Annotated in this window: 65 protein-coding genes and 1 tRNA gene (1 of these 66 cut by a window edge); 33 read left to right on the top strand and 33 right to left on the bottom strand. The window is 51.6% G+C overall.

From position 1 onward, the window contains the following. The 3 genes from B1C80_RS07465 to B1C80_RS07475 form a co-directional block, all read left to right on the top strand. A protein-coding gene (locus B1C80_RS07465; protein ID WP_077920432.1) for a hypothetical protein crosses the window boundary here: on the top strand, positions 1-512 show its final stretch. The gene continues 2,254 nt to the left of window position 1, outside the view; 512 of the gene's 2,766 nt are visible here — the last part of the coding sequence; its start codon lies beyond the left edge, outside the window; the stop codon is at positions 510-512. A 31-nt stretch (positions 513-543) separates the two neighbouring features. Continuing rightward, positions 544-855 (top strand): hypothetical protein, encoded by a 312-nt coding sequence (locus B1C80_RS07470; protein ID WP_077920433.1) that lies wholly within the window; start codon positions 544-546, stop codon positions 853-855. A gap of 192 nt (positions 856-1,047) precedes the next feature. Further along, a complete protein-coding gene (locus B1C80_RS07475) occupies positions 1,048-1,380 on the top strand; it encodes a hypothetical protein (RefSeq protein WP_077920434.1) in 333 nt (110 codons plus the stop codon). A gap of 64 nt (positions 1,381-1,444) precedes the next feature. Here the strand turns inward: B1C80_RS07475 and B1C80_RS07480 are convergent, their stop codons facing one another. Both B1C80_RS07480 and B1C80_RS07485 read right to left on the bottom strand, forming a co-directional pair. Next, positions 1,445-1,666 (bottom strand): hypothetical protein, encoded by a 222-nt coding sequence (locus B1C80_RS07480; protein ID WP_077920435.1) that lies wholly within the window; start codon positions 1,664-1,666, stop codon positions 1,445-1,447. A gap of 57 nt (positions 1,667-1,723) precedes the next feature. Beyond that, the gene (locus tag B1C80_RS07485; protein ID WP_139361607.1) at positions 1,724-2,248 is read right to left on the bottom strand and encodes a hypothetical protein; all 525 of its coding nucleotides are present in this window, start codon (positions 2,246-2,248) and stop codon (positions 1,724-1,726) included. Positions 2,249-2,417: 169 nt separating this feature from the next. On the opposite strand from B1C80_RS07485, the gene B1C80_RS07490 reads away from it, so the two are divergent. From B1C80_RS07490 to B1C80_RS07530, 7 genes are all read left to right on the top strand, one after another. Then, the gene (locus tag B1C80_RS07490) at positions 2,418-2,792 is read left to right on the top strand and encodes a hypothetical protein (protein ID WP_077920437.1); all 375 of its coding nucleotides are present in this window, start codon (positions 2,418-2,420) and stop codon (positions 2,790-2,792) included. 353 nt (positions 2,793-3,145) lie between these two features. Further along, positions 3,146-3,346 carry a hypothetical protein gene (locus B1C80_RS07500; RefSeq protein WP_077920439.1) on the top strand — a complete coding sequence of 67 codons (201 nt, stop codon included), beginning with the start codon at positions 3,146-3,148 and terminating at the stop codon, positions 3,344-3,346. 147 nt (positions 3,347-3,493) lie between these two features. Next, positions 3,494-4,786 (top strand): hypothetical protein, encoded by a 1,293-nt coding sequence (locus B1C80_RS07505; RefSeq protein ID WP_077920440.1) that lies wholly within the window; start codon positions 3,494-3,496, stop codon positions 4,784-4,786. A gap of 19 nt (positions 4,787-4,805) precedes the next feature. Further along, complete coding sequence (locus B1C80_RS07510; protein WP_077920441.1) at positions 4,806-5,228, top strand: hypothetical protein; 423 nt, start codon at positions 4,806-4,808, stop codon at positions 5,226-5,228. A gap of 289 nt (positions 5,229-5,517) precedes the next feature. Beyond that, the gene (locus B1C80_RS07520; RefSeq protein WP_077920443.1) at positions 5,518-5,775 is read left to right on the top strand and encodes a hypothetical protein; all 258 of its coding nucleotides are present in this window, start codon (positions 5,518-5,520) and stop codon (positions 5,773-5,775) included. Next, positions 5,772-6,125: a dATP/dGTP diphosphohydrolase domain-containing protein gene (locus tag B1C80_RS07525; protein WP_077920444.1), complete on the top strand. Its 354-nt coding sequence runs from the start codon at positions 5,772-5,774 to the stop codon at positions 6,123-6,125. Before B1C80_RS07520 ends, B1C80_RS07525 begins: the two co-directional genes overlap by 4 nt. Further along, on the top strand, positions 6,085-6,687 hold the full coding sequence (locus B1C80_RS07530) for a hypothetical protein (RefSeq protein WP_077920445.1): 603 nt from the start codon (positions 6,085-6,087) through the stop codon (positions 6,685-6,687). Before B1C80_RS07525 ends, B1C80_RS07530 begins: the two co-directional genes overlap by 41 nt. Before the next feature lie 31 nt (positions 6,688-6,718). Here B1C80_RS07530 and B1C80_RS07535 read toward each other — a convergent pair whose 3' ends face one another. The 27 genes from B1C80_RS07535 to B1C80_RS07650 all read right to left on the bottom strand — a co-directional run bounded on the left by B1C80_RS07535 (position 6,719) and on the right by B1C80_RS07650 (position 19,826). After that, positions 6,719-6,916, bottom strand: coding sequence for a hypothetical protein (locus tag B1C80_RS07535; RefSeq protein ID WP_077920446.1), 198 nt, complete (start codon positions 6,914-6,916; stop codon positions 6,719-6,721). A gap of 13 nt (positions 6,917-6,929) precedes the next feature. Further along, on the bottom strand, positions 6,930-7,325 hold the full coding sequence (locus B1C80_RS07540; protein ID WP_077920447.1) for a hypothetical protein: 396 nt from the start codon (positions 7,323-7,325) through the stop codon (positions 6,930-6,932). Position 7,326: 1 nt separating this feature from the next. Then, a complete protein-coding gene (locus tag B1C80_RS07545) occupies positions 7,327-7,560 on the bottom strand; it encodes a hypothetical protein (RefSeq protein ID WP_077920448.1) in 234 nt (77 codons plus the stop codon). Further along, complete coding sequence (locus B1C80_RS07550) at positions 7,557-7,862, bottom strand: DUF4326 domain-containing protein (protein WP_077920449.1); 306 nt, start codon at positions 7,860-7,862, stop codon at positions 7,557-7,559. Before B1C80_RS07550 ends, B1C80_RS07545 begins: the two co-directional genes overlap by 4 nt. Positions 7,863-8,341: 479 nt before the next feature. After that, positions 8,342-8,470: a hypothetical protein gene (locus tag B1C80_RS28870; protein WP_255376566.1), complete on the bottom strand. Its 129-nt coding sequence runs from the start codon at positions 8,468-8,470 to the stop codon at positions 8,342-8,344. A 69-nt stretch (positions 8,471-8,539) separates the two neighbouring features. Further along, the gene (locus tag B1C80_RS28375; protein WP_161492727.1) at positions 8,540-8,677 is read right to left on the bottom strand and encodes a hypothetical protein; all 138 of its coding nucleotides are present in this window, start codon (positions 8,675-8,677) and stop codon (positions 8,540-8,542) included. 14 nt (positions 8,678-8,691) lie between these two features. Continuing rightward, on the bottom strand, positions 8,692-9,117 hold the full coding sequence (locus tag B1C80_RS07565) for a MarR family transcriptional regulator (RefSeq protein WP_077920452.1): 426 nt from the start codon (positions 9,115-9,117) through the stop codon (positions 8,692-8,694). Continuing rightward, positions 9,114-9,500 carry a helix-turn-helix domain-containing protein gene (locus B1C80_RS07570; RefSeq protein ID WP_077920453.1) on the bottom strand — a complete coding sequence of 129 codons (387 nt, stop codon included), beginning with the start codon at positions 9,498-9,500 and terminating at the stop codon, positions 9,114-9,116. The genes B1C80_RS07565 and B1C80_RS07570 overlap by 4 nt, the downstream gene beginning before the upstream one ends. Before the next feature lie 44 nt (positions 9,501-9,544). Further along, a complete protein-coding gene (locus B1C80_RS28380) occupies positions 9,545-9,694 on the bottom strand; it encodes a hypothetical protein (RefSeq protein ID WP_161492728.1) in 150 nt (49 codons plus the stop codon). Beyond that, entirely contained in the window at positions 9,691-10,128 is a 438-nt protein-coding gene (locus B1C80_RS07575) for a hypothetical protein (protein WP_077920454.1), read from the bottom strand. The genes B1C80_RS28380 and B1C80_RS07575 overlap by 4 nt, the downstream gene beginning before the upstream one ends. Positions 10,129-10,310: 182 nt before the next feature. Next, entirely contained in the window at positions 10,311-10,607 is a 297-nt protein-coding gene (locus tag B1C80_RS07580; protein ID WP_077920455.1) for a hypothetical protein, read from the bottom strand. Positions 10,608-10,866: 259 nt separating this feature from the next. Further along, positions 10,867-11,229 carry a hypothetical protein gene (locus B1C80_RS07585; RefSeq protein WP_077920456.1) on the bottom strand — a complete coding sequence of 121 codons (363 nt, stop codon included), beginning with the start codon at positions 11,227-11,229 and terminating at the stop codon, positions 10,867-10,869. Positions 11,230-11,316: 87 nt separating this feature from the next. Next, positions 11,317-11,631: a hypothetical protein gene (locus tag B1C80_RS07590; RefSeq protein WP_077920457.1), complete on the bottom strand. Its 315-nt coding sequence runs from the start codon at positions 11,629-11,631 to the stop codon at positions 11,317-11,319. After that, on the bottom strand, positions 11,628-11,960 hold the full coding sequence (locus B1C80_RS07595; RefSeq protein ID WP_077920458.1) for a hypothetical protein: 333 nt from the start codon (positions 11,958-11,960) through the stop codon (positions 11,628-11,630). The genes B1C80_RS07590 and B1C80_RS07595 overlap by 4 nt, the downstream gene beginning before the upstream one ends. Positions 11,961-12,182: 222 nt before the next feature. After that, positions 12,183-12,353 (bottom strand): hypothetical protein, encoded by a 171-nt coding sequence (locus B1C80_RS28385; protein WP_161492729.1) that lies wholly within the window; start codon positions 12,351-12,353, stop codon positions 12,183-12,185. Between the two features lie 16 nt (positions 12,354-12,369). Next, entirely contained in the window at positions 12,370-13,218 is an 849-nt protein-coding gene (locus B1C80_RS07600; protein WP_139361609.1) for a class I SAM-dependent methyltransferase, read from the bottom strand. Position 13,219: 1 nt separating this feature from the next. Then, positions 13,220-13,474, bottom strand: coding sequence for a hypothetical protein (locus B1C80_RS07605; RefSeq protein WP_077920460.1), 255 nt, complete (start codon positions 13,472-13,474; stop codon positions 13,220-13,222). Beyond that, entirely contained in the window at positions 13,471-13,695 is a 225-nt protein-coding gene (locus B1C80_RS07610; RefSeq protein ID WP_077920461.1) for a hypothetical protein, read from the bottom strand. The genes B1C80_RS07605 and B1C80_RS07610 overlap by 4 nt, the downstream gene beginning before the upstream one ends. Beyond that, positions 13,692-13,934 carry a hypothetical protein gene (locus B1C80_RS07615; RefSeq protein WP_077920462.1) on the bottom strand — a complete coding sequence of 81 codons (243 nt, stop codon included), beginning with the start codon at positions 13,932-13,934 and terminating at the stop codon, positions 13,692-13,694. Before B1C80_RS07615 ends, B1C80_RS07610 begins: the two co-directional genes overlap by 4 nt. A 116-nt stretch (positions 13,935-14,050) precedes the next feature. Beyond that, positions 14,051-14,431, bottom strand: a complete 381-nt coding sequence (locus B1C80_RS07620) for a DUF3127 domain-containing protein (protein ID WP_077920463.1) — start codon at positions 14,429-14,431, stop codon at positions 14,051-14,053. Positions 14,432-14,456: 25 nt separating this feature from the next. Further along, a tRNA-OTHER gene (locus B1C80_RS28275) sits at positions 14,457-14,571 on the bottom strand. A gap of 343 nt (positions 14,572-14,914) precedes the next feature. Next, positions 14,915-15,670, bottom strand: a complete 756-nt coding sequence (locus B1C80_RS07625; protein WP_077920464.1) for a hypothetical protein — start codon at positions 15,668-15,670, stop codon at positions 14,915-14,917. A gap of 29 nt (positions 15,671-15,699) precedes the next feature. Then, complete coding sequence (locus B1C80_RS07630; protein ID WP_077920465.1) at positions 15,700-16,095, bottom strand: hypothetical protein; 396 nt, start codon at positions 16,093-16,095, stop codon at positions 15,700-15,702. 413 nt (positions 16,096-16,508) lie between these two features. After that, entirely contained in the window at positions 16,509-18,386 is a 1,878-nt protein-coding gene (locus B1C80_RS07635) for a BT4734/BF3469 family protein (protein ID WP_077920466.1), read from the bottom strand. Next, a complete protein-coding gene (locus B1C80_RS07640; protein ID WP_077920467.1) occupies positions 18,386-19,264 on the bottom strand; it encodes a helix-turn-helix transcriptional regulator in 879 nt (292 codons plus the stop codon). Before B1C80_RS07640 ends, B1C80_RS07635 begins: the two co-directional genes overlap by 1 nt. Next, the gene (locus B1C80_RS07645; RefSeq protein WP_077920468.1) at positions 19,264-19,539 is read right to left on the bottom strand and encodes a hypothetical protein; all 276 of its coding nucleotides are present in this window, start codon (positions 19,537-19,539) and stop codon (positions 19,264-19,266) included. The genes B1C80_RS07640 and B1C80_RS07645 overlap by 1 nt, the downstream gene beginning before the upstream one ends. Before the next feature lie 11 nt (positions 19,540-19,550). After that, positions 19,551-19,826, bottom strand: a complete 276-nt coding sequence (locus B1C80_RS07650) for a hypothetical protein (RefSeq protein WP_077920469.1) — start codon at positions 19,824-19,826, stop codon at positions 19,551-19,553. A gap of 112 nt (positions 19,827-19,938) precedes the next feature. Here B1C80_RS07650 and B1C80_RS07655 point away from each other — a divergent pair, with 112 nt between their 5' ends. From B1C80_RS07655 to B1C80_RS07685, 7 genes are all read left to right on the top strand, one after another. After that, a complete protein-coding gene (locus B1C80_RS07655) occupies positions 19,939-20,538 on the top strand; it encodes a hypothetical protein (RefSeq protein ID WP_077920470.1) in 600 nt (199 codons plus the stop codon). A gap of 760 nt (positions 20,539-21,298) precedes the next feature. Next, entirely contained in the window at positions 21,299-21,847 is a 549-nt protein-coding gene (locus B1C80_RS07660) for an AraC family transcriptional regulator (protein ID WP_236648674.1), read from the top strand. Positions 21,848-21,932: 85 nt separating this feature from the next. Then, a complete protein-coding gene (locus B1C80_RS07665) occupies positions 21,933-23,165 on the top strand; it encodes an ice-binding family protein (protein ID WP_077920472.1) in 1,233 nt (410 codons plus the stop codon). A 281-nt stretch (positions 23,166-23,446) separates the two neighbouring features. Beyond that, positions 23,447-23,734, top strand: coding sequence for a PqqD family peptide modification chaperone (locus tag B1C80_RS07670; RefSeq protein ID WP_077920473.1), 288 nt, complete (start codon positions 23,447-23,449; stop codon positions 23,732-23,734). Continuing rightward, positions 23,706-24,152, top strand: a complete 447-nt coding sequence (locus tag B1C80_RS07675) for a lasso peptide biosynthesis B2 protein (RefSeq protein WP_077920474.1) — start codon at positions 23,706-23,708, stop codon at positions 24,150-24,152. Before B1C80_RS07670 ends, B1C80_RS07675 begins: the two co-directional genes overlap by 29 nt. A gap of 131 nt (positions 24,153-24,283) precedes the next feature. Beyond that, on the top strand, positions 24,284-25,066 hold the full coding sequence (locus tag B1C80_RS07680) for a serine kinase (RefSeq protein WP_236648675.1): 783 nt from the start codon (positions 24,284-24,286) through the stop codon (positions 25,064-25,066). A 1-nt stretch (position 25,067) separates the two neighbouring features. Beyond that, positions 25,068-26,216 carry a nucleotidyltransferase family protein gene (locus tag B1C80_RS07685; RefSeq protein WP_077920476.1) on the top strand — a complete coding sequence of 383 codons (1,149 nt, stop codon included), beginning with the start codon at positions 25,068-25,070 and terminating at the stop codon, positions 26,214-26,216. 33 nt (positions 26,217-26,249) lie between these two features. On the opposite strand, the gene B1C80_RS07690 is transcribed toward B1C80_RS07685, so the two are convergent. Beyond that, positions 26,250-28,145, bottom strand: coding sequence for an asparagine synthetase B family protein (locus B1C80_RS07690; RefSeq protein WP_236648676.1), 1,896 nt, complete (start codon positions 28,143-28,145; stop codon positions 26,250-26,252). Positions 28,146-28,497: 352 nt separating this feature from the next. Between B1C80_RS07690 and B1C80_RS07695 the strand changes: the two genes are divergently transcribed. After that, positions 28,498-29,112 carry a hypothetical protein gene (locus B1C80_RS07695; protein ID WP_077920478.1) on the top strand — a complete coding sequence of 205 codons (615 nt, stop codon included), beginning with the start codon at positions 28,498-28,500 and terminating at the stop codon, positions 29,110-29,112. Here B1C80_RS07695 and B1C80_RS07700 read toward each other — a convergent pair. Continuing rightward, on the bottom strand, positions 29,109-32,375 hold the full coding sequence (locus B1C80_RS07700; RefSeq protein ID WP_077920479.1) for a C25 family cysteine peptidase: 3,267 nt from the start codon (positions 32,373-32,375) through the stop codon (positions 29,109-29,111). The genes B1C80_RS07695 and B1C80_RS07700 overlap by 4 nt on opposite strands. A gap of 337 nt (positions 32,376-32,712) precedes the next feature. Here B1C80_RS07700 and B1C80_RS07705 point away from each other — a divergent pair, with 337 nt between their 5' ends. The 4 genes from B1C80_RS07705 to B1C80_RS07720 are packed head-to-tail and all read left to right on the top strand — an operon-like array spanning position 32,713 to position 38,823. Further along, complete coding sequence (locus B1C80_RS07705; RefSeq protein WP_129600105.1) at positions 32,713-33,189, top strand: MarR family winged helix-turn-helix transcriptional regulator; 477 nt, start codon at positions 32,713-32,715, stop codon at positions 33,187-33,189. A gap of 55 nt (positions 33,190-33,244) precedes the next feature. Next, on the top strand, positions 33,245-34,600 hold the full coding sequence (locus tag B1C80_RS07710; protein WP_077920481.1) for a TolC family protein: 1,356 nt from the start codon (positions 33,245-33,247) through the stop codon (positions 34,598-34,600). Positions 34,601-34,623: 23 nt separating this feature from the next. Further along, a complete protein-coding gene (locus tag B1C80_RS07715; RefSeq protein WP_077920482.1) occupies positions 34,624-35,679 on the top strand; it encodes an efflux RND transporter periplasmic adaptor subunit in 1,056 nt (351 codons plus the stop codon). A gap of 12 nt (positions 35,680-35,691) precedes the next feature. After that, positions 35,692-38,823, top strand: a complete 3,132-nt coding sequence (locus B1C80_RS07720; RefSeq protein ID WP_077920483.1) for an efflux RND transporter permease subunit — start codon at positions 35,692-35,694, stop codon at positions 38,821-38,823. A gap of 38 nt (positions 38,824-38,861) precedes the next feature. On the opposite strand, the gene B1C80_RS07725 is transcribed toward B1C80_RS07720, so the two are convergent. Beyond that, positions 38,862-39,425: a TetR/AcrR family transcriptional regulator gene (locus B1C80_RS07725; protein WP_077920484.1), complete on the bottom strand. Its 564-nt coding sequence runs from the start codon at positions 39,423-39,425 to the stop codon at positions 38,862-38,864. A gap of 240 nt (positions 39,426-39,665) precedes the next feature. Then, positions 39,666-40,661, bottom strand: coding sequence for a YafY family protein (locus B1C80_RS07730; RefSeq protein WP_077920485.1), 996 nt, complete (start codon positions 40,659-40,661; stop codon positions 39,666-39,668). A 177-nt stretch (positions 40,662-40,838) separates the two neighbouring features. On the opposite strand from B1C80_RS07730, the gene B1C80_RS07735 reads away from it, so the two are divergent. The 11 genes from B1C80_RS07735 to B1C80_RS07785 all read left to right on the top strand — a co-directional run bounded on the left by B1C80_RS07735 (position 40,839) and on the right by B1C80_RS07785 (position 50,215). Continuing rightward, entirely contained in the window at positions 40,839-41,345 is a 507-nt protein-coding gene (locus B1C80_RS07735; RefSeq protein ID WP_077920486.1) for a hypothetical protein, read from the top strand. Between the two features lie 7 nt (positions 41,346-41,352). Next, positions 41,353-42,009 carry a CRISPR-associated endoribonuclease Cas6 gene (gene cas6, locus B1C80_RS07740; protein WP_077920487.1) on the top strand — a complete coding sequence of 219 codons (657 nt, stop codon included), beginning with the start codon at positions 41,353-41,355 and terminating at the stop codon, positions 42,007-42,009. A 5-nt stretch (positions 42,010-42,014) separates the two neighbouring features. Continuing rightward, positions 42,015-42,611, top strand: a complete 597-nt coding sequence (locus tag B1C80_RS07745; protein WP_077920488.1) for a hypothetical protein — start codon at positions 42,015-42,017, stop codon at positions 42,609-42,611. Further along, positions 42,601-44,778: a CRISPR-associated helicase/endonuclease Cas3 gene (locus tag B1C80_RS07750; RefSeq protein ID WP_077920489.1), complete on the top strand. Its 2,178-nt coding sequence runs from the start codon at positions 42,601-42,603 to the stop codon at positions 44,776-44,778. The genes B1C80_RS07745 and B1C80_RS07750 overlap by 11 nt, the downstream gene beginning before the upstream one ends. 6 nt (positions 44,779-44,784) lie before the next feature. Further along, positions 44,785-46,113 (top strand): hypothetical protein, encoded by a 1,329-nt coding sequence (locus B1C80_RS07755; protein ID WP_077920490.1) that lies wholly within the window; start codon positions 44,785-44,787, stop codon positions 46,111-46,113. Between the two features lie 13 nt (positions 46,114-46,126). Continuing rightward, positions 46,127-47,191: a CRISPR-associated protein Cas7 gene (locus tag B1C80_RS07760; RefSeq protein WP_077920491.1), complete on the top strand. Its 1,065-nt coding sequence runs from the start codon at positions 46,127-46,129 to the stop codon at positions 47,189-47,191. Positions 47,192-47,242: 51 nt separating this feature from the next. Next, positions 47,243-47,761, top strand: coding sequence for a hypothetical protein (locus tag B1C80_RS07765; protein WP_077920492.1), 519 nt, complete (start codon positions 47,243-47,245; stop codon positions 47,759-47,761). Positions 47,762-47,767: 6 nt separating this feature from the next. Next, positions 47,768-48,277: a CRISPR-associated protein Cas4 gene (cas4, locus tag B1C80_RS07770; protein WP_077920493.1), complete on the top strand. Its 510-nt coding sequence runs from the start codon at positions 47,768-47,770 to the stop codon at positions 48,275-48,277. Positions 48,278-48,281: 4 nt separating this feature from the next. Further along, positions 48,282-49,289 carry a type I-B CRISPR-associated endonuclease Cas1b gene (cas1b, locus tag B1C80_RS07775; protein WP_077920494.1) on the top strand — a complete coding sequence of 336 codons (1,008 nt, stop codon included), beginning with the start codon at positions 48,282-48,284 and terminating at the stop codon, positions 49,287-49,289. A 93-nt stretch (positions 49,290-49,382) separates the two neighbouring features. After that, positions 49,383-49,646, top strand: a complete 264-nt coding sequence (gene cas2 / locus B1C80_RS07780) for a CRISPR-associated endonuclease Cas2 (RefSeq protein WP_077920495.1) — start codon at positions 49,383-49,385, stop codon at positions 49,644-49,646. Between the two features lie 353 nt (positions 49,647-49,999). Then, positions 50,000-50,215: a CRISPR-associated endonuclease Cas2 gene (locus B1C80_RS07785; protein WP_077920496.1), complete on the top strand. Its 216-nt coding sequence runs from the start codon at positions 50,000-50,002 to the stop codon at positions 50,213-50,215. Positions 50,216-50,636: the final 421 nt, after the last annotated feature.

Below are 50,636 nucleotides of genomic sequence, written 5' to 3' on the forward strand. Positions count from 1 at the left end.
CAGTCTTTCACTACGAACAGACGGCGAACATCTACCAGACCGATAACGTGACGGATGTCATTCAGGCCACGCACCGGAAAATTACGACATTCAACAATGCAGGCTACACGACCGACAATACCTGTTTGTTTTCAGCCAGTCCGGGTCTGATCGATGTGTGGTACTCGGGTATTTCATGCATCACCCTCGACCAGTCGGGCGTGTTTTACACGGAAAATCTGAACTACACGGTAGCGGACGGGGTGAGCGGGCCAAAGATTAACGAGGTCGGCCCGCGTGACGTGCGCTTTTTCAACGCTGCGACGGGGCTTTCCGCCCGCGTGAGCAGCACCATTACCCGCGCCGTCGTGGGGGGCGTTGACCGGACGGCCGAGTTCGACGCAGCGGGCTTTATTGAAATCTACGAATCGGCGGGTCTGCGCACCAAATACTACCGCAAGGCCCGAAACTTTACGCCCGTAGCGGGAGACCGGCTGCAATCCATCACCACCGTAACGCACTACATCCGTTAACGCCCATTCCAACTATATCCAACTAGAAACCATGAAGTCCATCGGAAATTTCTTTGCCGCCCTCTGGCTGCGCCTGGAGACCGACGCGCCCCCGTTTTTCAAGAAGTTGCAACGGGTCGCCAATTACCTGATCGGGTTCGCCATAGCCGCGCAGCCCGAAGTGGTCGCGTACATTAATTCCCTGCATCTGGTCGGTTTCACCGTACCGTCGTTCGTACATGACGTAGCGCGGGGCCTACTGCTGATTTCGCTAACGGGCCGCTTCTTCTCGTCCCTGCCGGTCGATCCTAACAGCCTGCCGAACCGCACGTACAAGCAACTCCGAGATCCCGACGCGAAATGAGAATACCACCCGGCCCCCACATTTTCGCCTTGTACGCGCTGCTGGCTTTCGCGGCTTACTTAGGTATCAGGCAGTACACAAGGGCGAACCGGCTCGAAGCCGCGAATGCTGCCCTCGTCCAGAAAAACGAACAACTCACCCGCGAGCGTGACCGGGCGCATAGCCTGGCCGACTCGCTAACCCGTAGAACTCATGCCCAACGCGAAACAATCAAGGCAGTATCGGCTGCTGTGCCTGACGCTGTGCGTACTGACCTCAACCGCCGTCTACTCTCAGAACTCCAACCCTGACAGTGCTTGTTACTCGGCGGCTGAGAACGCGGCCATTACGCGCTCGCTGCTGGAGTTGAAAGCCCTTCGGGAACAGATGCCACTGCTTGAAAAGTCGGTCGCTTACTATCAGGCGCAACAGGAATCCCTGCGTCCGACATTGGATCGATACGTGGAGAAACGACGTTTTCTAGGTATCGGCTCCCGCAAGGCCCGGCGCAAACTACGGGCCGAACTGCTGAGAATTGCTGAATAAAAAAAGCCCGGATTTACCGGGCCTGTTCTTTGACGTGTTGCGAGAAAAACTCACAGTTGACCCTTCAAACGAAGGTTTTCAACTTATCGTCCTGCTCTTTGTAGTATCGGATAGCCATGTTGGCAACAAAGCTGCGCCGACGAGGGCCGAACGAATCCAGCCACTGCACTAGGTCAGCATCGAGCGAAATGGCTATTTCCATCTTGGGATCTTCCTTGGGCTTGCGGCCCTGCCCACGCCCGGCACCACCTCTGCCAGTCGGCTTCTTATTTTCGTTATCTTGCATGGTGTTTTGTGCAACGCCCGGCAACTATGGACTAGATAGAAACCGGGCGTTTTTGATTTATAATATCTCCCCTTTTTCTATCTTGCCTTTGTACTCATAGCCGGATGCCGTCAGGGCAATCTCGTAATCTTGCTTCGATAGGTTGTGCCAATTTCCCGGCTTGGTTGATTTAAGAGCACGGACAACATCATTATCGTGATATTGAAACGTTAGGTCGTAGGTTCCATCCGGTAGGGCCTCAACGTAAGCACGGCGTAACACGGGTTGATCCTCCGTGTTTTTTTCGCCTAAATCCAGGACGTACAAGTCAAGGTCGCTAGGGGCCGTCAAGGGAGTAGCAATCATGGACCGACAAGCCTCAATAGCGGACAGCATTTCTGCTTTGTCATAATCAACTCCGAAATCGTCATCTGCCTTAAAAATGGTTGAGCCAACCCGACGAAGAAAAGATTCTGGATTTAAATGCTCCTCGTCAAACGAAGCCAGAAAATCAACACCCCCGCGTCGGACTTGGTAAGCAAAGAAAAGGCCGTCTTCGTAAGTAATGTACCCCTTTACGTTTTCGAATACTTTGGTAACCATTGTCTTGTGTGTTTTGTGCCCCATCGTTAGGGTGTATCAAAGGTACGCATACTTTTGATATTTCCAATAGTTTAATCAAAAATAAGAATTGAATTGAGTAAACGGTAGCTTTCTCGCAACACAATCCATTGCCAACAACCTAACCAATATTTCAAACTCACTCACCGTAATGCTTACTCTGCTTTTTCTTCTCCTGCTCAACGCAGACCCGCCTTCCGCCAACACGGACGCCAACGGCGCCCTATTCACCGTCGCCATTACCGCAGCCGTTACGGGCCTTGTTGGTATCGCCCTATCCCGGCTGCGCTGGGGTCGCTCCAAAGAAGAGGACGAACAATACAAGTCAATGATGCTATTCCAGCGCGACACCGAACGCCGGTTGGCGCTGCTCGAAGCGGAACAGCGCAATCAGGTGTCGGTGCTTAATGACCTCAAGTCGGACATGGGCGACATCAAGGAGACAGTCAGCGACATTCGACAGGCGCTGGCTAAGTTAACCGGCTGGGTCGAGTCCATGCAGAAACGCTCAACACGGGGCGGGTGATACGTGAAAATATCTACCTTTTTTCTTGCATAACTCGTTGACCTACTGTATATTATGGTAGAAACGAAACAGGGAAAGAAGATGAAAATAGTCAAAAGAATATGGTTCGGATTCTTAATGGTGGCCTCATCATTGATCGTGATTCTCCCCATTGGGATTCTGTGCGTTGCCTTTCATTGCCTGTCGCTGTGCTTCTTTGTTTTGGTCGATATGCTAACCAGCAAATCACACCCATCTGACGAGTATACATTACCCTTTGAGGGGGTCAGCGAAGACTGGAAATCGCTAAAGCGATACGCACAATCAGTTATTGGCGCAATCATGCTTATCTATCACGACCCTACAGAACGACCATGATGCCCGCTAACGAACGGCTGTTCCTGGTTGACCTCGGCTACTGCTGTTTCGGCATGGTATCCGTTGCCGGAACGGTCGTGATGGCCGCGCCCATTGCGAAGTGGATGCGGGGCAAAACACTCGCTGAGGTGAAGCCCTGGCTACTAGCGAAGAAAGCCCACGTAACCGAATGCTTTCCCGTACCCACCGCACTATGATCAACCTCTCCCGACCCCGCGACTACCGCCTGTTGTGGGTAGCCGCTATCCTGCTTATCACCGCCAATGTGATTATTTGGCGTCATCTCATCGACCCCGCACAATAGCGGGGTTTCTTGCTCACTCACTCACTCACCGGAACAACCTATGAAGCGCGCTTATCCAAGCCCATTCTATACCGAAATCGAACGCTTGTACACCGAAGCCCATGCAGCGGGCGAAAAACCGTTATACCTGGATATAGGCAAACAGGCGTTAACCACGTTGGGCATCCCGCAGGTCGGCAGCGATAAAGACCTCAGCTCGGCAGTAAGTGGCTACTTTCGCCGGGGCCGGGGGAAAGAGGTGGTGGCGTCAACCCGCGCCGAACGGTTAGCCGAAGCTCACCCGTTTCTGAAAGAGCAGTGCGACGCCATCGGCCTACCAATTGAAAAGACCGACCGTTACTGGACAAAGACCGGCGATGTGAGCGTGCTGACGGTAGTAGAGAAAGATCCGGTTATCGTAGGTTATGAGGAAATCAAACGGCAGATACTGGAAATGACATCGACGCACGCCCCGGCCTATCCGCTCATTAACCGCCTGCCCCTTAAAACGGAACACCTGTTTGTGGCGGACCCCGCCGACCCGCACTTTGGCAAGCGGGGACACGTGGAAGAATCGGGCGAAGAGTATAACCTGCGCATTGCTGAGCGGCGATTTTTGGAAGGAACGGAAGGGCTGATACAGAAGGCGTTACCGTACAACCCCGAGAAGATTGTGTTTGTCGGGGGTAACGATATAATGCACGTAGACAACCCCCAGAACACGACCACGGGCGGCACCAGGCAGGATACGGCCGCACTTTGGCACGAAAGCTACCTGTCGGCCCTCCGCGGCAACGTGGGGGCTATCGACCGGCTGTTAGAGGTTGCCCCGGTTCATGTAGCGTTTTGCCCAAGCAATCACGATTTCCAGTCTGGCTTTATGCTTTTTCAGAACCTGAAAGCCTGGTATCGGCATTGCCGGGACGTAACGTTCGACGCTACGATAGCCCCGCGCAAGTACGTTCAGTACGGCGCTAGTCTGATCGGTTTTGCGCACGGCGACGGGGCGAATGAGAAGGACTTGACCGACCTGCTTAAGAAAGACGCAAAGGCCGCGTGGGCGCAAAGCAAATACGCCTACTGGATATTACACCACCGCCACCACAAGGACAGGAAGGGGCGCAAAGGGTCGCAGACGATTCAGATGGAGAAAGACCACATCGGCGTAACGGTCATGCACACTGGCTATAATCTGGAGCCTGAAGATTACTGCCACGTCGAATACGTCCGCTCTATGTCGGGGCCGGATGCGTGGCATAACAAGTCCGGTTTTACGCACGCCCTTCAGAGTATGGAGGGATTTATCTTTGATCCCTATCAAGGGCAGGTAGGCAAAATCCACCATACTTTTTAACCGCCATAACACACAGACCATGAAAGATTTCCTTTATGATATACTAATAAGGCCGTTTTTGAACGGCGATTCATTCGGCTACTTCTTGGGCGTATGCATGTGGATATGCGTACTGCTGATGTTGGGTCTACTACTTATCGGTGTTCTGTACGTGGCGGATAACGTTGGGATGCCCGTAAAAGAGGGTAAGGGCGTTGTTATAGGCAAGCGCATTGCTCCTGCTCATACGACAACGACGTGGGTAATGAGCGGCAAGGTATTGGTACCTGTAATCACGCGCCATCCGACTGTGTGGTATCTTGATATACAAGTAGACGCGCAGACCGACGAAATGCATGTGTCTGAGGCCCGCTACAACAAAACACCGATAGGCAAAACGGTTCAGTGCAAATACGTTCTCGGGCGACTTTCTGAAGACCTTTATATCCGAGAAATTCGGTAGCAAACGCCTACTAATTTCCCCGCTAAACACTTGCACAAGTCGCTGATTTTGTGTAAGTTGAGGTATGAAGACAAAGGAAATACTGGCCAACGAATACGCTAGGTCTATCACAAAAAACGAGACTTACCGCAAGTATTTATTTGACTGCTATTGCCAAGCATGGGATGTCGCTTTGGATTGGGCGGCTGAGAATGCTCAGGCTTACATAGGCGTATCTGACGAGCCGTTAGTCTCTAAAGGATCCATACAAAAAGGCAAGACTGAGTAACACCCCACCGCAACCGCACCCATGAAACCCACCGCCCTACTTCTCTGCCTCCTCCTCGCTGCCCCCGCGACGGCGCAGGATACATGCTACGTCGCCCCGCCTTCCTGGCATGGGCACGACTCGCTGAGCGTCTACGAACGCCGGGAGCATGAGCGGCTTGTGGTGCGTAACGCGGAGCTGCAAGAGCAGAACGAGCGGCTGCAATCGGGCACTGGCCGGTTCGTCTTTCTCGCCCTGCTGATCGCCGTCGCAGCGGTCGCAAAATCGATGGTTAAATGACTGAATTAGGAACCCGCCACAACCAGGGTAAGCTACGCTGGACACTGATCGACTTTGCCGCGCTGAAGCCCATGGTGCAGGTATTGATGCATGGGGAGGGCGTGTATGGTACACACAACTGGAAAAAGGGATTTAAGGCGACTGATATTATCGACAGCCTACTGCGCCATATCTACGCGGTGCTGGGTGGGGAATTGATCGACCCGGATAGTAAGCTGCCGCACGTCGGACATATACTTGCGAACGCGATGTTTCTAAGCTACATGCTCCTGTTTCGACCCGATATGAATAACCTACCCAAGAACGAAGATGGAAACGATAGCACCCCCACCGCTCAACCTGACCGTTGACCTGCTCCGCGACTGTGGTGTTGGCGACATTGCAGCTACGCGGTTTATGCCGGTTCTGAACGAATTATTGCCTTACTACAGCATTGATACCCATTTGCGGGTGTCGCACTTTCTGGCGCAATGCATTCATGAATCGGCGGGCTTTACGGCCCTGCGGGAGTTCGCGTCGGGCAAACAGTATGAAGGGCGTAAGGACTTGGGCAATACTGAACGGGGCGACGGCGAGCGATTCCGTGGTAGGGGTGTTTTGCAACTGACGGGCCGGGCTAACTATACGGCGTTTGCTAAAAAGTTCGGCATCGACTGCGTGAACAATCCGGCGCTACTTGAAATCCCCCGTTGGGCGCTGGCGTCGGCGCTCGACTATTGGAACGTAAGGCGAATCAACCAATGGGCTGATAAAGACAATGTACTGGCGGTGTCGCAGATTATTAACCTGGGATCGATACCACGCCCCGGCTCGAAGCGGCAACGCATCCCAAACGGCTACGATCACCGCGTACGGGCGACGGAATGGTGCAAGGAAGTACTCGCGCCGGTTTTCTCAGACACAAAAAAATAGCCCGGTTTGTGGCCGGGCTGGGGGTTATGGCTTACGCACCAAAAAAAGACTCGATAACCCTTTCGGGTATAATGTAGCCAACCTCTTTTTTGAGGTGGTCAGCAAACGCACTGATTAGGTTCATGTTGCGCTCAGTGCGGGCCATTAGCTCATCGTCGGTTTCTTCGATTTCGGTAATGAAGTGGTCAATCATCTGATTGAATCCTTCCGGTTTTTCGTAGTCATTCATCTCGTCTCCCCGCTTACCGCCCGGTCGGCGTTGGTTTGATTTCCTTTCTGGCCAGCTCCAGCAGCAGCAGCCCGGCCGCTTCGACGGGTGAGGTGTGGCTCGTGAAATGTGCTGTCCGCCCACTCCATATGTGGTAGTAGTACATATCCCATACAAGCTGACCCCCTCGCTCTTCCGGGCCAATAATCAAGTCTGCCCCATCGCACAGACTCACCGACAGCACCGCCAGTAGCTCGACCAGATCCGGCGCAGGGACGATCTCGTTACCCGCAGCGCGCAGCGGCTCAATCTCGCTAGTCAAGCACAGCGGGGTTACGTTCCCTGCCGGGCAGTAGCTGTACTCGCTCGCAACCCGCACCCCGGCACCGCCCAGGGCGCGGGCGGTTTCGTAACTCAGGTGCTTATGCATGTCAATAGCGGGCGTTAGTCAGGCGAGCGTCTAACTTTTCATGTGCCGTGTGGTGCTTATCGTAGTCTACCTTGAGACGAGCAACCAGATCATTTCTTTGCCTTTCCAGCTCTTCTATCTCTTCGAGTTCAAAGTGGGCAGGGGTCTCCTCGTCAACAAGCGCTATGGCAAATGTTAGCACCTCATCTAAGTACCACGCCTTAATTTCAGCTTTGCTCAATTTCTTCCTCATCATCTGTTTAGTTTACTTTCCAGAATTTCCTTTATCACATCGCCGTGACAGGCTTTGGGTTTGCAGTAGCAAACGAGGTTCAGATTGCCCTGTTTCGCTTTGGCGTAGAGGCGGTTCAGCTCCGCACAGATGTTTACATCGCGCCGGGCAATAGCCGCGTTTATGTACAGTCTGTACAGTTCAATCACCCGCTCGCGGTCCGCTTCACCGTCCATCTTCGCCGGGTTGCCCAGCAAGGATGGCCTGCCGATATACACGTCATCGGCGGAGGGCTTGTGTTTGTGGCGGTTAACGACGGTGATCATAGCTATTTAGCGAACCAAGCCACATGTGTAGCGTCTTGAGGCTCGGAAGAAAATACCTCGTCGGTCGGACAGTACAGATTGTCCTGTACCCAATACCCGCTCCCGTCGTTTGTAGAAAAGCATTTGTCCTTATATTCCACTAGCCAGTCCTCTACGGTTAATACTAAGAGGTCGTCGTCTAACAAATCGCCTTCTGCGTTGCAAATATCCTGAGTGTATGTTCGTGTCATGTGTGTATTACTGATTCATGTAATCATAATCTCGCCTTTCGCACTTTCCATTGTGCCACATATCCCAATCTCGACTACCCTCTTTATAGGGGTTCCGCTTTGTGTGAGGTAACAGTCCTTGCTTAAAAGCAATCATGTCGCGCCGAGTCATCTTTAACCCATCTGCCATAATGCAAGCGTAGGTAACGTCTCTGCGCTTAACCTTTTGCTTGCTCATTAATCGTCTAAGTGTGGGTCTCATCGTCTGTTTTAGTTTTTCTTCTTCGCCTTGCGCTGATGCGCTACCCAAAAGTTCTCGAACGAAACGTAGAGGATCGCCCCGCTTACGGCCCCCGTCACAAACGGGAGTACGTGGTTGATTATGTCGGCTAGTGCCATACCCTTAATATACTCATTTACAGTGACTTTATCAAATTAATCAGATGTCGATGCAGTTCCGCGTTGGACTCAATAAGCGGCTCCTATCCCATACGGCGGATCGACTATAGCTAAGCTATATTGCTTATCCTTCATCTGCGCCATTGCCGCCATGTTATCGCCGTGAAAAATGCGGATATTGCCGGTCTGATATACTAGGTTGCTCATCGTGTTACGTGTGGTTAGGTGTTCTTGATTCGGTACTGTATCGGCTCGATCCGTCCCGACCGGCGTCGGGCTTCGATCAAGCCCCGATTGCGGAGCCTGCGGATGATCCTGGTTGAGTGGGACTTGCTGAGATTTAACTCTCGGGCTAAATCAACCGAGCTGCTAACGCGCTGCTCCCGAAACAGGCGCAAGGCCCGCACGGTAGCAGCTTCGGGCTTGCTGGCGTTATGCGCCGGGCAGTATCGGAACTGGTTGCGGTTGTCGATGCGAGGCAACTTCTCGACCAGTCCCCGCTCGACCAGATCCCGTACCACGTGCGCGGTATGGAAGTACGTGGCGTCAATCACTGCTGCCAACTCGGTAAGCCCCATCGCGTCAGGGTAGCGGGCGGTCAGCACAGCCAGTGCGCGAAGCTGGGTATGGGCGTAGAAGGCAGTCATGGCGTGGCGGTCTTGAGTCGGTAGAGTCGTTTGGTCTTGTGTCCCTTGCGACGGATCGTATCGATACGCCCCCGGCTCTTTAGCTCCCGCACGAGGTGATAGGCGTACGAGGGCGACAGATTAGCCGACTCGGCTATATCGTCTATTGTGCGCGGCTTTCGCTGTTGCTTCAGTGCATCGAACAGGCGGGTCAGCGCGGGACTTTCAACGGTCGCGTTATGCTCAGGGCAGTACGTGATGTAGCGCATGTTTTGCCTGCCGAACGTGCGGGTAACGAGACCGGCCTCGGCAAAGGCGATACAGATACGGGAAACGCTATGGTAGAAGATTCCCGTTTCGGCGGATAATTCAGCCAGCGTTTTCGGCTGCGGATAAGCCGCCATAAGCGCGTCTAATACTTTACGTTGGGCGACAGCGTTACGGGGTATCATCGCGGTATACCCATCAGGGCGGTGTATTGAGCCAGCAACCACCAGACAGCGTAGAACACCACGCCCCAGCCCAGCAGGGTTAGCGCGACGTTCACCGCCCGGTCGCTCAGGGCAACGCGGGCGGCAAGGGTGAGGAGTTTGTTCATAGTGTATAGTCTTTTGGAGGTTCGGGTAATAGCTGCCAGTGGGTAACAGGCGTGTCAGGTACACGGCATTCGTCTAGTAGCACCCACTTATCGTCAACATCCCACATGCCGGACGTGATATGTCCGTCTTCTTTTGGCAGGAATACCAACACGCCCAGGTTCTTAGGCGGCTTTTGAATTGACGCATCAGTCCACTCATCTTTTACTTTGAGCGCAAATCGGTGCGTGTTGAACGTGACATCGAAGAATGATTCACGCATCCAGCCGATAACCCGCTCCTTATCGCTAAGGCCCGCATCGGTAGCCCAATACGTCTCTTTAAAGTCAGTGTACCAATCCTGCTGATCTTCCTTCCAATCATCAGGATCATAGGTAGCCGCAGGCTCGAAAGCCAGGTTATCGTTTAGTATGTAGCAAAACAGGGGGAAGTTCATGTCTCTAACGGTTTTGGTTATACGTTCTCAAAAACGGCGCAACAATTACCCCGGACAGCCCGGTTACGGCAACGGCTACGGTCGCTACCGGCCAGCGGCTGTAGCACTGCCAGACGAGTAGCCCGGCCAGCAGCACGAGGGCGAACACGGGCAGCAGCAACACAGGGTGCGGAGGTCTGCGTCTAGCGGACATCCCCCTCCCCTTTCTCCCAGGCGGGCCAATAGCCGGGAAGCGCAAAAACGCGATCTACGGCGTTATCTTTTACGCGGGTGAGGAATCGTACCACTCGGGCCGCGAACGCGCGCCGTGGTGCATTTATGTGCGTCGGGCGGGCTTTCCAGCACGCGTGGTCCTGTCCGTGCTCGGGTGCGTACTGAAAACTGTACTCGAGTTTTCGCATGAAATCGTAGAGGTCGTGAACGTGTCCGGGCTGTTCCCGGCGCAGGGTGATTCGCAGGTAAGCGGCTAGTAGGGTCATGGTGTGGGGGTGGTTATTCTAAGTGGCTTTCGCAGGCTGTATCTGATGGCGCTATCCAAAACATGTAGTATTCACAGATGTGTCCATCCGGAATCCCTAGTTCAATATTCCGGCACGTCTCGCAGGTTTTACCCTCGATCTTTTCTAGTTCTTCGTATTTGGTTTCCATCTTGCGTATCGGGGTTTACGGCGCGGGGCACAAAAAAGACCGGGGCGATTGCTCCGGTCTTTTGCTATCCACACCTGAAAAAGTTGCTTACTAGGGAATCACCCGAACGCTAGTCGGCGTCCAGTACGTCAAGTCCTCATATACCTTGTTAATCTCTTGCGCAAGGGCATTAAGGGCCGTTTCTGGTATTAATTTAACCCTATCAATAACATCGAAACTTTCGTCGCTTATATCTTCGCGTCCTTCTACATAATCTTCGATTAACCCCCTGATTGTACGAGCGTCAATCGTGAACTTTACCGGCTCGGTTTCGCAAATCCAGTAGGCGAAATCGCGTAGATCCTCTTCATCTACATCATCGAGGTCCTCTACATAAGAATAACCATCTCTAATACAGAGACTAAACCCTTTGGCTAAAGCCTCATCTACGGTCATTGTTTTTTCCTCATTCATCGTGTCTCTATCGGTTAACGAGCGGAGAAAGAAAGAGCCGAAGCAATGCCCCGGCCTTTGCGAACTCCTCTCAAATTGTTGTGCGTGTTAATCGGCAGAGGCCAGTCGTTGTAACCTATCAATCTCCGCAGCGATAAGCGCGCCCGCTACGGTAAGTTGCCCGATGCGGTCTTTCTTTAGAATGTTGTTGTAGTAGTCGTCTTGCCCCCATGGCCATACATCCAACGGATATAAAGGCCCGGCGACAGTATTATACCGCAAGTCCTCATCCATTACTATGCAGGCTATAGCGGCTGTAGGTAATTCGCCATACGTATACGCGTCGTCGTGTTCCGGCGTCCATTCGTGTTTTGATGTGTGTTCTTCTCGCTCAATGGCGATTAATTCGGCTCCTGTTTTCATACTGCTTCGGGTTTTGCTCTTGCGTTCTCTTTCTCCTTGTACGCCTGCCACGCGGCAAGCAATCGCTGCACTTCCTCCCCGCTGGCCGTCTCTTCGGTTGTGGGGTAGTAAAAGCCCATGTGCGCGGGCCATTTCGTGGCGGGCCTGACGAGCGCGGCAATGACGGCGCGAAACTGCCGAAACGGTTCCCGCCGATCGGCGACCAGCTGCTGGCCAAAATCGCCCGGCTCCGTCAGCACGACGCCCGCTACCGTCTCGCGTTCGTAGCAGAAGTTGAGCACCGTGCCGATGGGCACGGCGGGCGCGTTGAGGTTAGGCGGGAGTGCCATGATTGGGGTACCATTTTGAGGTGTGCAATACCTGGTATCGTAGGCGCTCAACTTCCTTTTTAGTAAGACAAGCGTGAACCAAATCATCTTCAAACACAGCTTCAAGTCGCACAATAATGACAAGGTCGCTAGTGACGGACTTAACCATGCAGACTTCGGGCGGCCCCCAAAAGTTTGTTACAAAAACTTCATTAATCTTTGGCGCGGGCATATCCTTGCGTGTTAAGCGTTGAAAATATCCAGGCAATACTTCTCGCTGGCCGGGAAATACCCGTTTGCCCCGCCTAGTGCGAGGTGCCGGTAGGTCTGTTCGATACAGGCCCGGCCGGGCTGATAGCGAAGCACCGCACTAGCGGGTATGCCGGTGCGGGTTAAGTAATGTGCTAGGCTCATAGGTGTAGAAGGGGTGTTATACAAGTGATAGTTGACCTGCCTGCTTAGCGCTCGGCGGGGTGGCGGGGGCTGCCTGCTTACATGACTTACGGGCGACCAGCATCACGCAGCCAATATTCGTACCCTCGAAAATCGGATCGTCCTTGTCCGATTCGAGCAGGCGCATTTCCCACAACAGGCACCGCCCGTCCAGTCGATCCTGGAACGCCCGATCGTCGTAGAGCTTGGGGGACGTGATGCACAGCAGCAGCCCGCCTGGCACAAGCACGTCCAGCATCCTATCGATGTGGCGCTTTTCGTGCCGAAAGGGCGGATTAGCCAGTAGCAGATCAAACCCCGTCTCCGTGCCTTTCTCAAAGTCGTCACCCAGGTAGGTAGCGTTCATGCCGAGCCGCTTGACCTCCCGTTCGAGTATCTGCCGATTCTCAGGCATTAGCTCATAGTAGTACAGGTTGGTGTACCCTTCCAGCCGCAGCCGCTTGAGCAGGTCGCCCCGTCCGGCTGATGGATCGCCTACCTTTGCCGTCCGTACGTCATGCAGTTCCCAGGGGCGAATACCGCACTCCTGGGCGAACTGAAACAGGTTGTGACTTAGCCAGGCGGGGGTAGAAAAGTAGTGGTACTTACTATCCAGCTTGGTAAATACCCCCGCCCGAAATTCAGCCAGGCGTTCGGTGGGGTTGAACGGAAACCGCCAGGCTTGCACTGGCTTGACCCACTCCCCGCCCAGGTTCAGCAAAGGGCGGTAGACCTGTTCGGTATAGAGCTTCTTGGGTAAGGGCGTATCGGGGAGAAACAATAGGTGTCCCTCAACCCGGCACCCTGCCCAGAACTCGCTAAGTGATGGCGCGGCTGTGGTGTTCATATTACAGGCGCGAGTTGGCTTCGTCCTGAAGCATTTGCGGCAGGGCTAGATATACTTCAAGAGGCAGGCTGAGTCCGGACTCAGCCGATACCATATTCTTGAGTGCATAGGCGCAACTGGCTTTGAACGCTTGGTTTCGAATATTACGATTACCGACGTGGCTCATAACATCAATTGTTGCCCTTAGCTCGTCTATGTTCATAAGAGCCAGTCGCTCCCGTATTTCGGCTAGTTGCTTGCTGTAGTCTGCGCTCATGATGGTTCGTGCTGGATTCTGTGATTGAATACGCTACGCTGTTGTCCGCGTAGCATGATGATCGAGCGCGTTTTACCGTCTTTCTTGACGAACGACGTTTGGTGTTCAATGCCGTAGTCGTCGTAGATAATCCGGTCGCCAGCGCGGAAGGGTCGCCCGCTGCGTAGCTTCATGCCCACGCTACCGATAGCGGGCAGGTGGTTGGTGTGATTGGTTGTCATGGCTTTTGTCGGCTTAGGTGGTTAATGGCTGCGGTAGATATAATCTTGTAGTTGGGGCGTATGTCGCTATCAGCTATCTGCTGGATAATCTCATCCATCGTGTGCCGCGTCGGTTCCGCTTCAAGCTGAGCTATTTGCTCTCGTAGTGACCGCTTGAACTCACTTATCTGTTCAGGCGAGGGGTGAGTGTTGAAGCAAAGCCACGCTTCAGCTTCTTTGAGAAATTCGAGCGTTGTCATCTTGTCTGGTGTGTTATCTACGGGCCTGGAAACAGAATCGCCCCCGACACAGCCAGGGGCGATTACTCGTGATTCCTAAACCCTATACTACATGAAAACAAACTGAACTCTCAATATCAAAACGGTAGCTGATCGTCCTCATCATTCCCAAATGACCCGTTATGTACGGGATCTGGCTCAACCGTGCGTTGTACGGGCGGCTTCGCTTTGGGTGCGCCTACTTCTGAATCGCCCGCTGGCGTGATCTTATAGCCAGACACGGATGTAAAGTACCGTCCGTTATGCTCGCGGCTGGACAGGTCGAACGCCACAGTTACCTCCTGCCCCTTCTTGAGCTTCATCAAGTCGTCACCTTTGTCGCCCCAAAACTCGATAGCTACCTGTTTGGGGTATTGCCCCAGCGTTTCGATGACCATGCCGCGTTTAACGAGCGGGCCTTTCTTGCCTTCAATCGTCTCCTTCGGTAAACTTTTAAGCACTGTACCTGTAATTTCCATCGTGATTAGTCGTGTTAAAGATTAGCTGTTCAGGCTGGATTTGAACCAGCGACCTGCTGTCGAATTATCTCACTCATTGCCTTGCGTCAGACAACCTCACCGCGAGTTTTGCAACTGCTCTACCGCTGAGCTACTGAACAGTATATAATTATTTATTTCCTAGGTGCTGTGTCTGGGCTCTATACCAGTTTGCCTCGCCTGTCGGCCCCCTGCCGGGGCCATGTACGCTATGTCGTATCGCTCAGGCTTCAGTCTCAGGAGGGTGCAGCATTCGTGTCGGGTGCGCTTTCCGCCAGGGGTCGCCTGGGTCTATCCTCGTCTGAGCGTGTGTTGCTCTGTTTGATGATTCAAAGGTAAACAAACGTTTATAGAAATCCTAACAAACGTTTAAATATTAGTAAACATTTGTTAATAATTGATTTTTCGGTAGGCAACAAAAAAACCCGACCACAACGCAGCCGGGTTTTAAGCATTCAGTCTATGTTACGAGATTGATGTACTGAACTCGTATTCTACGATTCGCCGGTGGTGGGTGTCCTCGTAGACGCGTATCAGGTTGAATATCATTTCGCCGTCAGGCTTGTACGAAGCCAGTACTACTTTAGGCGGGTCGTTGGTAAACTTTACCTCAGCCTCTAAACCAGCCAGTACCGTAAATGGCGAATCGTAATAATCCAGGTTATTGAAATACTGATCGAGAAACGATTGCAGGTTACTGATGCGTAGGTGGTTAAATTCCCGCATCTCTTTCCTGTTTTTAGGCTGAACAATTTCAAGCGGGCGTACGGGTGGTGTTGGTATTTCAGGTAGCGAAAGTGCCATATTATTTTCATCGAATAACTTCGATTCAGTTATCGGCTCGCCATCTTTATTAAAGACGCTTTCATATAATCTTGCGGAATAGCCATACCCTGTTTCACTGATCGATTCGGCGGTGTGGTCCTCTTCAAACATTCTCAGCGAAACAACGCTCATACCAAGCGCACCAATAACTTTTTCCAAATCGGATTTATTAGTTACATCAATACGAAACCCATCCTTGACCGCTTCAAATTTTAAACCCCTTAATTCTCGCTCGGCTGGCGGATCGTTGGTGGTAATGTTAATAGCGTAGCTACCATTATTTGATTTCGTAACTACAAGCTGTAAAATACTATCATCAATAAAGTGCATCACGCACTCACTTTTTACGGGTGTATCGATCCCGTCTGAATCAAAAACACAATTGTACTGTAACATAGAATTACTGGTTTAACGTGAAAAACAATTTACAAATCCGTTATCACAATGACCATCATTTTAGGCCCGTTGCGCTTAATCTTTACCTGTTCATAGTGGCGCTCAACCAATACCTCGTTGGTATCTTCTGCGAGTACGCCCCGCCGTACTAGGGCATCAACAAGTGGCTTTGCCCCGCCCCGGTAATTGTCATCATCGAGGCTTTGGCCGGAACAGTGGCGGTATAGTTCGAGCCGTACCGGGCCTTTGTGCTGATTACGGGTTGCGGCTGCGATTAACCATTCAAACCTCTTTCGCAGGGATACCTCGACAAAGCGCCCATTCTTGCGTAGCAATTCGTTAAGGCTGGGGGTTACCTCATTTGGAATCACTATCTCGGTGCGCAGCTTGCCGTATGTGGATGGGGTCTCGTCGGCTATATTCATTTCTTGGCGGGCTTACTGAGTTGGATTTCTTTGGCGTTGCGGAGGTTGGTCAGGAGTTTAATTCATTCCGGATTAGGCTCCTGTTTTTCTTCTTCTGATTTAAGGTAATTATTGATACCTAGCAGGGTCATGCTCTCGAAGTTGGGGCGTTTAGTGGTGTTCATGGCCAATTAGTTTTTGGTGAGATTCGGGACAGATTACTTTGGCCACAGCTATCTTATTCCAAACTTTTGGGGCAGGCGGGAATAGCTCCCATAGGTGGCATAAATACCGCGGCACATGCACAACGGGCAGCGTAGAGGGCAGGGCGACTATAGCAACCGGCTCCGGCCGGGGTGGGGCTGGTTTAGCCGCGGGCGCGGGTGGTAGAGGTTCGGGCTGCTGACGGTAGCGGGATCGTAGTTGCATGGCTATTAGTTATTGTTCGCGTTGACGTGGTGCATGATAGCTACCTGGCTGAGTGGGCTTTTGCCGTCTTCGTAGTAGCGGTTGGTTTTGCGGTCGAATGTCCAGAACACACTACCCGGCGTACCGACGAGCTTCTGACGCTTAATCTTCTTGACGTGAATCTCTACGCTGGTGTCCTTTGGCTCCCGGCTCTGGTTAGGCCGGTAGACGCTGATAAAGTTGTCGGTCTTGTTGATCCACATGGCCCCGTTGGCGATGTCGTAGGCGTCTACTACGTCGTATTCCCCATCCTTGTTCTTCTGCATCGGCTTAGGGTGAGCCACGGTGATATAGCACAGTTGATGCTCACGGGCCATGCGTTGCCGGGTCGATACGAATACTTCCAAGTACTGATCGTCCCGCATCGAAAAGTCCCGGCTCAATTGGTTGAACGGGTCAATCAGAACACCCGCCAACCCGTGTTTCTGGTGGAGGTGAAGCATATTAGCCTCTACCTCTTCGATGGTGTGGGAGGTATCGGGGTAGATGAAAAAGAAGTGTTGCTGAATAAAGTTAGCCCCCTGCTCGTACTCGTCTAAGGTCATTTGCCCCTTATAAGTCGGATCGGTCGATTTACCGACGAGGGTATGAATCAGCGTATCGTAGAACTCATCGGCGGGGTACGACTCGGGGCTAAAGATGGCCCATTTCCAACCGGCGTAAACCGATTTGATAAGCATCATCTGCAAGATCCACTCGGATTTACCCGATCCCGGACGCCCCGAAAGCAGCGTGTGCTCGCCTTTTTTCCAGGTAAAATGTTCGTCAAGACCTTCGAAGTGGGTGGTTTCTCCGCGGGCTTTTCCCTTATGAAACCCCTCATCCATTAGCTCCCATACATCAGCCAGGTAGATAACCCCGTTGCGGGTTTCGGTCTTGGGGATGGGCTGCTCTTCCGGCGTCTGTTCGTAGATCGGCACCCGCTTCCCGTACTCGATCCCATCGCGGATGGTGCGAAAGGCTGTTTGTTTGTCATCGACATTGGCCTTGTTTTCAATCTCAGCCTCCAGCATTCGGATCGCTACCAGCTCATCGATAAGCCCCGCAGCTACGTAACCGCCAGCCAGCCGGGACGCCTTTAGTAACGTTTCGTGCTTTCCCCCATCGGCTGAGTTGCGAATCATGGCCGCGCACAGATTCAGCTTCCCGTAGTCGGTGCGGGTCGCCGTCTTGCCGGTAGGCGGGGGCGTGGGCCGGGCCTTATCTTCGGGGGCGATGTAGTCGGTGAATTCGGCAAATTCATCGCCTACCCAAATGTTTGGATCGTAGCTATCAAAGCATATACGGCTTTCGTTGCAGCTTGTCGAGTCCAGTACTTCAAACTCCCGCAGGATGGCCGCGTAATGGCCGCGGTGCTGCGATTTTACCGCGGGTATCCGGGCAACCGCCTTTACGCCCGTACCGGACGGCGATATGAACGCGCAGGCTAGATAGGGGTATTGTTGCAAGCTATCGCGGAACAGGCCCGGATTATCGATGTTTAGCGCGTAGTAGCCGGGCTTGTCCGGGCTTTCGATCAGCCGCGTTCCCTCATGGCGGGCCTGCCAATCGACGGCATCCCGAACGGGGTAGAATTTCTCGGGCTTATGGTCGAAGTCCAGCACGATAAAGCCCGAGTGTGAGGTCATGCTATCATCGTCCCGGCGCATGAACTGCCCTGAAAAACAGATGCAGGGCAATAGCTTTTTGAGCCGGGACGCTTCTTTTGGGTCGAGGCAAGTCCGTAATTCTTCGATCTTGGTTTTGATGGCCCCCGTTTTGATCCGCTCGACTACTTTTTCGAGGGTAACAAAAAATGGCTTATCGGTGTGGGCGAAATCGGCGAAGATGGTAAACTTATTCATCAGAAAGGTAAGGTTTGTGTAGTAGATGATTTAGGGCTGTTTGATCGGGCGTTAGCCAGGGCGGCTACTCGTTCCGGGTCGCGTAGGTCGCTGTAGGTTTCGGCGTTGGGATTTGGGGCGGCCCGTTGGGCAGGGGGGGGTTGGTTGTTACGTTGCCCGCGGTTGAGTCGCTGCTGATCTTCAGCGACGGCGGTTAGTACCCACTGGTTGATGGCTCCGTAGTCAGATGCGTACTTTTTGCCGTTGGCCAGTTTGTAGGCATCGAGCTTGTCGAGGCAGAGGTCGGTTATTTGTTGTCCGTGTTTTTCGATCAGCGTCGTGTATTCCTGTTCGGTCAGTTTTACCCGTTCCCGGTAGGCGGTTTTGTCTGACTTAACTGCCAAAGGAGTCCGGCGCGGCTTTTGCTTTTTCCGTATGGAAAAAGTTATCTGTTTAGAATTGGTTAGTAATGTGTTAGTAACTGGTATTGCTCTTCCCGTGGGGGAAAATGGAATTTCCCACAGGGTAAAATCCATTTTACTGTAGAGGGAAATGCATTTTACCTCCGGGGAAAATGGTATAGAAAGCAGTAAACAGCCTTTTTCGGTTAGTGCGTACCATTTTGTCCGGTCCATTTTCTTTTCGTTATAGTTGCCGGTCATGATGTACCCATCCTTTTCGAGCCGATCCAGTACGCCCCAAATTTCTTTTGGGCTGAGGTAGGGGTACTGCTCATTGAATGACTTCACCGTATTGTAAGTCCAGTAGTGACCATCGAAATAATGGCGCTTATTGGCCCGGTTTTGGTGGTGCCAGAACGAGAAGTGATTAAGAAAAATAGCCTCCCGTAACCCCAGCTTTTCAGCTACCGCCACGGAAAAAGAATGGGTCTGACTCATTACGGTAGTTGATTCAGCCGTTCGTGCAACTGCCGACGAACGGTGCCTTTCATCATGACATTTTCAAGCACCCATAACAGCCATGATTTATCGGTAATGGCCGATATGGGGGTGCCTTTGTACTTGCCGATGTAGCAAATAGGTTCGCTGTGCTGAGGTAAAAACTTAATGAACGATCCGCAGCTATTGCAGTCAGCCCGAATGTGCGGACCCGAATTGGATGTGCGATAGTCATCTACTGCCCCGCATTTAGGGCATTGAACGGTGTGGCTCATGTGTTAGGGAGTTAAGCGCCGATCAGTTGCCGAACCTCCTGGGTGGTGGCGGCTTGCAGGTCGTGGTTCACTTTGCGGTTCTTAACAACTTGCTTCACCGCGTCCCAGATAACCTCGTTATAGTCGGCTTCGGGGCTGGTCACCACTAAACGAATGTAACCCGGATCATAAACAATACCCTGCTCTAAGAGTACCGTTCGTACTTCTTGTGTGTACCTAGACCCTTTAATTTGGCCGTACAATAACTGTTTGGCCTCTGTGGAGTACTTTTTTGTTGTGGTTTTCATGATTCTTGTTTACGTTTGACAAACGTTTGTAAGGCCGATAGGCTGAACTCATTGAGCAAATATAAACAAACGTTTACGAAAGCGCAAACAAACGTTTAAAACTTTTTCACGTATGGAAATGAAAAAAGAAAGAGCCAGGGAAGCACTTAGTGTTTTTCTGAACTCTCAAAAAGGGGGATACAAAGCGGTCGCCGGGAAGATTGGCCTGTCCGATATGACCCTGTATCACATGATGGTGGGGCGCAACGAGGTTACGTTCAAAACGCTTCAGGCGCTGGCCGAACATTACGGCGACGAGTTCACGCCAACGCTTACGCAGGTCATGGGACTAAGGCCCGAAGATTTCCCGGTGCCGGATACCTTTGTTCCGGTTGAGCAGCTTAAAGAGAAAGAGGATCGAATTCAGCAGCTTCAAGAAGAGATCGCCCAACTCAAAGAGGAGATGAAGGAGATGAAAGCTGACTACCGGGAAATTGCCAGGGATTACAAGGAACTGGCGAAACTAAATTTTCTAACGCCCGTTCCTAGTATCACCCCTTACGAGCACGATCAGTTTCAGCAGGCACCCGTCGTCGTTAAGCGTAACCCGGTAGGCTTCGAGGTTGGCAATGTTAAGCCAGTCGTCAGTCAGTTGATCGGAATTATGCAGACGCTGGGGATCACTGAAGAGAACGGAACCTACGTAGTTCCAGCTCGCCAGATCAAGCCGTAAGGTAGGAATGGGCCACGCGGCTACGGGCCGTGTCGGTGGCAAACACGTGGGGTCTCCCCGCCAAACCACCAACCACGACAGGGAAAGACGCTGTAAGTGGTTGATACTCAAACTTAAATGGAAGTCCCGTCCGGACCGCCAACTAAGTCCTGATTCGAAAGAGTCAGGACTTTTTTTTGTTCCCTTGGGGCAAAGCGTTTTACATGGACCTCTTCCCCACCTTCGGGCATTCAACCTCAAGCGCCAGCCTTCTCTACTTCAAACTGGATCAGTCTCCCCAGAAGAGAGCAAACCGCTTTGGTCTGGGCAGTGTCGGGCTAAAGTCAACGTAAAAACAGTAACTATTTATTTAAAATCATATATTCACTTGTATTAACGTCTAAAAAACGCGTGATTACCGGTCACTTACGACTACTTATTTCACGCGTTGAGAAAGAGGGGCGGTAGGTGCCGTTGCTCTGCATTGTACGGTACCAGTTTTTTTTCACTACACCGTTCGTCGAATTTTTCCTATTCCTTTACTGGCCTCGTCGCATCCGTATCAAATAGCCAGCCGATCATACGCATTGACGGGCTGCTGTTGCCCACTTTATTATCCCACTTTTCGTATCAAAAAAATCTCCTGAAGACGCTATCTGTCCCGCAACGAGTTTGAACGAGCCCCTTCTGGCCAAATAGACATATTCATATACCTATCTATTAATTCTAAAGAAACGATCATCATTAAACCAAAAATGCCTTGATACTACATATCAAATTCATGGTTAGCCTGTGTTGCAAAAAAATAGTTCAGGCCGTTTTCGACGAACACAACATAGCTTACAAATCGATTGAATTGGGGGAGGTAGATCTTAAAAATCCCATTACAACAGAACAACGGGAGCAGTTAAAAATCGCCTTGCTAAAATCTGGACACGAACTGATGGCTGATAAGAGAGCCATATTAATAGAGCGAATCAAGACAGCTCTTATCTTCCTGGTTCGTGATGCGGAGCAACACCCCAAGATGAAACATTCGGACTATCTGGTTCAGCAGCTCGACTATGATTATACGTACCTGGCAAACCTATTTTCAGAAGTTACTGGTGTTACTGTAGAACATTTCATCATCGCTCACAGGATCGAGCGTGTTAAAGAACTTCTGTTGTATGATGAACTTAATCTTACTCAAATTGCCGAAAGTCTTAATTACTCCAGCGTAGGACACCTTTCAAGCCAGTTTAAGAAAGTTACAGGCTTAACGCCAACCTATTATAAGAAACTTAAACACAAAAAACGTATTATTTTAGAAGATGTGGGAATAGTATAAATCATATATATAATTATATAACAATAAACGCCCAAAAGGCGGACAGATTTGTATAACTATTTATCGGTTATACAAACTTAATATTATGGAAAATAAAAATTTACGCATCCTGCTGTTATTTTTCTTGTCATTTGCCGCGAACAGGGGGCTTAGCCAAGCTTTAGTTCCTAGTTTAGGAACTACGACAAACTTCGCTTTATTCACGGCAAATGGAGCGTTTACAAATTCTGGGGTATCCCAGATAAACGGCGACATTGGAACCAATGTGGGTGCTTTAACCGGTTTTCCACCCGGACTCGTAACCGGGAACACGCGACTACCGGGTTCTTCTGAAGCCCAGCAGGCAGCCCTTGATATAGTCACTGCTTACAATTATTTAAGTACTACTACCTGTGGAACCACGATCAGCGCAGACTTAACCGGGCAAACGCTTAGCCCAGGGGTGTCCTGCCAGCCTACTGCATCGCCCACTACGTTAAACGGTACGTTAACGCTAAGCGGATCTGGTATATTTGTCATTAAGTTAAACAGCGCCCTGACAACCGGTACATCGTCAAACATTGTACTAACGAATGGAGCCCTGGCCAGTAATGTGTTCTTTCAGATCAATGGGGCTTTAGTGGCCGGAACCAGTTCAAGTCTGCAAGGCTCTTTCCTGACCAATGGCGCGATCACGCTAAACACCGGTGCTACCCTGATTGGAAGAGGCTTGTCGATAACAGGGGCTATCGTCCTAAATGCCAATACCGTTACGAATGTAGCAGCCCCGCTCCCCGTTACGCTGGTATCCTTTGCTGCTACTGCCGCGCCTGCTACCCGTACCGTTGACATTCGCTGGACAACGTCACTGGAAACCAACAACAAAGGGTTTGTAGTGGAGCGAAGTAAAGACCTGAAGGGATTCACCAAAGTAGGTGAGATCGCTGAACTGGGGGCCACGAGCAAAGCGCTGAAAAACTACACCCTGGTTGATCTGACTCCCTTCTCGGGTACTAGTTACTACCGTCTAAAGCAAATCGACCTGAACGGGAAAACAACAATTTTCCCGGCTGTTTCGGTGGTTCTGCGCGATGATAGCTACGGGGTTTTTCCGAATCCGGTTCGGCACGATGGCCAGTTTTCGCTCCGTCTGGATGAGCCCGAAACAGCCACTGTTCGCTTCTACGGCACCGATGCGCGCTTGTTACCTATTCAGAAAACGAGCATTCAGTCTGGCAACCTCGTGCTAAAAACGGTAGGCAAACTATCGGCTGGTGTCTATGTACTCACGGTTGAGGAAAGGGGGCAAATGCGCCAACACCGTTTAGTTATCGAGTAGTTCGACAATGACTCTATCAACCTTTTTCATTCAATAGTACCTGGCTTATGAAAACAAAATCTAATCATACATCGGCTCCATCATCAAAAAAATCGTACACGACACCCAAAGTCAAGGTGTTGGGTAACGTAAAAAAACTCACCCTGAAAATTGGGTCCAACACAGACGGATTCGGAGGCAGTTTCACGAGTTAATTGATGTAACGAAAGAAGCCTGCCTCCTCAAAATTACGGATGGTGAGTCAGGCTTCTTTCGCATCCTACCTATATTCGCATACAGATATGGTATTTGAACCGACCACCTGCATTCAGCTGACCCGAGATCAATCTTCTTCCGCTCTGGGTACAGAAACGATCGTCCTGAATTACAAAAAAGGGAATTATTATGAATTGAATGAAGTAGGCGGGTTTATCTGGTCACTATTACAAACCAGACAAGTGCTGTCTGTTCAAAAAATTAAAGACCAGGTACTGGACGAGTTTGACGTAGACGAATTTATCTGTCAGCAGGAACTATTGTTTTTCATAGGTAATCTATTCGATGAAAACCTTATCGAAACTACGGCTTAGATACGCAAAAATCAGCTCGCTGCGCTGGACCGAGAAAATACTGTTGATTTATGTACTTGCTGTACTGATTCTCGTTAAGGTACTGATCCTGCTGTTTCCAGTAAGCTGGTTTATCACGCCCCGATCTGCCCCAGCTTCCCATACCTCGAAACGAGGAATACCAACGGCCACCATGAACAAACGGGTGTGGGCGGTAAACGTCCTCAGCACGCACATTCCGCTTGGGTTCACCTGTCTGATTCAGGCGCTTGCTGCGAAATGGCTATTGAAAAATCAACCGCATGTTCGGGTTCACATTGGCGTACGCAGCCATACCGCCGACGGTTTTTCTGCCCACGCCTGGGTTACCTACCAGTCGGTAACCATACTCGGTGAGCAACCCAACCTCCTGTTCGAGCCAATTTTAGCCTGGACTTGATGCCCTATTTTTACAGAGCCTATGGGCTATCTATCTCGTCCGACTTCCGGCTCCCCCCCCTTCCGGAAAGAGCAGCCACGGCTTTAGTAGATCTAACGATCAGGTCCGGTCAACTACTGGCAAAGCCACCCATGGTACCCTCGAAAGCCTGGCGGGCGGGCCTGCAGGCCCAGTTCGCTCAAACAGACCAACATCACCTTTGGCTGGACTGGCCTCCACTCATTACGTTTGTAGCCCGCCACGGCAACGAGCTGATTGTAGATACGGCTCAGACCGATGATCAGGTTCTCTCTCTGTTTACGCTCAGCGAAGCACTAGGTCTTATCCTGTTCCAGAAGGGCTACTTCCTGCTACACGGCAGCGCTGTTCGCCTTAGCGACGGAGGGGTTGTTTTTCTGGGAGAACCGGGGGCGGGCAAATCCACTACCGTTGCTGCTTTTGCCGCCAAAGGGGCTGGCGTCATCAGTGATGACATGGTTTGTATTCGACCAGGCCCGGCGGGCGATCATACGTTGATTCCTGCTTTTTCGCAGGTAAAAATCTGGCAAAACAGCGTAGACGGATTAGCCTTACCCCTGGATTCCATGACACCCGTACGGGAAGGGGTAAACAAATTCTCGTGGCATGAATCGTTTCCATTCGACGAAGAACCCGTACCGTTAAAACAACTAGTGGTGCTGCTGCCTCCCAACACACCAGGCAGTATAACGACCCCCGTACTCAGCAGCCAGGTGCCCGTCGAATTGCTCCATCATTTTCCGTTACCCGATGCCCTCCTGAATGGCCTTGAACTAAAAAAATGCTTCGAGCAAAGTGTGGCTATTGCACGAACTACCCCCCTTTTCCGCATGAGCCGTCCTGCCACCTTTACAGATTTGTATTCGTTTGTAGATCGCCTGAACGCTACACATTGACATGAAATCGCGCCACTCGACCGAGATCACTCTTCTGCTCATGGCCTGCTCATGGAAGCCATCGACCAGGCGAAACGAATCCATAGTATTGCTGCTGGAGCAATACACGCCAGACTGGGACCGGCTTCTTACCCTGGCTAACTACCACCGGCTCACCCCCTTTTTGTATCATGCCCTCAACGAGGTTCCATCGGTGCCCGATGCTTTTAGGGCAAGCCTACGTCAGGAATGTCTGCATCGTACTACCGACAACCTGATAAAACTTCAGGAGTATCATCGACTAACGGCCCTGCTCGACAAACAGGCAATCGAGCATATCCCATTCAAAGGAATTTACCTGGCAGAACACAGCTATCCCGAACGTGGCCTGCGCCCTATTGGCGATATGGACATTCTGGTCGACAAAAAAGACGTTCAGCGGGTGATCGACATCCTGTCGCCAGACGGCTACCGGATTGGCGATAAACACAAACCTTATTTAGAACATCCGGCCGGTGTGATCTGGGACGAGCTGAGCGAGATCAGTTTATTCAAACCTTACTTCGACACCAGCCGCTTCGATATTGATCTACACTGGCGGGTCAACTCGCTGTTAAGAGAAATCGGCGAGTTTGAGGTAAGCGATTTCCGCTCGACTCCTGACCTCATCATCGAGAATCAGGTCATTCTGTTAGTTCTTCACCACGGAGTCAATAATTCCTGGGAACGCATTGGCTACATAAATGACCTGTATTTTTTGCTTCATCGACAGGATCTCAACTGGGAGTGGCTGCTGAAAACATTAGAGCAACGTCAACTGGAGCGTATTTTTTTCACGGGCCTGCACTGGTGCCAAACTATCTGGGAATTTCCGGTAACGGCCGAGGTTCAACAGCAGATGGATGTGTACAACCTGGCCAGGCTGACCGAAACCCGTGAAAAAAGGTGGGAAAACGAACGGCCGGCCCTGTTCAGAACACTGCTCGTCGATTTTGCCTCTACAAAGGTGGCGTTGATTGATAAATTAAAAGTTTATGGGCACTACACCCGTAATTTTATGTTTCGATCTACAGTCATCACCATCAACAGCCGTCCGTTTTTCATTCCTAAACGATGGGGCTTTCTTACGGCTATGGTGCGGGTCTTTCTTTCTTTGGTACGCTCCCGGTAGGCAAACAGCCAATCACTGATACTGCCAACGGGTTCAGCTCCTTTTTGGTAGTGCAGACAGCCAGAGAGAGAGGTAAATAATTCGACTCAATAACCAGTTGTAACGCGTTTTTTTCTGGATCGGTATTCGACCATTACATACGATGGTAACGATCTCATTAAATACCGATCGGTCTATAATGTCCCAGATTTCGTGACTGGGTGATGCGATTTGCTCCCGAGTAGCCTGATAAAGTTGCTGCGCAGTCAGATTACCATATTCAACGAAGTTAGCCTTCGTAAGCCGGTTGCTGACGGCTGGGGGTAGTACGGTTTGCAGACCCTGACGAATCAGTCCACGGCCACGCCCCTGATCGAAGTTCACCCAGGCCGGAGTGGCCAACCCCACTTCAACAACCCGTTTGTCAAAGAAAGGAAACGTATACTGGTGGCCGTAATAGGCGCCTATATGCTCTAATTGCTCATTGCATAGCACATTCGTCGTATTGATGATCTGAATGAGGGGAACGGGGTTCTCCGCTGACAGGCAGGCGCTCAGGCCCTCGGTCGCAGACGTTGGCAACGGGGTCGATAACCGCTGAAACGCCGGCGTAAACGCACTGTCTATCAAGGCCCTATGCACTATTTTGTCGCGGATACGCTGTATGCAATAGGTCATCATCGAAGCCGTGGATAGCTCGAATCGTTGCTGCTGCGCAACCAGCGTACGTAGAAACGTCAGGAACGGTCTGTGTTTGAATCGGCTGACAACTTCGGCACCAACCGTGTACAGCACATACGTTTCAAACTTTTCCCGTTCGCTCAAACTGAGCCACTTAGGGCTAACATGCGTCAGATTCTGGCCAGGCTGGCTGATCCTTTGCCGACAGGCCTGTTGCACCCCCTCCCAGTCCTCCTGATCGATCAACTGATCCAGGTAGTCAAATCCCGTGGTGATGACACTGTCGCCGTCGTGGCCCGTGAGGATGCTGTCACAACCGACCGAGCGGGCTTTTACCGAAACACTAAGATGAAAACTGGATGGCAGAATAAACTGCTCTGGCCGATCAAAAAGGCGATTGATTTCCAGGATAGAGGTAAGCACATCGGGGACGGGCTGTACGGTATGATGCACCGGTTTCCATTTTTCGACAACGGCCTGCACATACGTCGATTCGTCCGTCGAGGCCAGCCCCGTATCAATGGTAAACGTATGTAAAGAAGGACGATCCTGCGCCAGGAGCCGATGCTGGGCCACGCAGCTAACCGATGATGAATCCAGACCGCCACTTAAATGGGAGCCTACATGGCTCTTATTTCCCATTCGGATGTCGATAGCCTGCGTAAAATCTTCGCGGAACAAGGTGGCATAATCAGCGGCCTCTGTCAATCCACTCACCCGGCTCAGATCTGGTTTCCAGTAAGCCCCAACCTGGCTGTGGCTACTGGTCAGCTGAAGATAATGGCCGGGCAGAACGCTGTAAATGGTTTCGTAGAAGGTGTCTGCGCTATAAGGTACATAGGCCGTTGCCCAGGTCAGGTACTCTCTGTATTTGTGGCGATTCGGTTTGACGATTACCTCCCCGATGGCAAGCAGTGCTTTGATCTCCGTAGCAAATGCGCAAAACGAACCGGGTCGATGCACGTAATACAACGGTTTAACACCCAGCAGATCTCTGGCACAGACAAGCGTCTGCCGACGATCGTCCCATAAGGCTATCGCAAAATCGGCGTTCAGTTGATTGAATGACGAGAATCCACGCTGCAGGTAGTTGTCAACCAGGGAATTGTTGGCTCCGGGCTGCGAACCATCAGCGGCATCGGCGACGGCATAAATACCCGCACCCATGTCAACATCCAGGGTGCTGTTAAAGGCAAATAAGGTACCCTGTTTGTGGGAATAACGTTTTACCGTGCCTCTATGCACCAAGAGGGTCTCAATAGCAGCCATGTCGGACAACTCGACAGGCCGCCCATCAAACCGAATTATTCCAGCGATTCCGCCCATATTACTTTACCAGATTGGTGAACGAAAACTGACTGGTAAAATCAGCCTTTGCCATGACCTATTTATTGACTCAATGCTCCTTATTAATAAATACTGGCACGCAGGAAGAACTAGTAAACAGGTCGACAAAGTGCTACCTTTAGGATTCATAAAAAAGGAGAAATTTTCCTGAAAATGGGTTGATCTACAACCATAAGTCATCAAAAACGTGGGAATAAAAACCGGTTTACAGGTAACGCTTTGGCTGGCTTTGTTACCCGCACTCATAAGTTGTCAGGAACGGGCAACCAGTCCTTTGCCTGACGACTCCGCTTATTTTCCGCTGGAGGTGGGAAATTACTGGATCTATCAGGTATCGACCGAAACGTACCTCACCGCCAATGTACCTACCAAACAAAGCTACCAGCTCCAGCAAAAAGTCAGTAGCTCTTACCAGATAAACGGTCAGCTGGTTTTTGTGATCGACGAATTGACCCGACCCACGAATCAGTCGCCGTGGACACTGAAAAGCATCCGTTCCCTGTATAAAAACAGGGTCGAAGTGATTGATCAGGATAACAACTCACCGATTGTCAAACTGGCGTTTCCCATCGCGCCGTCAACCTCCTGGAATAAAAACCTGTACAATACCAACCCGCTCTCGCTCCTTCGGTACGAGGCTATAGTACGCCCGTTTACTAGTGGCACAAACCGGTTCGATAACACCGTTACCGTTCTGGGAACCAACGATTCAACCCTGGTCAGTCAGGAAAAATACCTTCGGGTCTATGCCCGGTCGATTGGCTGCGTGTACCAGGAAGATCGGTCGTTGGCCTTTTGTCAGGAGTCGCCCGCTTGCCTGGGCACCGGCGCGATCCAGTCGGGCACGACGGCAAAGTGGGTACTGATTGCCTCCGATCGATTCCCTTAATGCAGCCATACCACCCTACCCGTTCGTACGTCAGACCGGCCGTCCTGCCAGCCCAGCCGCAATCGGTACGAGTACACACCCGGCACCTGCGTTTGCCATAACAGCGTATTTTTTCCCGTTAGCACCGGAAACGGCTCATCGAAAACCTGTATCCCATGTATCGAATAGATGGCTAGCCGGGCTTCGGTGGGTAAAGCAAGAAGGGGCAGGTTTAATTCGAACCGCACATACGTACTCGTCGGATTTGGATAGCTGGTAAACGAAATGGGCTCATCGGCGCTTACCACCCCCATGATCAGCGCATAGGGCGGTTGAGTCCGGTTACCGGCTGCGTCTTTCCCGAAAACGGTAAGTTGGTACGTACCGCCTGCTGCCAGCTCCAGTGTTGTTTTGATCTGAAGTTGATTCGGCGACAATTCGGACAGCAGCAGCCGTTGACGGGGAATTTGCGCCGGGCTACAGGTGTCGCAGGTCGAAATATAGACATCAACGGCATCGGTATCGCCGACGGAAAGGGGGCGCTCATCGGTCAGGTAAATCGTTAGTTCAGGCCTCGTATCGACTATAGCACCGTTTTCCCGTACGGTCCCGTTGACCAATACCGTAAGAGCCGGACTGACCACGTCTGGCAGAACTATTGATGGATAGCGACTCCCGACGCTGGCTTGCGGCCAGTCTATTGCCAGGCTTGCCGCGTTATTATCCCGGCTCAGTTCGTCTACCTGGCTGTCCGGATCAAGCAACACATCGATTTTTTGCAGTGATCTGTCGTTCGGCAGGGTGTACACCAGCGTATCCAGATACCTGAATGCGGGCATTCGGACAACATGGCTGCCTACCGTTTTGCCGGTCGTTCGAATCGAAAGAGCAACGGACTGGTTCGGCTGAAACCTTCCCAGATTGGCCAGGGGAACAATTACCTGAATCGAATCGCTGTTCTGTAGCGTACTTCCCACCGCCGATGCCTGTATGTATACCCCTTTTTGCGCGACAGAAAAATCGGGGCGGGCCAGCGGATAAAGCTGTAGAGCCGGGTCGCCCTGAAGAATCATCTGCAGCAAAACCGACACATCATACAGATTAGCACCTTCTTTTTCGAGTTCGGCGTTTACCTGCTGCTGCACCTTCCCAAACGATTGGCCGAGAGTTGCCGGATTCGTAAATAACGCCCGGTACAAGCTCTTCAGGTACCGGGTTGTTGGTGCTTCGTAACTGTAGTAGGAATGAGCCAGAACGAGGGCAGCTCCCTTGTCCGGAGCCAGCACCCAATCGGTCGACAAGGTGTTGAACCGGGAGAAGATCTCGCCAACTCCGCACCCGTTAAAAATCATGAACGGATAGATCGTATTGCGAAATCCGTTTTGGGGGGCCGAGGCAAAGCCAAAGTTCATGTCGGTGATGGCGGGTCCGGCATGGCCGAAAAAGGTAATAAGGCTTACGCCATCATTGACCACCGGCGCTATATTAACAGGCTCGACTGTACTGTATGGGTTGCTTTTGCTGAACGATTTGACTTCTCCGCCCAGCTGGCCATTGACAAACACAGTCTCCAGATCCCGCATCGCCAGTTCCAGGCTCTTCGCTTCAGGTTCCGACTTACCACCGCTGATATGAACAAGTTGCTTGCGCCACAAGCCGTTTGGCGTACCCGCTTCGACATGTTTAACCTTCGTTAGGTAGTCGAGTACCTGCTCGTTGGTCGTTACCGTAAGGCGACCCGTCGGAATAGCCGGCGTGTTCGCGGAAGAACCGCCCAGACCGGCCGTCAGCAACACGTCTGACCCCGGATACCCAATGGTAGGTACCAGATCGTCGGCGGCCGTTTTAATAAAATAAGGATAGCTATTGGCTTTCCCGATCAGCAGCATGTTCTTCACTGCTGTTGTCAGTAGCATAAACCGGGCAAAACGCCGGATCGCCAACGGACTGCGTTCGCCGTAATTGAAGGCATCGAACAGGGAGTCGACATCAACCACCAGCGGTTTGTGCCCGCCCCCCGACACCGACGCCCGGTAATCGGCATAAGCCATCGCTGATTTTTTGAGTGACCCGTGGGTAATGATCAGATAATCAGTCGAGGCCGGGTAGGCGAATCGAAGCTGAACGGGTTCTACGCTCAGCGGGTTCAGCACCTGGTTGGTTACCAGAATATCCCGGTTCTGCCCCATGCCATCGACCACAACCTCTGCGTTACTGGCCATACTGTTTACCGGCAGATAGCGGCAATTGAGCTTATCCGTAACGTCATAGGCGAACGTTGACGAGGGAACATGCTGTATCGCCAGAAGCACGGTCTGCCGCTTACCAGCAGGCAAATGAAATACCTTGCTGCCCTCCCCGTTCATGTCGAACTGCTGAGGATAAGACACGTTCACATAGGTAATGGAGAACTGATTGGCGCCGACGTTCCGTTCCGGTTTGAAGCGAAGCCTTATTTTTTCATCCCGCAACAGGCCGGGGGGCAGCGTTGCCTGAAAAGGCTGGCTGGTAAACCCCAGAAAGCGCAGCGAAGCCAGTGATGTTGGCACACTGTCATTGACCTGAATCTGAACCTGATGGAGCTGGTTGTCGCGACCATTGATAAGGCCCTCTAAACGGATTGGCCAATCAACATTCACACGTCCGGGCAGACTGAAGTCAACCGCTCCAATGGAATCTGTCGATATCAGTTTACCCGACCACCCTTCGCCGGGCTCGAAATAGCTCTGTTGGAGGAACGGTTCAATGCCTTTTAAGTTGTTAAATGTATAGTCACTGGTGAAAGCCTGAACAGATTCCTGTACATGAAACGTCTCGGGTATCAGACCCTCACCAGAACCACTGACAACAGCCATACGCTTACCGACGGATGTCGGACTCGCCGTCAGAAAGTAAGCTGACTGGTCGGAGAATAGCGTCTGGTATGGATGTAGTCTACTCTGGGGCCGATACAGGAGCGAGTCCTGACTGCCGTCGTTCCCTTCTCCATAAAACTCGATGCTCGACTGCTCGGTGAATGTTCCCCCCTGCTGACCGGCTATTCGGATGGCTATTTCCTGCCCGCGAAAGAATAACTGCCACCCGGCCGGGTTCGTCTTTAAAAAAGAAGCATCTCCATTTTTTATGTCTGAATAACGTATCCGATAAATACCTGCCTGATTCACAGTTACCTTTAAGTACGGCTGTCCGGCCCTGATCCACTCATTGCCAATCTGGACCTGCGCCTTTCCGCTAAGCCCGGCACTAAGTAGTCCTATTACCAGCAACCTTTTTCTTAGTAGCATGAGGCAGGTGATTTTTTATATACAATCACTATCAAATATATCCTTAATATATTTAAGAATACCGTTTTTACAACTTCAGAATACATCAGGCAGTAGTTAGATGCGTATTCCGCGCCCGAATCAGAACCAGGATTCAGCCGAAGCGGAAGGACAGGCCGGTTTCCATCTTTTATTGGTTCGATGAGCGGCCCTACACCCTGTGGCACCTGGCCGACTTCCCTGCGCGGGTGCCGACCGTTGAACGTCAGCCGTCTGACAGTAGAATAGTATCTTAAAAATCAGGACACTTTTTGGCCGGAAATTTGGTTGATATAACAACCTACTTTACTTTTGCCGCATGACAGTGATTAAAGAACGAGAGCTACAGACCAGGTTTGCAGAGCGCATGGGTACCCAGGCCATTTTTGTGATCAGTCATGTAGGTCACCTGATGGCACGCCGGGCCAACCGCGAGCTGGCCCGGCTGGGGTTTACGATTCAGATCGAACAGTTTCCGGTCCTGTTTGTTGTCTACTTTGCCGGTGAAGAGCTACTGTCGCAACAGGAGATCGCCAACTTTCTCCAAAAGGATAAATCGGGCATACAACGCTCGGTACGCACCTTAGAACGAGATGGTTACCTCCGGGTTGTACCGGATAGCGACGACCGGCGCAAGAACATGATCCGCCTGACGCCCGCCGGCAAGATGGTGATCGAACAGGCCCTGAAAACAACCGAAACCATCGACCACGAAGTGATGAGCCAGCTGACTGCCGACGAACGCGATTCGTTTCTCAAGACGGTGATGAAGATCGCCACCCTACTGGAAAAATAATTTTTTTGTTTAATTAGTTGACATATCTACAGTAGACACGTCAACTTCTGGATTTATGAAACGATTAATTGCACTTTGCTTAGTTTTTGCGCTCGGCACCTCCCTGACCGGATGGGCACAGACGCAACCCCAGCCCCCCGCCCCGGGCGGTTTTCGGCTGAAAGACTGTATCGACTACGGACTGAAGAATTTTGGCAGCGTTCGGCTGGCGCAATATCAGGTAGAAACCGCCGATCAGCAGGCGCGGCAGGCCCTGGGCCAGTACCTGCCTCAGGTCAGCGCTACAGGAACATCTATCAACAACGTCAAACTGCAGCAGAGCGTCGTTCCGGCGGGGGTGTTCGGCCCCGAGCCGCGGGTGTTCATCATTGGACAGAAGTACCAGACCAACCTGACGGCTCAGGCCAGCCAGACCCTGTTCGATAGGTCGCTGCTGCTGGGTATCAAAGCCAACAAGCCAAACCAGCAGCTGGCCGCCCTGAATACTCGCCAGACGCAGGAAGACGTGATTTACAACATTACCAGCAACTACTACCAGGTATTCGTAGCCAAGCAGCAGATCGCGCTGCTTCGCGACAACCTCGAACGGACCCAGCAGGTGCTCAACATCCTGAAGCTTCAGCGCGACAACGGGGTGATTCAGCCCGTCGATTATACCCGTACGGAGGTCAGCTACAACAGCACCCAGTCGCAGCTGACGCTGGCCGAGAACGATCTGAACCTGGCGCTGAACCGGCTCAAATACCAGATGGGTATGCCGCAGGAGCAGAATCTGGTGCTGTCGGACTCGACCCTGCTGACGCAGTTGCCCACCATCGATCAGGGGCAGTTCGATGCCAGCCGGCTGGTTTCGTTTCAGCAGGCCGAAACCAACCTGGCCCTCCAGAGCCTGCAATACCAGCGGATCAAAGCCGGGTACCTGCCCACGCTGAGCCTGACGGCCAACTACGGTACGGTGAACCTCGGCGCGCAGACCCTCGATCGTATTTTCAGCAACTTCGTCGGCTTCGGCAGCTTCGGGCTGCGGCTGAACATCCCCATTTTCGACGGATTCCAGCGTGACGCGCAGCTGAAGCAGCAACGGCTTACCCTGCTGACCCAGGAAGAGCAGCAGAAACTGAACGTGTCGGCCTACCGGCTTCAGTTCAACAACGCCCAGTCGCAGATTCAGCGGGCCCAGGTGAGCCTGCAAAACGACGATCGCAACGTAAAGCTGGCGCAGGAGGTTTATAACATTACCACCCTGCAATACAAACAGGGCACCAAACTGCTGACCGACCTCATCAACGCCGACAATTCGTACCGCGAGGCCCGTACCAACTACATCAACTCGCTGATCAATCTGTACCAGGCCCGGCTCGATCTCGAACAGTCGCAGGGCAGTCTCCTAAGCTTTTACAACCAACTCTGAGCAATACAACCGATTTATAGATCATGAAAAAGACAACGCTCATCGTCGTCGCAGCCATACTCGCCATAACCGGTCTGATTGGCTTCCGCCTGGCTTCCAACAAAAAGAAGATCGACGAGCAGAAAAAGCCCGCGGTCCTGACCAACGTGGCCATTCCGGTTACCGTAGCGCCGGTTGCCGAAGGTACCGTTAGCCAGCAGCTCGTTAAAACGGGCAACCTGATTCCGTACAAGGAGGCCGACATCATTGCCACCACGGCCGGTAAGGTCACCAAAGTGAATTTCAACCTGGGTTCATCGGTGCGCGAAGGGGCTACGCTGGTTCAGTTCGACAACCGACTCAAGGAACTTTCGCTGGAGGGCACCCAGCTTTCCATTGACCGGCTGAAGAAAGACGTAACGCGGTATAACACCCTGCTGGCCGGTAACGCCACCACCGAAATCCAGGTGAACGAGACCAAATACAATTACGAAAACGCCGTTAACCAGGCCGAGCAGATCAAAAAACAGATCGCCGATGCCAACGTGAAATCGCCCATCGGGGGTCGTATTGTCCAGAAAGACATCGAACCCGGCGAGTACATCACGGTTGGTAAAGTGCTGGGACGCGTGCTGGACGTAGCCCGGCTGAAAGTGCAGGTACCCGTTAACGAAAGCGACGTATATCAGCTGCGCGAAGGGCAGGCCGTCAACGTCTCAGCCGATGTTTTTCCGGGCCGGACCTTCAACGGTCGTATTTCGTACATCGCTCCGCAGGGCACCGAAGAGCATAACTACCCGGTCGAAATTACCATCGACCAGGCCGGCAGCCTGAAAGCCGGTACGTTCGTTAATGTTGACTTCTCGCAGAAATCGGCCCAGAAAGCCCTGCAGATTCCGCGGTCGGCCCTGGTCGAAAGTATCAAGAACCCCTACGTCTACGTCATTGCTGGCAACAAAGCCGTTCGGCGCACCATCCAGGTAGGTCGCGACTTTGGCGACACGATCGAAGTACTCAGCGGCCTCAACGCCGGCGAGCAGGTAGTTACGACGGGCCAGCTGAACCTCAGTGACGGCAAGCCGGTCCAAATCACCCAATAACCAACAGCCCTCATGTCTGTATCTGAAATAGCGGTTAAACGGCCCCTGCTGGTAACGACCATCTTTACGGTCCTGATCCTGTTCGGCGCCCTCAGTTACCAGCAGCTTTCCTACAACCTGCTGCCCAAGTTCGAAGCCAACGTCATCAGCGTGGTAACGACCTACCGGGGAGCCTCGGCCGACGAAGTAGAAACCAACGTAACCAAGCGGATTGAAGAAGCCCTGTCGGCGCTGGAAGGCCTCGACCGGATGACCTCCACCTCGCAGGAAGGCGCGTCGAGCGTGGTTATCCAGCTCAAGAACGGGGTCAACACCACCCTGGCCCAGCAGGATGCCCAGCGCAAGATCGAGCAGATCATCAACCTCCTGCCCGACCAGGCCGACCGCCCCATCCTGAATAAATTCTCGACCGACGAGATTCCCGTACTGCGGATGGGCGTTACGGCCGACATGTCGCCGACGGCCCTTTACGACCTGATCGACAACGACATCAAACCCCAGCTCTCGAACGTGGCCGGGGTGGGTCAGGTCAACGTCATCGGCGGTAACGAACGCGAAATCCAGGTCAACGTCAACACCGAAAAGCTGCGCGGCTACGGCCTCTCGATCGGTCAGGTATCCCAGGCCATCAACGCAGCCAACGCCAGCTACCCGGCGGGTCAGCTCGAAACCCGGCAGTCGCAGTACTCGATCCGCTTCGACGCGTCGGTGCAGACCGTCAAACGCCTGCGCGACCTGATCATAGCCCAGCGTAACGACGGCAGCCAGGTGCTGCTGAAAGACGTAGCCGAAGTCGTTGACGCCACGACCAAACCGACGGCCATCAACCACATCAACGCCCGGCCTTCGATTGGTTTGCAGATCCAGAAGCAGTCAGACGCCAACGCCGTATCGGTGAGCCAGCAGGCGCAGGTCAAAATAGCGCAGCTGGAAAAGCAGTACAGCAAAGTAGGGCTCAAGTTCAATATCGCGTCGGACCAGTCGATCTACACCCTGGCGTCGGCCCACGCAGTTGTTGAGGATATGGGCCTGGCGGTGCTGATCGTATCGCTGGTGATGCTGCTGTTCCTGCACAGTTTCCGCTCGGCACTGTTCGTGCTGGTGGCGCTGCCGTCGTCCATGATCCCGACCTTTGCGCTGATGTATATCATGGGTTTCTCGCTGAACCTCATGACGCTGATGGCCCTCTCGCTGGTTGTCGGTATCCTGGTCGATGACTCGATCGTGGTGCTGGAGAATATCAACCGCCACCTCGAAATGGGGAAAGACAAACGGCAGGCGGCCCTCGACGGCCGGAGCGAGATCGGCTTCACGGCACTGGCCATTACCCTGGTCGACGTGGTGGTATTTGTACCGCTGGCCATGACCGGTGGCCTGATCGGCAACATCCTGCGTGAGTTTGCGCTGGTGGTCGTGTTCTCTACCCTGATGAGTTTACTGGTATCGTTCACCCTGACGCCCCTGCTGGCGTCGCGCTTTGGTAAAATCGAGGTGCTGAACCCCAAATCCCTGTGGGGTAGCCTCAACCTGGGCTTCGAGCGCTTCCTCGACCGGCTCACCAACGCCTACGGCCGTATTCTGGTATGGGTACTGGGTCATAAACGGTACGTCTTCCTGGGCGTCATCGCGCTGCTGGTCGGCTCGATTGCGCTGGTACCAGCCGGTTTCATTGGCGGTGCGTTCATGCCCCAGAGCGACCAGGCCGAAATGAGCGTACAGGTCGAACTGACGCCAACGGCCTCGATCTACCAGACCAACGCCGTTGCGCAGCGGGCCGAGCAGATCATCATGAAGCATCCCGAAGTGACCAACGTGTTCACCAACGTGGGCTACAGCAGCAACGGCCTGGCCACGGCCTCCAACAGCAACCTCGCCGACATCAACGTGAAGCTGGTCGACAAGAAACAGCGGACGCTCTCGACCGAAGCCTTCGGGCAGATGCTGAAGCAGGAAGTCGGGCAGATTCCGGGCGTTAAAGTGACGGTCAGCCCGGTCGGTATCGTAGGAGCCTCGCAGGCGCCGATCATGATTGCCGTCAAAGGCACCAACCTGGCCAACATCCGCAAGGCAGCCGAAATTGTTAAACAGGTCACCACCTCGGTACCCGGTACGCAGGACGTGAAATATTCGGTGAAAGATCCGAAACCTGAAGTGACGGTCAACCTGAACCGCGAGCGCATGGCCCAGTTGGGTATCAACGCATCGGACGTAGGTATCGCCCTGCAGAATGCCTTCCGGGGTAACGATCAGTCGAAGTTCAAGCAGAACGGCAACGAGTACGACATCCTGGTCAGCCTCGATCAGTTTGACCGGACCCAGGCGCAGGACGTAAGCCGGCTGACGTTTGTCAACAACCAAGGCAAAACCTTCGAGCTGTCGCAGTTTGCCACCGTTCAGGAGCAGGTTGGCGAAAGCGTGCTGGAGCGCATCGACCGGCTCTCGTCCATCACCATCAACGCCCAGGTAGTGGGCCGTCCGGTGGGTACGGTGGGTGCCGACATTCAGGCCAAAATGGCGCAGCAGACGCTACCCGAAGGGGTCAGTATCCAGTACCTGGGGCAGCTGCAGCAGCAGTCCGACGCCTTCGGCAGCCTGGGTCTGGCGCTGATGATCGCCATTCTGCTGGTGTACTTCATCATGGTAGCCCTGTACGAGAGCGTTGTGTACCCGTTTGTGGTTCTTTTCTCGATACCGGTGGCACTGGTCGGTGCCCTGCTGGCGCTGGCGCTGACCATGGAAAGCCTGACGGTATTCTCGATTGTGGGGATGATCATGCTGCTCGGTCTGGTGGCCAAGAACGCCATCCTGATCGTTGACTTTGCCAATCAGCTGAAAGCCGAAGGGCACGACGTCATCGACGCCCTGATCGAAGCGGGCAAAGAGCGGCTGCGCCCGATCCTGATGACAACCCTGGCCATGATCCTGGGTATGCTGCCCATTGCGCTGGCCAGCGGTGCCGGTGCCGAAACCAAGAATGGTATGGCCTGGGTCATCATCGGGGGGCTAACCTCGTCGCTGATCCTGACGCTGCTCGTGGTACCGTCGATGTACCTGGTCGTTGACCGGATCCTTGCCCGGTTCACGAAGAAGAAAGTCATCCCGAAAAAACCCCAGGAGCTGGAAGTCGCCAAAGCCATGGAGTAATCGACCAGAAGGCCTGCCGAGCGGCAGGCCTTCTGTATTTACAGCCGGTGCTGTTCGTACAGGGCCAACCCGGCCTGGGTCAGCAGCCCCCGCACGAAGTGGTGCTTGATGGCCAGTTCAGCGCCGGCATGGGGTACGTCCCACTGACTCTGTTCGAGCCACAGCCAGGCCATGGTCGTCTCGTCGAGGTCGGTGCGGTACAGCCCCTGCCCGACCCCCGCCCGCAGGTTGGCCAGCAGAATGGTGTTGATGTATTCGGTTCGGAATGTCTGAAAGTAGGTCCAGATGGTCGGGTAATGCCGCTCGATATCGCGCAGCAGGTTCGGGTTGACGGTCTGTTTGTAGTGAATAAGCCGATCCCAGATCAGCAGCGCACTCGTCATCGGGTCGGTTGCCTGGGTATGAATGGCACTGGCTTCGTGCAGGCTCTCATTCAGCTGGCTTTCCAGTATCTGCCGGACGAGGTCTTCCTTGCTGCTGAAATACTGATACACCGTTTTTTTCGAGATGCCCAACTGCTGGGCTATGTCCTCCAGCCGGATGGATTTCACCCCGAACTGGTTGAACAGCTGCCGGGTCTCGGTAATGATTCGCTCTTTCATGTTCCATAAACCCCCGCAACGGCCGAGAGTTATGTACCACCGGCCCCTGCGAGGTTGTTTGGGGAAGAGTTGATGTGAATTCCACTAGCCCGAATCGCTACCGTTTCACCCCCCAGCCCCCTAAAGGGGGAGTTAACCCCGCCGTTTTTCTCCCCCTTTAGGGGGCTGGGGGGTGTTCAGGCAGCCCTTTGAGCCGACTAAAGTCAGCAGATATCTTCCCCAAACAAGCTCTGAAGGGGATCAATCGGCGTATTGCTGCAACGATTCCTGGAGGTAGGTTTTCAGCTGCGCCACCAGATGAGGGGGCGAAAGAACCTTCACCGCCGGGCCCAGCCGCGCCAGTTCATACACCAGTTCTTTGTTGATAATCATCCGCAACCGGATGCGGCACTCAAGCTCGGTATCGCACAACACATCGTCTTCTGCAAACGGGAAAAAGGGCTGCGCCCGGAAGTAGCGCCCCTGCTGCGGACTGAACGACAGCACCACTGCTTCCGGCTCCTGGTCTTCGTATACCGCCACCCCCAGCGAATGCCGAAAATAACTGTCGGCATCAAAATCGGGGATAACAACGTGCGGAGCGGTTTGATCTACGGCCAGACTGCCCGGCACGATCCGATCCAGGCCGAATACCCGCAGCAACCCATAGTCGACCTGGTAGCCAATCAGGTACCAGCGGTTCCGGTGTTCTTTGATCAGGTACGGAAAAACCCGGTGGGTACTGGGTGTGGGCGCGTCGAACTTTTGATGGCTGAACGTCACGACCGTTTCGTCGCGAATTGCCTGTAAGAGAAAAGCTACATACTCACTCCCCCGACTGTACGGCACCGACTCGAAATGCAGGTAGTGCCGGTAATCGGCCGAGCCCGAAAACCGGAACCGCACCGCCTTCTCCAGCTTGTCGACCAGACCTTCCAGATCGCGAAACATAGCCAGTTCCTTAAACTGATTCAGCGTAGCCACCGCCGTTTCGAGCGCGGCCAGCTCCTCATGGCTGAACGGCAGCTGAATAGCCATATCGAACGGTGTCTGGTAGCAGTAGCCCCCCTCGCTGCGCCGATAAACGATGGGAGCGTCGTACTCGTCGCGCATGAATTGCAGGTCTTCTTTCAGGGTGCGCTCCGAGACCCCACACAGCCGCATCAGTTCTTCTTTGGGTACCGGCCGTCCACCCCAGCGGTTGAGCCGACCATTGATTTTCTGAAGTCGGTCAAGGCGATTTTTAACAATAGGCATAAAAAAAACAGTTTCGTGCAGATAGATTGCCCGATGCTACGAGACCTTTGAACCGCTTACTAACATGACCTTGTAACTGGTAAAGCAAAGGCATAACATTACAGACATGTAAATCTAATCATCGATGCCGGTTCGGGATAACCGTTTACTCACTCGATGCGATTTCTATCCACCATCATGCAGTTTCGACTTACCCTTCGCCCCACCCAGCGCCAGACGCTGGTTCCGTTCAACTACGCGTATCGGCTGAGTGCGTTCATCTATGCCGTGCTGGCCGAAGCCGATCAGCAGTACGCCCATTTTCTGCACGAGCAGGGGTACGTCTATTCGACTACCCGACGCTTCAAGCTGTTCACCTTTTCGGACCTGATTATGCCGAATGCCCGCCTGGACGTACGAGCGGGCGGCATGTGGGTCAACTCACCCCATATAGAGTGGATCGTTAGTTTTTACGTCGACAAAGCCGCTCAGGATTTTATCATGGGCCTGTTTCAGGACCAGCGCTGTGTGATTGCCACGCCGAAGCACCGAACAGAGTTTATCATTGAACGGGTAGAAGCCGTACCGGTTGAGATAACAAGCGATACGGTTCGGTTACGAACGCTGTCGCCGGTAGTGATTGCGGAGAAAGACGAGCGGGGATTTAAAGTTTTCTGTTACTCTTCAAAAATTGTTTTAAGCTAATTTCTATATGCGAATCCATTTAAAACTCACTCCAAATCAAGAACCCGTCCCCTACGACCACTTGCAGTATCTGGTCGGGGCTATTCATAAGTGGTTTGGCCCTAATAATCTGCACGACTCTGAATCACTGTATTCGTTTTCGTGGCTTGTAGGTGGCAAAGGCAATGGATCGGGGCTTCATTTCCAGAAGGGAGCTTCATTTTTCATCAGTTCCTTTAGCGACGATATTATCCGACAGCTTGTGCGTGGTATTCAGGACGACCCATCTATCAACTTTGGTTTAGAAGTGCGGGAAATCATACTCCAGGAAACACCTGAGTTTGGAGATGAGGCCTATTTCAAGGTAGCATGCCCTGTATTAGCTAAGCGAAAGATTGGAGAGGAAGAGAAGCATTTCGTGTTTACTGACCCACAAGTCGATGACCTCCTGACTCAGACTTTACAAACCAAATTGCGAAAAGCAGGCCTTATTGGGGATGGGGTTCAGGTTCGTTTCGACAAATCATATCCGTTGGCCAAAGTTAAAAAAGTCAATTACCGACATATCGGCAACAAGGCCTCGCTCTGCCCCGTCATTGTCAAGGGCACACCCGAACAGATAGCGTTTGCCTGGAACGTTGGCATTGGCAATTCAACCGGTATTGGCTTTGGCGCACTTCTCTGAAAGCTATGAAAACATTCTACGTCGTTAAGTACGAGGGTCATTTTGGCTTTATCAAGCCCTGGACGGCAGTACGGGATGGTGGAAGTCCTGATGCTATTCACACCTTCAGTCAACAATTTTTGACACCATCTATAATCGAGGGTATAGAGAAAAAACTATTCCCTGAATTATTGCAAGAGAAAGGTATATCTAAAATAGCTCGACACAAGCTCACTTATGCAGGCTTCAGTGGCCAAATGGAGCAAACTCAAACCTTAGGTTGGGAATACAAAAAAGCGAAGAAAATGCTGCAACGTCCTCGGTCAATACTTGTTCGTGGTGTGCTGTTATACCCTAATTTATATCTGGCTTTTGACTCATTAGATGATGCCCAACGTGCGTCAGTACAGCACATTTGTCTGTGCCGCAATGAAGATGTACTATTTCCAACAGAAGATATTCTACATCTGACAGAAGAGCAATTTGGCGAGTTAAATGGCTTTGAACTCCGTTTTGGGCAAGCACCCGGCTCTTTTTTGGTGGGTTATAGCCGCTTTACTAACGCACCCATGTATGGCTGGATTGAATCCACACAAAATCCGCTAAAGACAAATGGCTTCTAAAACCCTTTATGCAAAAAGTCCTGATAATGGAGGTACTACGTTACGTGATCATCTCATCCATGTAGCTATTGCTGCCGTTTGCATTGCCCGGGCCTGGAAGCTAGACGAACGATTGTTGCGTATAGCAGCCCTATTACATGATATTGGTAAAGCAAGCCCTATCTTTCAAGCGCGCCTTTTTCAAAAGCAAAAACCAGTAAACCAGAAACCGTTTCGGCATGAACTGACGTCACTATTTTTTCTGCCGTTGGTTGACCGTCAACATTGGCCTGCTCTCGTGGAACTGATTGTTGCTCACCACAAATCCATTAAAAATGATGGCCGAAAAAAGGGGCTACTCGATTTGCTGAATGAATTTGAGGAAGAAGAAGGTGAGGGCGTTGTTTTCGAAATGCACGCTCAACAATGGGCAGAGTGGAGTCCTGTAGCCATTAATTTGCTGGCAAGTTTCGGAGACTTCGAGAAGAAGCCTATCACGTTGGCCGAGGCACAGGAAGCGTTCGACTTTGCTATTGCATATTGTCAGAAAGCACATAAAAAACTTGGCTGGTCCGTATATAGGGGGGCGTTAATGGCGGCTGACGAATTTGCTTCTGCCGCAATTGAAGCAACCGAACGTCAGGTGTTGCGGTCATTCCAGATGCCTGATTTACGGTTTTATAACCGGGTCAGTTCGTTACATCCCCTATCATCTTTACCTGCCAGCGCCCCACGCTTGCACACGCTTGTGGTTGCTCCCACAGGGGCCGGAAAAACGGATTACCTGATTCGGCGATGCCGGGGGCGCTTTTTTTACACTTTGCCCTTTCAGGCATCCATAAACGCCATGTTCCGGCGAATTGCCGAGGATTTGAAAGGTGATAACCCCGACCTGGACATTCGTCTATTGCATGGCGCATCAAAAGTTGTGTTGAGCCAAAGCGGGATTGCGCTGGAAGAACGGCTTATTCAGGATAAAGTCGGGGCGGCAGTCAAGGTGCTTACCCCGCATCAAATGGCCGGTATGGTTTTTGGAATTCGCGGTTACGAAGCGCTTATGCTCGATTTACGCGGTTGCGATATCATACTGGATGAAATTCATACGTATACGGATGTCACTAAAGCCATTATCCTAAAAATTGTTGAAATGCTGGTGCATTTGGGATGCCGGGTTCATATCGGCACAGCAACCATGCCATCTGTGCTATACCAGCAACTTTTAGGCATCCTTGGTGGCCCCGAAAAGGTGTTAGAAGTGGCACTACCAGCGGACGAATTAAATCTGTTTGACCGCCATCTTGTGCATAAGCTCTCTAATTGGAATGCGGCTATCCCACTTATCAAGACAGCACTGGGAGAAAAACAAAAAGTATTGATTGTCTGCAATCAGGTAAAACGGGCACAGGAAATTTTTAGGCAGTTACAGGAGATTTTCCCTAAAGCTGACAAGATGCTTATCCATAGCCGTTTCATGCGTACTGACCGTAGCAACAAGGAGAAAGACCTGAAAGAAACGTTCAACAACAAAACCAATGGCTGCATTGTCGTTTCAACGCAAGTTGTAGAAGTTAGTCTGGATATTTCCTTTGACCTGATGGTAACTGAAGCGGCACCGCTTGACGCACTGATTCAACGCTTTGGCCGAATAAACCGCAAGCGAACCCAGGATACTATCGGCAAGTTCAAGTCTGTTTATGTGCTAGCACCACCAGAAATCGAAGCCGACGCGCGCCCGTATGATCTGGACGTACTGAAACGGAGTTACGACATTTTGCCGGATGGGGACATTCTGCACGAACGTGACCTGCAGGCAAAAATTGATGTCGTTTTCCCAACGGTCGATACAACTGCGATAGACGAGCATACGATTTTCCAGAATGGTCAATTCATTATTCGTGAGCTAACTCATCATAAGAAATCCATTTTTCTTGATCTGCTCGACATTGACTCTGTAACGTGCATTCGGGAGCAGGATGTCGAGCGCTACCGCATATCACGGGCGGAGGAACGCGCAATGCTCGAAATCCCGATTCATTTTAATTCGATAGCCTACCGCAAGCTCGACCGCCTTAAACAAGTGGGGTCAAGTCCCTTTGTGATTCCAGACAAAGCCTACTCGGTAGAGTTGGGGCTGGAACTGCATAAATGCATCCCTGAAAATTATGACAGTCAATACAACCTTCTCTAACCTGCCATGATTGCATCTGCTATTGGTAAAACATTCCTCGACGCTTATAATGCGCGGGAGAAGAGCCACTTATCAGCCGAAGAATTCTTTGAACAGATATTCTTTCCGCTTTTTTATGATGATGAAAAAATAATGCAATGGGTACATGGATCACCTTTTTTTCAACTTGCGTCAGTAGAGAAGAAGCAACATATTCCCGAGAGGAGAAAAGAAGTCTTTGGTTATTTTAAATCTGAAATAGCAAAAGGTAAACCCCATGGTGGATTGGCCATCGGGTATCCAGCGGGGAATAAATATGATAGTAAAGGTACTTACGTAGTTGAATATGCTACTACTTCATCTCAAATTTCAAGCCTTGAAATTCCATTAGATCCTGAAACATTATATCTGTCGTGGATTGGAGGAGGGCTTGGAATTGGTGTTCAGGGTGGTTTATGCATTTTCCTGAACCATGCCGACATTTTAATGAAACTGTTTGAGGGCTGGACTATTTATCGTACGAGTTTTCTGAACAAGATTTCGAAGCTGAAAGGTAGTCAGATAGAAACTTGGAATGGACAATGGTTGGCGCATTGTCTAGGTGAAGATTTTATCCCTGAGCATCCCTTACTTGAATTCTCTCCTATAGATAAGGCAGGAGAACGACTGGAGACCCAGACCTGGTTACGTGTTTTAGCTGGCATTGCACTCAACTACTCCGCCGAAAACTTAACGGGCTACGTTTATAGCTACGGCCAAACAAACCGCTCTATTGGCTTTATTCCGTTTGTGTTGCCACAAATTAAACGGCCGATAACACTCTTCCGTAAACTGTTTGGAGCTACAGTAAAATTAGAGGCTGAAAAAATAGAAGACCTTTTTGGAACAGAATACGGGTTTCTGAAAGCCTGTGAGATGGGTATCATTGGCTTGAAAGCGATGGCGCCGAAAGGAGTACAGGCCTATATAGGCAGCAAAGATTCTGAGGCTAAAATTCCTAAATACCCTAAAAACACCGAATCACAACCACTTACCTTCAGTATTTACATAACCTGGGTTATCGCCATGCTAAACAATGAAGAGCTTTGGAATGAAGCCGAAGCATACGCACAGGCCTTAGTTGCCTACGAGTCTGGAGCCGGTAAAGGCCGAATGGATCGAACTAACGATATTAAAACGTTTCTGAGCGCCAGTTTCCAAAAGCCCATTTTGTCGGCTTTATCGACAATTGCGGAAAAAGCTGAAAGCAAAGAGCCTTTTCTTGAATTGGGTAAAACCATTCACTTTCTACCCAATGACAATGTACCATACTTCATGACACTTATTCGTTTCCGCTACGCATTTATCAAAAAATAAACACTGACTAACTATGAATTCCTTTGTCTATCTGAAAGTTTTACGCCGTGCCGATCACACCGTTTTTGTTGTACAGGATGGTCAAAAAACATACCGTGACCCTTATTTCGGTCGTAGCCTACCCTACTCCAGTGGGCAGCAGGTAAAACGTTCTATGCTGGAAGAATTGAATGCGAAGCTTGGAGAAGAGCAATCACCTACCACCTTTGTTTTTAATGTTAATGACCGACAACAACTTGGCGAAGGTGAAGTATTGTCAATTTGTGACCCAACTTATGCCGACCAACTTCTTGGTGGTTGGATGAGTGCTCAACAAGGTGGAGAAAGCCGAACCATTAAGCGCCGTAGTCCACTTTCTATTTCAGCCATGCGGCCACTGCACCCTTTATTGGCTACGGCACAGGATAGAGAGAACCTTACTTTTGACCGTAGCGACAAACCACATCTTCACAAGGTTGTCGTTCGAAATGCGTCTGGGCAGGTTTTAACTGATAAAGAGGTTGAGAATTTTCTGGTAGGGACTGATCGGAGTCTCCGAAGGAAATGGATACCGGATAACCGCCGGGCAACAGGCTTTTTTGTTTACGATGTTGCCATCGACCTGCGTACACTTTTCTCTGTATCAATGAACCCTTTTGAACCTGAGGTTTCAAAAGCTACGATTGAACGCTTAAAAGAAGCCGGTTGGATAGAAGGTAAAAATGCCTTCGGCCCCTGCCTTATTTGCCCGAAAGAACGGCGCGAGAAAATTATTCCGGCTCTGGCTCACGCGTTGGTAAACTGGCGTATAACAACAAATCAGGCTCGTACCTATAGCCCTCAAGAAACACTAGCGGTTGCCATTAGCGATAACGCCAACCGAATTGCCGGGGCCATTCGAGCAAAACTGATGGAAGAAGACGAAAACAAAGCCAAACCTATCGTAGACGAAACGATTCCGGGTGCAGACGTTTTCGTTACACTCGCCTGTGCAGCTTACATACCGGTGCATAGCGAAACTTTTGACGCTTTGGAAAAAGCGGAGGAAAAGTTGGTTGAGATGATGACGGCATTTGATTACGAGAATCAGGTTAAGTAATATTGGTTGGCAGGGTAAAGTTTTATACCCTGCCAATTCTTGTAGATACTCATGAAATACCCCCGCCAACTTTCCGCCGGTGCTAATAATGCTGTCATTGCCCTCTCGGATACGGAGGTGGCGAAGCTGTTTGTCGATGATACGCGGTCAGATATAGGTTCGGAAGCCGACAAAATGAAATTTGCTAATCAGATTAACGATCTGGTGGTTCAGTTTGTCCGGCTCGATTATAACGAGGAACTACAGGCCGAAATGCTGGTCATGGAACGTATACGGCCGATTGATTACCGGGCCTATGAAGTGGAACGGCGCGAACTCTGGTTCGATGTTTTTGCCGATGAGCTTCAGCAATTGCATAAGGCTGGGTTTGTCCATCGGGATTTAAAACGCCCGTCAGACCTTGATGGGTTGGCATTCGATAACATCTTATTAACCGAAAACGGCCTACGGCTCATCGACGTTGGTATTTCGGCGCTCAGACATCAGGTGGGCAACAAGATTTTTGAAAAATACCTTGAGGTCGAGAATGGCGAGTTAGAACAGTTTCGGATGTACTTTCTGAATCGCTAGTTCATCATGGCCCACACCACCGCCACCCTCATTGCCTACTATCACCTCTGCCATCGCAAACTGTGGCTCCATGCCCACCAGATTCGGATGGAACACACCTCCGAAGCCGTAGCCGAAGGCAAGCAGTTGCACGAGCGGGCTTACCCCCAGCGTGCCGAACGTTACCGCGAGATCATTCTCGACGGCTCTAAAATCGACTTCTACGACCCGTATGATAAAGTGGTTCACGAACTAAAGAAGTCCAATAAGTTGGAGCATTCGCATGTGGCTCAGGTACAGTTTTACCTGTATCTGCTTCGTAAAAACGGCATCGACGGAGCCACCGGCCTGATCGAATATCCCAAACTCCGCCAAACTGAGCGTGTCGCGCTAACGAATGAAGACGTACCGATGGTAGAAAACTGGATTCGGGAAGTTGAACGTATAGTCGACAGCGAACAGTGTCCGCCCCGACTGGCCAAGTCCCGGTGCCGGTCGTGCAGCTATTTTGATTTTTGCTGGATAGAGGAAGAGTAAAAAAATGAAACAGACTAAATACCTCTTCAACGCCGGCCGCTTGAGCCGCAAGGATAACACGTTGAAGTTTACGCCGGTAGACGAAGCCGGTCATGAAGGCCAGCCGCGCTATCTGCCCGTTGAGCAGGTGTCGGACCTGTATATCTTCGGTAGTCTGGACGCCAACTCGGCCCTCTATAACTTTCTGGGTAAGGAGGGCATTGCCGTTCATTTCTTCGACTATTACGAGCATTACACCGGTTCATTTATGCCCCGAGAGTATTTGCTGGCGGGCAAAATGCAGGTCGAGCAAACCCGGTACTATCTGTCGCCCAAAAAGCGGATCGCCATTGCCCGAACGTTTGTCGAAGGGGCGGCCTGCAACATCCTGCGGGTGCTGAAGTATTACAACAATCGGCAAAAAGACCTGGAAACGGCCGTTGCCACGGTAGAGCAACTGCTGGCGAGCGTACCGACCGCCCCGGACGTACCGACGCTGATGGGCCTCGAAGGCAACATCCGCCAGACGTATTATAGCTGTTTCGATGCCATTGTTGGGGAGACATTCTGTCTGGATGGCCGAAGCAAACGCCCGCCCCAAAACGAGTTGAACGCGCTGATTTCGTTCGGGAATATGCTCTGTTATACGGCCTGTCTGAGCATGATCTATCATACGCAACTGAACCCGACAATCAGCTTTCTGCACGAGCCGGGGGCGCGTCGGTATTCGCTGGCGCTGGACATGGCCGAGATTTTCAAGCCGATCCTGGTCGACCGGCTCATCTTTCGGATGGTGAACAAGCGGCAGCTACAGGCGTCGGACTTTCGGGTCGAGGTGGGCGGCTGTGTGATGAAGGAAGCGGCCCGCAAACGATTTCTGGAAGAGTTCGATGCTGCGCTAAAGGAAACGATCAAACACCGGTCGCTGGGTCGGAGCGTGAGTTACCGACACCTGATCAAGCTGGAGTGCTACAAGCTTCAGAAGCATTTGCTGGGGATCGAGGAGTACAAACCATTCAAGGCCTGGTGGTAAATTAATTTTGAATGAGCGAATGCGTGATTGAGTGCATACTCATTGAGCAGCTTTTCACTCAATCGCTTATCCACTCAATCACTCAATAAAAACATGTACGTAATCCTGGTGTATGACATGGGGCAGAAGCGGGTCGGCAAAATGCTGAAGCTCTGTCGGCGGTACCTGAACTGGATACAGAATTCTGTTTTCGAGGGTGAGATGACGGAGATACAGCTAAAGGAACTCCTTTACGAAGCCCGGCGAATTATGCGTGAGGACGAAGACAGCCTGATTCTGTTCAAGAACCGCGACCAGAAGTGGCTCGATAAGGAGATTGTGGGTGTAGAACGGCAGTCGACGGATAATTTTTTGTAGGGGGAAATGTCGTCGGTCTGGCCGAGCTTGTTCATTGACATGTTGTAGAAACAGGAAAGAACGCCTTGTTGGCACGTAAGCGACTGATAATGAACCGTCGTCGATCGCCGGGCTTTTTCGTAGTATTGGCGATCGACGATTTTTCATTCCAGAATAAGAGTATCAAAGTGCCTTGGGACAATCTCAAGGCACTTTTTTAGTGCTAATTTCACGGCTTCTAATCGTACCTGAGTGGAATTGAAATAATGGTGAACCGACCGAACCTCCGAAATAAGCGTCCTTCTAATCGTACCTGAGTGGAATTGAAATTGAGCTCGCAGGGTGGCCGACTTCGCTTTTATTCTTAAAACAAAATGCTGAAGCTCTGTCGGCGGTACCTGAACTGGATACAGAATTCTGTTTTCGAGGGTGAGATGACGGAGATACAGCTAAAGGAACTCCTTTACGAAGCCCGGCGAATTATGCGTGAGGACGAAGACAGCCTGATTCTGTTCAAGAACCGCGACCAGAAGTGGCTCGATAAGGAGATTGTGGGTGTAGAACGGCAGTCGACGGATAATTTTTTGTAGGGGGAAATGTCGTCGGTCTGGCCGAGCTTGTTCATTGACATGTTGTAGAAACAGGAAAGAACGCCTTGTTGGCACGTAAGCGACTGATAATGAACCGTCGTCGATCGCCGGGCTTTTTCGTAGTATTGGCGATCGACGATTTTTCATTCCAGAATAAGAGTATCAAAGTGCCTTGGGACAATCTCAAGGCACTTTTTTAGTGCTAATTTCACGGCTTCTAATCGTACCTGAGTGGAATTGAAATTGAGCTCGCAGGGTGGCCGACTTCGCTTTTATTCTTGCTTCTAATCGTACTGAGTGGAATTGAAATCCTGGCAGGGTTTCTACTACCCCGAGCAGCCCGAACTTCTAATCGTACCTGAGTGGAATTGAAATATATCATCGGTGCCCGCGCCGTCATAGCAATCTTTGCTTCTAATCG

The organism is Spirosoma sp. 209 (assembly GCF_002006735.1).
GTDB lineage: Bacteria > Bacteroidota > Bacteroidia > Cytophagales > Spirosomataceae > Spirosoma > Spirosoma sordidisoli.

Excerpts from the sequence above, each read along its gene's own strand:
- cas4 (WP_077920493.1), top strand. The coding sequence starts at position 47,768 with ATGGCCCACACCACCGCCACCCTCATTGCCTACTATCACCTCTGCCAT.
- B1C80_RS07590 (WP_077920457.1), bottom strand. The coding sequence starts at position 11,631 with ATGAAAACAGGAGCCGAATTAATCGCCATTGAGCGAGAAGAACACACA.
- B1C80_RS07550 (WP_077920449.1), bottom strand. The coding sequence starts at position 7,862 with ATGATCACCGTCGTTAACCGCCACAAACACAAGCCCTCCGCCGATGAC.
- B1C80_RS07520 (WP_077920443.1), top strand. The coding sequence starts at position 5,518 with ATGAAACCCACCGCCCTACTTCTCTGCCTCCTCCTCGCTGCCCCCGCG.
- B1C80_RS07630 (WP_077920465.1), bottom strand. The coding sequence starts at position 16,095 with ATGAATATAGCCGACGAGACCCCATCCACATACGGCAAGCTGCGCACC.
- B1C80_RS07485 (WP_139361607.1), bottom strand. The coding sequence starts at position 2,248 with ATGGTTACCAAAGTATTCGAAAACGTAAAGGGGTACATTACTTACGAA.
- B1C80_RS07615 (WP_077920462.1), bottom strand. The coding sequence starts at position 13,934 with ATGACAACGCTCGAATTTCTCAAAGAAGCTGAAGCGTGGCTTTGCTTC.
- B1C80_RS07660 (WP_236648674.1), top strand. The coding sequence starts at position 21,299 with ATGGTTAGCCTGTGTTGCAAAAAAATAGTTCAGGCCGTTTTCGACGAA.
- B1C80_RS07510 (WP_077920441.1), top strand. The coding sequence starts at position 4,806 with ATGAAAGATTTCCTTTATGATATACTAATAAGGCCGTTTTTGAACGGC.
- B1C80_RS07620 (WP_077920463.1), bottom strand. The coding sequence starts at position 14,431 with ATGGAAATTACAGGTACAGTGCTTAAAAGTTTACCGAAGGAGACGATT.
- B1C80_RS07490 (WP_077920437.1), top strand. The coding sequence starts at position 2,418 with ATGCTTACTCTGCTTTTTCTTCTCCTGCTCAACGCAGACCCGCCTTCC.
- B1C80_RS07575 (WP_077920454.1), bottom strand. The coding sequence starts at position 10,128 with ATGAACTTCCCCCTGTTTTGCTACATACTAAACGATAACCTGGCTTTC.
- B1C80_RS07500 (WP_077920439.1), top strand. The coding sequence starts at position 3,146 with ATGATGCCCGCTAACGAACGGCTGTTCCTGGTTGACCTCGGCTACTGC.
- B1C80_RS07760 (WP_077920491.1), top strand. The coding sequence starts at position 46,127 with ATGAATTCCTTTGTCTATCTGAAAGTTTTACGCCGTGCCGATCACACC.
- B1C80_RS07645 (WP_077920468.1), bottom strand. The coding sequence starts at position 19,539 with ATGAGCCACACCGTTCAATGCCCTAAATGCGGGGCAGTAGATGACTAT.
- B1C80_RS07605 (WP_077920460.1), bottom strand. The coding sequence starts at position 13,474 with ATGAGCGCAGACTACAGCAAGCAACTAGCCGAAATACGGGAGCGACTG.
- B1C80_RS07750 (WP_077920489.1), top strand. The coding sequence starts at position 42,601 with ATGGCTTCTAAAACCCTTTATGCAAAAAGTCCTGATAATGGAGGTACT.
- cas6 (WP_077920487.1), top strand. The coding sequence starts at position 41,353 with ATGCGAATCCATTTAAAACTCACTCCAAATCAAGAACCCGTCCCCTAC.
- B1C80_RS07545 (WP_077920448.1), bottom strand. The coding sequence starts at position 7,560 with ATGATGAGGAAGAAATTGAGCAAAGCTGAAATTAAGGCGTGGTACTTA.
- B1C80_RS07685 (WP_077920476.1), top strand. The coding sequence starts at position 25,068 with ATGAAATCGCGCCACTCGACCGAGATCACTCTTCTGCTCATGGCCTGC.
- B1C80_RS07745 (WP_077920488.1), top strand. The coding sequence starts at position 42,015 with ATGAAAACATTCTACGTCGTTAAGTACGAGGGTCATTTTGGCTTTATC.
- B1C80_RS07640 (WP_077920467.1), bottom strand. The coding sequence starts at position 19,264 with ATGAGTCAGACCCATTCTTTTTCCGTGGCGGTAGCTGAAAAGCTGGGG.
- B1C80_RS07600 (WP_139361609.1), bottom strand. The coding sequence starts at position 13,218 with ATGAACACCACAGCCGCGCCATCACTTAGCGAGTTCTGGGCAGGGTGC.
- B1C80_RS07715 (WP_077920482.1), top strand. The coding sequence starts at position 34,624 with ATGAAAAAGACAACGCTCATCGTCGTCGCAGCCATACTCGCCATAACC.
- B1C80_RS07535 (WP_077920446.1), bottom strand. The coding sequence starts at position 6,916 with ATGAATGACTACGAAAAACCGGAAGGATTCAATCAGATGATTGACCAC.
- B1C80_RS07570 (WP_077920453.1), bottom strand. The coding sequence starts at position 9,500 with ATGGCGGCTTATCCGCAGCCGAAAACGCTGGCTGAATTATCCGCCGAA.
- B1C80_RS07670 (WP_077920473.1), top strand. The coding sequence starts at position 23,447 with ATGGTATTTGAACCGACCACCTGCATTCAGCTGACCCGAGATCAATCT.
- B1C80_RS07730 (WP_077920485.1), bottom strand. The coding sequence starts at position 40,661 with ATGCCTATTGTTAAAAATCGCCTTGACCGACTTCAGAAAATCAATGGT.
- B1C80_RS07505 (WP_077920440.1), top strand. The coding sequence starts at position 3,494 with ATGAAGCGCGCTTATCCAAGCCCATTCTATACCGAAATCGAACGCTTG.
- cas1b (WP_077920494.1), top strand. The coding sequence starts at position 48,282 with ATGAAACAGACTAAATACCTCTTCAACGCCGGCCGCTTGAGCCGCAAG.
- B1C80_RS07530 (WP_077920445.1), top strand. The coding sequence starts at position 6,085 with ATGGAAACGATAGCACCCCCACCGCTCAACCTGACCGTTGACCTGCTC.
- B1C80_RS07475 (WP_077920434.1), top strand. The coding sequence starts at position 1,048 with ATGCCCAACGCGAAACAATCAAGGCAGTATCGGCTGCTGTGCCTGACG.
- B1C80_RS07680 (WP_236648675.1), top strand. The coding sequence starts at position 24,284 with ATGGTACCCTCGAAAGCCTGGCGGGCGGGCCTGCAGGCCCAGTTCGCT.
- B1C80_RS07625 (WP_077920464.1), bottom strand. The coding sequence starts at position 15,670 with ATGTTACAGTACAATTGTGTTTTTGATTCAGACGGGATCGATACACCC.
- B1C80_RS07480 (WP_077920435.1), bottom strand. The coding sequence starts at position 1,666 with ATGCAAGATAACGAAAATAAGAAGCCGACTGGCAGAGGTGGTGCCGGG.
- B1C80_RS07650 (WP_077920469.1), bottom strand. The coding sequence starts at position 19,826 with ATGAAAACCACAACAAAAAAGTACTCCACAGAGGCCAAACAGTTATTG.
- B1C80_RS07785 (WP_077920496.1), top strand. The coding sequence starts at position 50,000 with ATGCTGAAGCTCTGTCGGCGGTACCTGAACTGGATACAGAATTCTGTT.
- B1C80_RS07525 (WP_077920444.1), top strand. The coding sequence starts at position 5,772 with ATGACTGAATTAGGAACCCGCCACAACCAGGGTAAGCTACGCTGGACA.
- B1C80_RS07705 (WP_129600105.1), top strand. The coding sequence starts at position 32,713 with ATGACAGTGATTAAAGAACGAGAGCTACAGACCAGGTTTGCAGAGCGC.
- B1C80_RS07720 (WP_077920483.1), top strand. The coding sequence starts at position 35,692 with ATGTCTGTATCTGAAATAGCGGTTAAACGGCCCCTGCTGGTAACGACC.
- B1C80_RS28385 (WP_161492729.1), bottom strand. The coding sequence starts at position 12,353 with ATGAGCCTAGCACATTACTTAACCCGCACCGGCATACCCGCTAGTGCG.
- B1C80_RS07735 (WP_077920486.1), top strand. The coding sequence starts at position 40,839 with ATGCAGTTTCGACTTACCCTTCGCCCCACCCAGCGCCAGACGCTGGTT.
- B1C80_RS07655 (WP_077920470.1), top strand. The coding sequence starts at position 19,939 with ATGGAAATGAAAAAAGAAAGAGCCAGGGAAGCACTTAGTGTTTTTCTG.
- B1C80_RS28380 (WP_161492728.1), bottom strand. The coding sequence starts at position 9,694 with ATGAACAAACTCCTCACCCTTGCCGCCCGCGTTGCCCTGAGCGACCGG.
- B1C80_RS07690 (WP_236648676.1), bottom strand. The coding sequence starts at position 28,145 with ATGGCTGCTATTGAGACCCTCTTGGTGCATAGAGGCACGGTAAAACGT.
- B1C80_RS07725 (WP_077920484.1), bottom strand. The coding sequence starts at position 39,425 with ATGAAAGAGCGAATCATTACCGAGACCCGGCAGCTGTTCAACCAGTTC.
- B1C80_RS28375 (WP_161492727.1), bottom strand. The coding sequence starts at position 8,677 with ATGAGCAACCTAGTATATCAGACCGGCAATATCCGCATTTTTCACGGC.
- cas2 (WP_077920495.1), top strand. The coding sequence starts at position 49,383 with ATGTACGTAATCCTGGTGTATGACATGGGGCAGAAGCGGGTCGGCAAA.
- B1C80_RS07635 (WP_077920466.1), bottom strand. The coding sequence starts at position 18,386 with ATGAATAAGTTTACCATCTTCGCCGATTTCGCCCACACCGATAAGCCA.
- B1C80_RS07710 (WP_077920481.1), top strand. The coding sequence starts at position 33,245 with ATGAAACGATTAATTGCACTTTGCTTAGTTTTTGCGCTCGGCACCTCC.
- B1C80_RS07580 (WP_077920455.1), bottom strand. The coding sequence starts at position 10,607 with ATGACCCTACTAGCCGCTTACCTGCGAATCACCCTGCGCCGGGAACAG.
- B1C80_RS07595 (WP_077920458.1), bottom strand. The coding sequence starts at position 11,960 with ATGGCACTCCCGCCTAACCTCAACGCGCCCGCCGTGCCCATCGGCACG.
- B1C80_RS07585 (WP_077920456.1), bottom strand. The coding sequence starts at position 11,229 with ATGAATGAGGAAAAAACAATGACCGTAGATGAGGCTTTAGCCAAAGGG.
- B1C80_RS07765 (WP_077920492.1), top strand. The coding sequence starts at position 47,243 with ATGAAATACCCCCGCCAACTTTCCGCCGGTGCTAATAATGCTGTCATT.
- B1C80_RS07565 (WP_077920452.1), bottom strand. The coding sequence starts at position 9,117 with ATGACTGCCTTCTACGCCCATACCCAGCTTCGCGCACTGGCTGTGCTG.
- B1C80_RS07540 (WP_077920447.1), bottom strand. The coding sequence starts at position 7,325 with ATGCATAAGCACCTGAGTTACGAAACCGCCCGCGCCCTGGGCGGTGCC.
- B1C80_RS07470 (WP_077920433.1), top strand. The coding sequence starts at position 544 with ATGAAGTCCATCGGAAATTTCTTTGCCGCCCTCTGGCTGCGCCTGGAG.
- B1C80_RS07610 (WP_077920461.1), bottom strand. The coding sequence starts at position 13,695 with ATGACAACCAATCACACCAACCACCTGCCCGCTATCGGTAGCGTGGGC.
- B1C80_RS07675 (WP_077920474.1), top strand. The coding sequence starts at position 23,706 with ATGAAAACCTTATCGAAACTACGGCTTAGATACGCAAAAATCAGCTCG.
- B1C80_RS07700 (WP_077920479.1), bottom strand. The coding sequence starts at position 32,375 with ATGCTACTAAGAAAAAGGTTGCTGGTAATAGGACTACTTAGTGCCGGG.
- B1C80_RS28870 (WP_255376566.1), bottom strand. The coding sequence starts at position 8,470 with ATGGCACTAGCCGACATAATCAACCACGTACTCCCGTTTGTGACGGGG.
- B1C80_RS07665 (WP_077920472.1), top strand. The coding sequence starts at position 21,933 with ATGGAAAATAAAAATTTACGCATCCTGCTGTTATTTTTCTTGTCATTT.
- B1C80_RS07755 (WP_077920490.1), top strand. The coding sequence starts at position 44,785 with ATGATTGCATCTGCTATTGGTAAAACATTCCTCGACGCTTATAATGCG.